The sequence below is a fragment of the Pseudomonas huaxiensis genome (assembly GCF_003231275.1).
In the GTDB taxonomy this organism is placed as follows: domain Bacteria; phylum Pseudomonadota; class Gammaproteobacteria; order Pseudomonadales; family Pseudomonadaceae; genus Aquipseudomonas; species Aquipseudomonas huaxiensis.
Genome location: NZ_QKVL01000044.1, coordinates 1 through 41,914 on the forward strand (window position 1 = coordinate 1; position 41,914 = coordinate 41,914).

General features: G+C 62.9%; 39 protein-coding genes. 31 read left to right on the top strand and 8 right to left on the bottom strand.

Going from position 1 to position 41,914, the window contains the following annotated elements; translation table 11 throughout:
• Nucleotides 1-109: 109 nt before the first annotated feature.
• Nucleotides 110-778 carry a GntR family transcriptional regulator gene (locus tag DM374_RS27600; protein WP_110972744.1) on the bottom strand — a complete coding sequence of 223 codons (669 nt, stop codon included), beginning with the start codon at nucleotides 776-778 and terminating at the stop codon, nucleotides 110-112.
• 67 nt (nucleotides 779-845) lie between these two features.
• Complete coding sequence (locus tag DM374_RS27605; RefSeq protein WP_110972745.1) at nucleotides 846-1,580, bottom strand: SDR family NAD(P)-dependent oxidoreductase; 735 nt, start codon at nucleotides 1,578-1,580, stop codon at nucleotides 846-848.
• A gap of 210 nt (nucleotides 1,581-1,790) precedes the next feature.
• On the opposite strand from DM374_RS27605, the gene DM374_RS27610 reads away from it, so the two are divergent.
• The 3 genes from DM374_RS27610 to DM374_RS27620 are packed head-to-tail and all read left to right on the top strand — an operon-like array spanning nucleotide 1,791 to nucleotide 5,266.
• Nucleotides 1,791-2,822 carry an ABC transporter substrate-binding protein gene (locus tag DM374_RS27610; RefSeq protein ID WP_110972746.1) on the top strand — a complete coding sequence of 344 codons (1,032 nt, stop codon included), beginning with the start codon at nucleotides 1,791-1,793 and terminating at the stop codon, nucleotides 2,820-2,822.
• Between the two features lie 57 nt (nucleotides 2,823-2,879).
• Nucleotides 2,880-3,947 (top strand): phosphotransferase, encoded by a 1,068-nt coding sequence (locus DM374_RS27615; RefSeq protein WP_110972747.1) that lies wholly within the window; start codon nucleotides 2,880-2,882, stop codon nucleotides 3,945-3,947.
• Nucleotides 3,944-5,266 carry an aspartate aminotransferase family protein gene (locus tag DM374_RS27620; protein WP_110972748.1) on the top strand — a complete coding sequence of 441 codons (1,323 nt, stop codon included), beginning with the start codon at nucleotides 3,944-3,946 and terminating at the stop codon, nucleotides 5,264-5,266. The genes DM374_RS27615 and DM374_RS27620 overlap by 4 nt, the downstream gene beginning before the upstream one ends.
• 274 nt (nucleotides 5,267-5,540) lie before the next feature.
• On the opposite strand, the gene DM374_RS27625 is transcribed toward DM374_RS27620, so the two are convergent.
• Nucleotides 5,541-6,245: a GntR family transcriptional regulator gene (locus DM374_RS27625; RefSeq protein ID WP_225422606.1), complete on the bottom strand. Its 705-nt coding sequence runs from the start codon at nucleotides 6,243-6,245 to the stop codon at nucleotides 5,541-5,543.
• Between the two features lie 172 nt (nucleotides 6,246-6,417).
• Between DM374_RS27625 and DM374_RS27630 the strand changes: the two genes are divergently transcribed.
• The 5 genes from DM374_RS27630 to DM374_RS27650 all read left to right on the top strand — a co-directional run bounded on the left by DM374_RS27630 (nucleotide 6,418) and on the right by DM374_RS27650 (nucleotide 12,683).
• Complete coding sequence (locus tag DM374_RS27630; RefSeq protein WP_110972749.1) at nucleotides 6,418-7,251, top strand: fumarylacetoacetate hydrolase family protein; 834 nt, start codon at nucleotides 6,418-6,420, stop codon at nucleotides 7,249-7,251.
• A 78-nt stretch (nucleotides 7,252-7,329) separates the two neighbouring features.
• Nucleotides 7,330-8,250: a VOC family protein gene (locus DM374_RS27635; RefSeq protein WP_110972750.1), complete on the top strand. Its 921-nt coding sequence runs from the start codon at nucleotides 7,330-7,332 to the stop codon at nucleotides 8,248-8,250.
• Nucleotides 8,251-8,351: 101 nt separating this feature from the next.
• Nucleotides 8,352-9,983: a bifunctional 3-(3-hydroxy-phenyl)propionate/3-hydroxycinnamic acid hydroxylase MhpA gene (gene mhpA, locus DM374_RS27640; RefSeq protein ID WP_110972751.1), complete on the top strand. Its 1,632-nt coding sequence runs from the start codon at nucleotides 8,352-8,354 to the stop codon at nucleotides 9,981-9,983.
• Between the two features lie 66 nt (nucleotides 9,984-10,049).
• Nucleotides 10,050-11,402 carry an outer membrane beta-barrel protein gene (locus DM374_RS27645; protein ID WP_110972752.1) on the top strand — a complete coding sequence of 451 codons (1,353 nt, stop codon included), beginning with the start codon at nucleotides 10,050-10,052 and terminating at the stop codon, nucleotides 11,400-11,402.
• 30 nt (nucleotides 11,403-11,432) lie between these two features.
• Entirely contained in the window at nucleotides 11,433-12,683 is a 1,251-nt protein-coding gene (locus DM374_RS27650; RefSeq protein ID WP_110972753.1) for an MFS transporter, read from the top strand.
• A 132-nt stretch (nucleotides 12,684-12,815) separates the two neighbouring features.
• On the opposite strand, the gene DM374_RS33290 is transcribed toward DM374_RS27650, so the two are convergent.
• Nucleotides 12,816-13,076, bottom strand: coding sequence for a hypothetical protein (locus DM374_RS33290; protein WP_157969759.1), 261 nt, complete (start codon nucleotides 13,074-13,076; stop codon nucleotides 12,816-12,818).
• Between DM374_RS33290 and DM374_RS27655 the strand changes: the two genes are divergently transcribed.
• The 18 genes from DM374_RS27655 to DM374_RS27740 all read left to right on the top strand — a co-directional run bounded on the left by DM374_RS27655 (nucleotide 13,075) and on the right by DM374_RS27740 (nucleotide 33,037).
• A complete protein-coding gene (locus tag DM374_RS27655) occupies nucleotides 13,075-14,034 on the top strand; it encodes a quinone oxidoreductase family protein (protein WP_110972754.1) in 960 nt (319 codons plus the stop codon). The genes DM374_RS33290 and DM374_RS27655 overlap by 2 nt on opposite strands.
• A gap of 135 nt (nucleotides 14,035-14,169) precedes the next feature.
• Complete coding sequence (locus tag DM374_RS27660; RefSeq protein WP_110972755.1) at nucleotides 14,170-14,526, top strand: metalloregulator ArsR/SmtB family transcription factor; 357 nt, start codon at nucleotides 14,170-14,172, stop codon at nucleotides 14,524-14,526.
• A gap of 101 nt (nucleotides 14,527-14,627) precedes the next feature.
• Nucleotides 14,628-15,098 (top strand): arsenate reductase ArsC, encoded by a 471-nt coding sequence (locus DM374_RS27665; RefSeq protein ID WP_110972756.1) that lies wholly within the window; start codon nucleotides 14,628-14,630, stop codon nucleotides 15,096-15,098.
• Nucleotides 15,099-15,121: 23 nt separating this feature from the next.
• Complete coding sequence (gene arsH / locus DM374_RS27670; RefSeq protein ID WP_110972757.1) at nucleotides 15,122-15,835, top strand: arsenical resistance protein ArsH; 714 nt, start codon at nucleotides 15,122-15,124, stop codon at nucleotides 15,833-15,835.
• Between the two features lie 103 nt (nucleotides 15,836-15,938).
• Complete coding sequence (locus DM374_RS27675) at nucleotides 15,939-16,640, top strand: pentapeptide repeat-containing protein (protein WP_110972758.1); 702 nt, start codon at nucleotides 15,939-15,941, stop codon at nucleotides 16,638-16,640.
• A 141-nt stretch (nucleotides 16,641-16,781) separates the two neighbouring features.
• The gene (locus tag DM374_RS27680) at nucleotides 16,782-17,735 is read left to right on the top strand and encodes a LysR family transcriptional regulator (protein ID WP_110972759.1); all 954 of its coding nucleotides are present in this window, start codon (nucleotides 16,782-16,784) and stop codon (nucleotides 17,733-17,735) included.
• 141 nt (nucleotides 17,736-17,876) lie between these two features.
• Nucleotides 17,877-19,334, top strand: coding sequence for an FAD-dependent oxidoreductase (locus DM374_RS27685; protein WP_110972760.1), 1,458 nt, complete (start codon nucleotides 17,877-17,879; stop codon nucleotides 19,332-19,334).
• A 35-nt stretch (nucleotides 19,335-19,369) separates the two neighbouring features.
• Nucleotides 19,370-19,888: a CMD domain-containing protein gene (locus DM374_RS27690; RefSeq protein ID WP_110972761.1), complete on the top strand. Its 519-nt coding sequence runs from the start codon at nucleotides 19,370-19,372 to the stop codon at nucleotides 19,886-19,888.
• On the top strand, nucleotides 19,885-20,475 hold the full coding sequence (locus tag DM374_RS27695) for a peroxidase-related enzyme (protein WP_110972762.1): 591 nt from the start codon (nucleotides 19,885-19,887) through the stop codon (nucleotides 20,473-20,475). Before DM374_RS27690 ends, DM374_RS27695 begins: the two co-directional genes overlap by 4 nt.
• 25 nt (nucleotides 20,476-20,500) lie before the next feature.
• Complete coding sequence (locus tag DM374_RS27700; protein WP_110972763.1) at nucleotides 20,501-21,415, top strand: ABC transporter permease; 915 nt, start codon at nucleotides 20,501-20,503, stop codon at nucleotides 21,413-21,415.
• Complete coding sequence (locus tag DM374_RS27705) at nucleotides 21,412-22,230, top strand: ABC transporter permease (protein WP_110972764.1); 819 nt, start codon at nucleotides 21,412-21,414, stop codon at nucleotides 22,228-22,230. The genes DM374_RS27700 and DM374_RS27705 overlap by 4 nt, the downstream gene beginning before the upstream one ends.
• Nucleotides 22,227-23,225, top strand: a complete 999-nt coding sequence (locus DM374_RS27710) for an ABC transporter ATP-binding protein (protein WP_110972765.1) — start codon at nucleotides 22,227-22,229, stop codon at nucleotides 23,223-23,225. The genes DM374_RS27705 and DM374_RS27710 overlap by 4 nt, the downstream gene beginning before the upstream one ends.
• Entirely contained in the window at nucleotides 23,222-24,118 is an 897-nt protein-coding gene (locus tag DM374_RS27715) for an ATP-binding cassette domain-containing protein (RefSeq protein ID WP_110972766.1), read from the top strand. The genes DM374_RS27710 and DM374_RS27715 overlap by 4 nt, the downstream gene beginning before the upstream one ends.
• Nucleotides 24,119-24,121: 3 nt before the next feature.
• The gene (locus DM374_RS27720; RefSeq protein ID WP_110972767.1) at nucleotides 24,122-25,603 is read left to right on the top strand and encodes an ABC transporter substrate-binding protein; all 1,482 of its coding nucleotides are present in this window, start codon (nucleotides 24,122-24,124) and stop codon (nucleotides 25,601-25,603) included.
• A 144-nt stretch (nucleotides 25,604-25,747) separates the two neighbouring features.
• Nucleotides 25,748-27,835: a hydantoinase/oxoprolinase family protein gene (locus DM374_RS27725; RefSeq protein WP_110972768.1), complete on the top strand. Its 2,088-nt coding sequence runs from the start codon at nucleotides 25,748-25,750 to the stop codon at nucleotides 27,833-27,835.
• The gene (locus DM374_RS27730) at nucleotides 27,832-29,490 is read left to right on the top strand and encodes a hydantoinase B/oxoprolinase family protein (protein ID WP_177431616.1); all 1,659 of its coding nucleotides are present in this window, start codon (nucleotides 27,832-27,834) and stop codon (nucleotides 29,488-29,490) included. The genes DM374_RS27725 and DM374_RS27730 overlap by 4 nt, the downstream gene beginning before the upstream one ends.
• 126 nt (nucleotides 29,491-29,616) lie before the next feature.
• Nucleotides 29,617-32,055 carry a TonB-dependent receptor plug domain-containing protein gene (locus DM374_RS27735; RefSeq protein WP_177431617.1) on the top strand — a complete coding sequence of 813 codons (2,439 nt, stop codon included), beginning with the start codon at nucleotides 29,617-29,619 and terminating at the stop codon, nucleotides 32,053-32,055.
• 10 nt (nucleotides 32,056-32,065) lie between these two features.
• The gene (locus tag DM374_RS27740; RefSeq protein WP_110972770.1) at nucleotides 32,066-33,037 is read left to right on the top strand and encodes an alpha/beta fold hydrolase; all 972 of its coding nucleotides are present in this window, start codon (nucleotides 32,066-32,068) and stop codon (nucleotides 33,035-33,037) included.
• A gap of 459 nt (nucleotides 33,038-33,496) precedes the next feature.
• Here the strand turns inward: DM374_RS27740 and DM374_RS27745 are convergent, their stop codons facing one another.
• Entirely contained in the window at nucleotides 33,497-34,015 is a 519-nt protein-coding gene (locus DM374_RS27745; RefSeq protein WP_157969760.1) for a hypothetical protein, read from the bottom strand.
• A gap of 56 nt (nucleotides 34,016-34,071) precedes the next feature.
• Nucleotides 34,072-34,950 (bottom strand): LysR family transcriptional regulator, encoded by an 879-nt coding sequence (locus tag DM374_RS27750; protein ID WP_110972772.1) that lies wholly within the window; start codon nucleotides 34,948-34,950, stop codon nucleotides 34,072-34,074.
• A 95-nt stretch (nucleotides 34,951-35,045) separates the two neighbouring features.
• Here DM374_RS27750 and DM374_RS27755 point away from each other — a divergent pair, with 95 nt between their 5' ends.
• From DM374_RS27755 to DM374_RS27765, 3 genes are all read left to right on the top strand, one after another.
• Complete coding sequence (locus DM374_RS27755) at nucleotides 35,046-35,735, top strand: nitroreductase (RefSeq protein ID WP_110972773.1); 690 nt, start codon at nucleotides 35,046-35,048, stop codon at nucleotides 35,733-35,735.
• A 31-nt stretch (nucleotides 35,736-35,766) separates the two neighbouring features.
• Nucleotides 35,767-36,741 carry an NADPH:quinone oxidoreductase family protein gene (locus DM374_RS27760; RefSeq protein WP_110972774.1) on the top strand — a complete coding sequence of 325 codons (975 nt, stop codon included), beginning with the start codon at nucleotides 35,767-35,769 and terminating at the stop codon, nucleotides 36,739-36,741.
• A 382-nt stretch (nucleotides 36,742-37,123) separates the two neighbouring features.
• Nucleotides 37,124-37,870 carry an outer membrane beta-barrel protein gene (locus DM374_RS27765; protein ID WP_110972775.1) on the top strand — a complete coding sequence of 249 codons (747 nt, stop codon included), beginning with the start codon at nucleotides 37,124-37,126 and terminating at the stop codon, nucleotides 37,868-37,870.
• 59 nt (nucleotides 37,871-37,929) lie between these two features.
• Here DM374_RS27765 and DM374_RS27770 read toward each other — a convergent pair whose 3' ends face one another.
• Nucleotides 37,930-38,988, bottom strand: coding sequence for an NAD(P)-dependent alcohol dehydrogenase (locus DM374_RS27770; RefSeq protein ID WP_110972776.1), 1,059 nt, complete (start codon nucleotides 38,986-38,988; stop codon nucleotides 37,930-37,932).
• A gap of 173 nt (nucleotides 38,989-39,161) precedes the next feature.
• Between DM374_RS27770 and DM374_RS27775 the strand changes: the two genes are divergently transcribed.
• Together DM374_RS27775 and DM374_RS27780 are read left to right on the top strand one after the other, a co-directional pair.
• Nucleotides 39,162-40,067, top strand: a complete 906-nt coding sequence (locus DM374_RS27775) for an AraC family transcriptional regulator (RefSeq protein WP_110972777.1) — start codon at nucleotides 39,162-39,164, stop codon at nucleotides 40,065-40,067.
• Nucleotides 40,068-40,197: 130 nt separating this feature from the next.
• Entirely contained in the window at nucleotides 40,198-41,019 is an 822-nt protein-coding gene (locus tag DM374_RS27780; RefSeq protein ID WP_110972778.1) for a class I SAM-dependent methyltransferase, read from the top strand.
• Between the two features lie 70 nt (nucleotides 41,020-41,089).
• Here DM374_RS27780 and DM374_RS27785 read toward each other — a convergent pair whose 3' ends face one another.
• Nucleotides 41,090-41,761 (bottom strand): Bax inhibitor-1/YccA family protein, encoded by a 672-nt coding sequence (locus tag DM374_RS27785; protein WP_095157359.1) that lies wholly within the window; start codon nucleotides 41,759-41,761, stop codon nucleotides 41,090-41,092.
• Between the last annotated feature and the right edge of the window lie 153 nt (nucleotides 41,762-41,914).

The following is a 41,914-nucleotide window of genomic DNA, read 5'->3' on the forward strand; positions in this document are numbered from 1 at the left end:
GCGTTATTTCTGAAACACCACACTAGTACATGAATTGGTTGCCTAATCCCGCGGGATGCTGAAGTGGAGCCACCCCTTACTCCCTCACTGACACCGCTGGCCTGGCCCCTCAATCATGCTCAAGCTGGACGTACTCCAGCATCTTCTGACTTCCATCCAGGATGTCGCTGCAGATTGCTTCCCGCGCGGCAGCGCCATCCTTTTTCTTCAGCGCCGAAAGCACATCCCAGTGATGATCAATGGCCATGCGCTCGTTGAAGCTCCCGTAGGCACTGGCAATCAACGGTCCCGTGCGCATCCACAAACCATCCAGCAGGCCGGACAGCACTGGCATGTCAGCAATCTGCGTCAGCGCGTAGTGGAATTCATGATTGTGGGTGAGGGCTGAGGCGAGATTGTTGTCCTGGATTGCCGCGAGATTATTTTGAATACAGGTTTCCAACTGCTCCAGTTGCTGCGGCGTCACACGTGACGCCGCAGTCTCTGCCGCCAATCCTTCCAGCGACAGGCGGATGCTTCGAATCTCCAGATATTGCCTGGAGGTCAGCATTGGAACCCGTATGTCCCTCGGGGTTTTGAGAATCAACGCCTGTTCTTTGGCGAGCTGCAGGATCGCGTCGCGGACAGGTGTGACACTGGTGCCCAGTTGCTCGGCCAGATCGCGAATGCGCAATCTGTCATTGGGTTTGAAGCGACCAGTGATCAGAGCCTCTCGCAGCAGGCCATAGATACCGCTGCCCAGATAGGAGTGCTTCAGATTCTCGATGGGGTAATTCATTGCTTACTCGTGTGCGACACGTGCCCGAATGGGGTGGGAGACCTTCCCGGACAGAGTATCGGATAACTCAAACATGTTGCCCACCATTCACGTGTATCTCGGCGCCATTCACATAAGAAGCGCCATGGGTACACAGGAAGTGAATCAGAGCCGCGACTTCCTCCGGTTTGCCCATGCGTTTCATCGGGATGGATCGCTCGACGATAAGCTCCGTGCCGGCAGACAGGATCGAGGTGTCAATCTCCCCTGGCGCGATAGCGTTCACCCGGACGCCGTGAGCGCCGAAGTCATGGGCCATTTCCCGCGTCAGCGCGGACAGAGCAGCCTTCGAGCAGGCGTACGCAACGCCGGCGAAAGGGTGAACGCGGGAACCGGCGATGGAGGTGACGTTGATCACTGACCCTTTCGCCGCTTTCAACTCTGCGAAAAGGCCTTGAGCCAGCAGGGCCGTTGAGAACAGGTTGACGTTGAACACATTCAGCCAGGTGGCGTAGTCGGACTCCAGAACGCCAAGACGTTCGCCATTCGCGCCTTTTGGAGAGATCCCGGCATTGTTGACGAGCGCATCCAGTCTGCCGCCGAGCTTCTCGCGAATCTCGGGAAGCATTTTCTGGACGTCTTCAACACTCCCCAAATCAAGATGGATGTGATTGGCCAGGCCTTCCGCCCAGGGACAGCCTTCGCCCAGGTCCTGTCTGGAGGCGGTGAACACCCGCCATCCTGCAGCATTGAAATGCTTCACGGTGGCGTGGCCAATACCGCGGCTTGCGCCGGTGAGAAGCAAGGTACGTTGGTCGGTCATGGTGCGATCCCTTTGGCTGGTAGGGCCAAGCGTAGCTTAAAAATATGATGCATCATATTTTTATTGTGGTTTAATGGCTCACCCCTATAGCCGGGGGGAGGCGTATTTCCATCAATAAGGAAGCGTCTGGCTCGACCTGTTGCTGCCACTACAAAAAAACTGCCATCCCTTGATGCTGCCCACGACCCCGTAGCTCACCTGGAGAGACGCATGAACATAAAAATCGCAGCTGTACTGGTGCTTGGAGCACTCGCAGGACCGTTGAACGCCGCTGAAAAACTCACCGTGGTTTCGTTTGGTGGCAACAACCGCCAGGCCCAGGAAAAAACCTTCTATCAACCCTTCACCGCCAAAAACGGCGTGACCATCACGGCCGATGACTACAACGGTGAAATGGCAAAAATCAAAGTGATGGCCGACACCGGCACAACCACTTGGGATGTCATTGAGGTTGAATCACCGGAGCTTATTCGCGGCTGCAGTGAGGGACTGTTCGAGCCTTTGGACTGGGATCGAATTGGAAAGAAAGAAGACTTTATACCGGCGGCAGTCAGTGACTGTGGCGTGGGCATTTTCATCTGGTCGACCGTACTGACGTACGATCCCAAGAAGGTTGCCTCTGTCCCGCAGAGTTGGGCTGATTTCTGGGATGTGAAAAAAATTCCAGGGAAGCGTGGCCTGCGGCGCGGCGCCAAATTCACCATGGAATTCGCCTTGCTTGCCGATGGAGTTGCCAGCCAGGATCTGTACAAAGTGCTTGGCACTGAAGAGGGTATCAAGCGCGCATTCAAGAAGCTGGATGAGATCAAATCCAACATTCAATGGTGGGATTCCGGCGCCCAGCCCTTGCAGTGGCTGGCGGCCGGCGACGTTGTCATGACATCGGCCTACAACGGTCGCGTTACCTCTGCACAGGACGAAGGCCAGTCGTTCGCAATGCAATGGAACGGCAGCCTCTACGACCTCGACCACTGGGCGATTGTCAAAGGCACCAAGAAAAAGGAACTCGCAGAGAACTTCATCGCCTTTGCCAGCCAGCCGGTTCAGCAGAAAAACTTCGTCGAAGCGATTCCCTATGGTCCCAGCAACAAAAATGCGATGGATCTGGTGGACAAGAAGATTGGTGAAAAGCTTCCAACGGCTCCCGACAATCTGAAGAATGCCCGTGCGACCGACGCCGAGTTCTGGATTGATCACGGTGAAGACCTGGAAGAGCGTTTCAACGCTTGGGTTAATAAGTGATTGATGGCGCCTGCCTGGTTGGGGGCGCCAATTGTGAGTCGGATGAGGGTGTGAGTTATGCCGCTTGAGAATTTATCTATTGATGACAGCTTGCTGGAAATCGCTCCTGCTCACGTTAGCGATGCGCAGGCGTGCGAAATACTCGAGCGACATTATGGTTTAAGCGGCAGACTCGAAAAGTTGGGCGGCGAGCGCGACCTGAATTTCCGCGTAATGCTCGACGATGGCACTTCCCGTCTGTTCAAGCTTTCTCACCCGCTTGAGAATCCCGACGTCGTCGACTTCCATAACCAGGCAATGAGACGGATTGAGCTGCGCGATCCCGATCTGCCGGTTCAGCGGGTGCAGCGGTCGTTAACAGGCGAGTACGCCACCGCCGCTGAGGTGGACGGCCAACGCATGCTGGCCCGCCTCCTGTCTTTCGTGGATGGCATCCCGCTTCACAAGGTAGAGAGCACGACCACGGCGTTCAGAAAGGTGATTGGGCAGTCTCTTGCCCGGCTCGACCTGGCGCTGGAAGGCTTCAATCACCCCGCAGCCGGGCATGCTTTGCTGTGGGATATGCAACATGCCGAGCATCTTCGACCACTGCTGGTTCACATCGAGGATCGGGAAGGGCGAAGCATCGTCGAACGAAGTCTCGATCAATTCGAGACGCTCGTGTTGCCAAGGCTATCTCGCCTTCGCAAGCAGGTTATTCACAATGACATGAACCCGCACAACATTATTGTCGATGCCGAGAACCCCGATATTCTGCGAAATATCCTGGATTTCGGCGACATGGTTTACGCGCCGCTCGTTAATGAAGTCGCTGTCGCTGCTTCTTATCACCTGGGCCAACGAGGTGATGTTCTGGATCCCGCCCTTGATGTAATCGCCTCGTATCATCAGCTTAATCCACTGACCGATGAAGAGTTGACGCTACTTCCCGAGCTGCTGAGCACGCGTCTGGCGTTGGCGCTCTGCATCAATTCGTGGCGTGCTCAATTGCACCCAGATAACCGTGCGTATATTCACCGCAACTCTCAGCGTGCATGGGCGAATATAAAAGCGATGTCGGCTCTCTCTCGATCGGAAATTGAAGATCGAATTTCTTTGGCCTGTGTCCGGACGATTAAAGCATGAGCATGATCAATGGATTTACTTCAGAAGATGCAACCCGACTTTCAGAAACCGAGCGGCGCCTCATCGAGCGCAGAGAGCGTTTGCTAGGTCCGGCCTATCGCCTGTTCTACGAGCGGCCGCTGCACACCGTTCGCGGCGAAGGTGTCTGGCTCTTCGATGAACAGGGGCGTCGATACCTCGATGCCTACAACAACGTTGCCTCGATCGGTCACTGCCACCCTCAGGTGGTGGAGGCCATGTACCGCCAGTCGCTGCAACTCAACACCCATACCCGCTACCTGCAGGAAGGCATTCTCGACTATGCCGAGCAACTGCTGGGGACCTTCTCCGATGATCTGGATCGGGTCATGTTCACCTGCACGGGCAGCGAAGCGAATGACCTCGCACTTCGCATCGCCAGACAGTACACCGGCGGCACCGGCGTGATCATCACCCGGTTTGCCTATCACGGTGTGACGGGTGATATCGCTGAACTCTCGCCATCGCTTGGACCTTGCATCGTGTTGCCCGAGCATGTGCGCACAGTACGTGCGCCAGATGCATACCGTCTGGGCGCAGAAAATGTTGCCTCGATATTCGCCGCTGATGTGCGAGCAGCGATCGATGACATGAAAAAGCACGGCATCCGACCGGCCGCAATCATGCTTGATGGCATCTTCTCCAGCGACGGCGTTCTTACCGGGCCCGAGGGCTTTCTTGCCGAGGGCATTGCATTGGCCCAAGCCGAAGGCATGTTGTACATAGCCGACGAAGTACAGCCTGGATTTGCTCGTACCGGCCTGAATATGTGGGGCTTCACTCGACATGATGTGCGGCCTGATATCGTCACGCTCGGCAAACCAATGGGTAATGGTCAGCCGATTGCCGGTATCGTCGGGCGATCCGAAGTGGTCGATCACTTCGGGAAGAACATGCGGTATTTCAATACATTCGGGGGTAACCCGGTGTCGTGTGCCGCCGGTAAAGCGGTATTGGATGTTATCCAGCAGGATCAGTTGCAGCAGCGCTCCCATGACATCGGCAAGTACTTGCTGGAGGGGCTGACCAGGCTTTCGGCGCGGCACGAGATTATCGGCGATGTCAGAGGAGCCGGACTCTTTATCGGCATAGAGCTTGTCACCGACCGCAGCAGCAAACGACCGGCAGCCGAGCAGGCTCGACGGGTTGTCAACCACATGCGCGAAAACGGCGTGCTGATCAGCGCAGCCGGCCCGCTTGAAAACGTCCTCAAGGTTCGACCGCTTTTGACGTTTACGACGGAGCATGCCGACATACTCATCGAGGCGGTCGATTCGGCAATGCAACACGCTGCTCGTTAAGCGCCAGGCAACTTGGGATCTGCCGATGGGCATTTCTGTGGGGCTGTCGCTTGAGAAGCGGCATGTGCTGGGCGTGAGTGCGATGCCGTTTTTAAGTGGAAATTAGCTGGGCCCGCTGGACATTGCTGCCCGGCATGCCTGGGTCACCGGCAGCGCTTATGCTCTCTCTGCCGCCGACAGCCAGCCTCTTCTTACTCGGCCCGTTGCCGCATCAGGCGGTTGAAATCGTCCGCCTGATCACCAACACCCGCCTGCACCAGACAAAACCTGGCAATCAGCCCTGCAGCGCCTGATGAGTGAGCACATTGCGCGTGGTGGTCTGGTAATGCTCGGCGAGCAGCGCGCACGCCTTGTCGACATCGCGGGCCAGGGCGGCCTCCAGCAAGGCGCGGTGTTCGCCCGGGACATCGCGTTTGTCGCCACTTTCGTAATGCACCGAGAGCATGCGGTAGCGTGCGGTCTGGTCGCGCAGCATGTGCGACAGGCGCAGCAGCCAGGGCGAACGGCAGTTCGCAATCAGCGTCTGGTGAAAGACTTCATGGGCTTTTTCCCACTCCGGCTTCATCAACCGCTCGGGGCCTTCGATGATGGGCAGGCGGTCGAGGCGGTGATGGGCCGCGATCAATTGGCTTTCCCATTCCAGGTCGCCCTGGCGGATGGACTCCGCCAGCGCCTGGCACTCGATGAGCAGGCGGGTGCGGGTGATATCGAGGATTTCTTCGGCTGATATACGCCCGACACTGAACCCTTTCTGGTCTTCCGAGGCGACGAAACCGCTGGTGGCAAGCCGCGACAGCGCCTCGCGCAGAGGGATGACGCCAGCGTCATAGTGTTCGGCCAGTTCCTTCAGGCGCAAACGGCTGCCCGGCGCGAGGCGGCCATTGATGATGTCTTCGCGTACCTGGGCCTCCAATTGCGAGGCCATGGTGCGTTTTTCCGAGGCTACGGGCTGCTGTGCCCAGCGTTCGGCTTGGTTCATGGGCCATACCACCGTTGATAGCTGATGGGCAAGATCATACACAATCGGGGTATTTATCAATAATCCGATAAAAATATATTTTTCGATTGACGATATATTTTATCGGGATTAGCTTAGCCGTCATGCCGCGCTGCCTGGCGGTCGTCACGAATTACAACAAGAGGTGAGGTCCATGCGTTACGTTCGTTTCCATCATCAAGGCCGCCCGGTGCTGGGCGTTCGCACTACCGAAGGTGTCCGGGTTCTGGGCGAGGAGTCGCTGGAGTCGTTGCTGGCTCGCGGCGTGGACCTGGCAACCTACGGCGCCGAGGCGCAGGGCGCGCTGGTGGTGATCGGCGAGCAGGATTACCTGCCGCTGATGAGCCGGCCCGGCAAGATCGTCTGCGTAGGTTTGAACTACGCCGACCACACCAAGGAATCGCCGTACGCCCAGCCGGACTACCCGACCCTGTTCCCGCGCTTCAACAGCAGCCTCACCGCGCACAACAAACCGCTGATCCGCCCACGCGTTTCCGACACCCTCGACTACGAGGGCGAGATGGCCGTGGTGCTCAAGAGCGGCGGGCGTCATATCGCCAAGGACGAGGCGTTGCAGCATGTCGCCGGCTATGCGCTGTTCAACGAAGGTTCGGTTCGCGAGTATCAGTTCAAGTCGCCACAGTGGACCGTCGGCAAGAACTTCGATGACACCGGCGCATTCGGCCCCGATCTGGTGACGGCGGACGAACTGCCGGCCGGTGGCAAAGGCCTGTTGCTGGAGACCCGCGTCAACGGCAAGGTGGTGCAGTCAGCCAATACCGATGACATGCTGTTCGACGTGGCCACGATCATTTCCACCCTCAGCGAGGCGGTCACCCTGGAAGCGGGGGACGTGATCGTCAGCGGCACGCCGGCAGGCGTCGGTTTCGGCATGAACCCCAAGGTTTATCTGAAAGCCGGCGATGTCGTGGAAGTGTCCATCGAAGGCATCGGCACCCTGGTCAACCCCATCGTCGACGAAGCCTGACTGATTCCGGGCATTCCCGGCCAGATCGAAGCCTCTCGCTCCGAGGCTTCGACGAAAGAACAAGAACGGGAGGCGATCATGACTATCACGACCCGTGGTGTGCATTCGATCGATCATTACGCGCTGTTTGTGCCCTCGCTGGCCGAGGCGCGCGCTTTCTTTACCTGCTTCGGTCTGGATGTTGACCAGACCCCGGACGGCCTCGAACTGCGGGCCGCCGATCAACACCGCTGGGCGCGGATACTGCTCGGCAAGGGCAAAAGCCTGGCCTACCTGAGCCTGAACTGTTTCGCCGAAGACTACGCCGCCCTGCGCGAGCAGGTCGAAGCCGCTGGTGGCCGGTTCGAAGCGGGCAACGGCGAGGGCTTCTGGTTCCGCGACCCTGACGGCAATCTGCTGCAAGTGAAGGTTGGCGCCAAGTCCATGCCCGATGGCAAGCGCCCACTGGGCTCGCCGGGAGCGGCCGTACGCGGCGTTTCCACCCGCGACGCGGTGACCCAGGTCCGCCCACGGCGCCTGTCCCATGTGCTGTTGTTCAGTCCCGACGTTCCCCGTGCCGTCGAATTCTATGGCCGCGGCCTGGGGCTGCGACTGTCCGATCATTCCCAGGACATCATTGCCTTCACCCACGCACCGCACGGCTGCGATCACCACCTCGTGGCGTTCTGCAAGAGCACCGCCAAGGGCTTTCACCATGCTGCCTGGGAAGTTGACGGTGTCGACGATGTCGGCAACGGTGCCGAGCAGATGGCCGGCGCCGGTTATCGGGAAGGGTGGGGCACCGGGCGGCATTGCCTGGGCTCGAACTACTTCCACTACATCCGCGATCCCTGGGGATCGTTCTGCGAGTACTCGGCGGACATGGATTACATCGACGCCGGCAGCCAGTGGCCGGCGGGTGACTTCCCCCCCGAGAACTCGTTGTACCTGTGGGGCCCCAGTGTCCCCGAGTACTTCATCCTCAACACCGATACGGACAGCGCGTCAGTAGAACGCTAGCGCTCCAGCGACGCACGCAGCTCTTCGCCCCGGCACTTCCCTGGTTTTTCAGGGAGGCGGGGAGCGGCTTGCCCAAACCAACCCGGTTCAGGTCAGAACAGATGAACGAAAACAACAAGATTCATGACGTCGCCATCGTCGGCTACGGTCCTGTCGGACAGACCCTCGCCATCCTCCTCGGCCGCATGGGCTACAGCGTTGCCGTGTACGAGCGCTGGCAATCCCTTTACCCGCTGCCGCGCGCGGTGTTCCACGATCACGAGATTCGCCGCGTGTTTCGCATGATGGGCCTGGAGGACGAGCTCAAGGACATTTCCCAGCCGTCGGCCTGCTATCAGTGGTTCAACGCCGACTGGAAAGTGCTGGTGGAGATCGACTGGTCCGCCGAGTCGATCAGTGATGGTCCCTTTGGCTACCTGTTCAACCAGCCGGCGCTGGAAGAGATTCTCGACCGCCGGGCCAAGGCCATCGCTGACGTCGAGATCCATCAGGGCTGGGAACTGCTGGCGCTGAGTCAGGATGCCCAGGGCTGCGACCTGCACGTTCAGCGCACCCCGCGCAGCGGCGAGACCGAGACGGGCGAACAGCGCCAGGTGCGGGCCCGCTACGTGATCGGTGCCGACGGTGCCAACAGCCTGGTCCGCCGCCAGTGCGGCATCGACTGGCAGGACCTGGGTTTCCAGGAAGACTGGCTGGTGGTCGACCTGCAACCCAAGCCGGGCGTCGAACTGGATGTACCTGACATCGGTCAGTGGTGCAATCCGGCGCGGCCGACCACCATGGTCCCCGGTGGACCGGGTTACCGCCGTTGGGAGTTCATGCGTCTGCCCCACGAAACCCTGGAAGAGCTGCAAAACCTGGACAAGGTCTGGGAGCTGCTGGCGCCCTGGGTCACCCCGGACACCGCCACGCTGGTGCGCCATGCCGTCTATCAGTTCCGCTCGCGTATTGCCGAGACCTGGCGCCATGGCCGGGTGTTGCTGGCCGGCGACGCCGCGCACCTGATGCCACCGTTCATGGGCCAGGGCATGTGCTCGGGGATCCGCGATGCCTGGAACCTGTCCTGGCGCCTGGACCTGATCTTCAAAGGCCTGTGCGCCGACACCTTGCTGGACAGTTACACCCTGGAGCGCAAGCCGCAGATCCGCGCGGTGATCGACGCTTCGGTGGAAATGGGCAAGGTGGTCTGCGTGGCCGATCCGCAAAAAGCCGCCGAGCGCGACGCAGCATTCCTCGCCGGGGAAGTGCCGCCATTGCCGCCATTCCCGGGCCTTGTTGAGGGCGCGGTGTTCAAGGACCCGCGCACGGGCAGCGCACTGGGCATTGCCGGTACGTTGGGCGTGCATGGTGAAATCGAACATCAGGGGCGCAAGCAGCGCTTCGATGATGTCTTCGGCCACGGTTTCCACCTGCTGAGCATTGGCGACGATCCGCTGGCCGGCTTGAGCCCGGCACATCTGGCCTTGCTCGAGCATCTGCAGGTCAAGAGTGTGCGCCTCAGCCTCGACGGCGCGCCGGGCACCTGTCGCGACCTGTCGGGCAAGTACCACCGCTTCCTCGCCGAAGCCGGATTGCAGTGCGTCGTGGTCCGCCCGGACTTTTACCTCTATGGCGGCGTGAGTGATCAGGCCGCGTTGCCGCAGTTGCTGGAGGCGCTGGGGCGCGATCTGCAGATCCAGCACGCCCGAGGCGCAGCCCCGCGGCCGAACCAGCCGCTCGCCGCGCAGGTGTAGGTCCCGCTGCCGCAGGGGCGTGGCCCCTGCGGCAACTTTCTGAAAACAACAACAAGAGACAGATCGATGCACAACATCAAGGTGAAAGCGCTTGGTGCGGTTCTGGCCGCCCTCGCGATGGTGGAATGTCATGCGGCCGAGGCGCCGGCTGCGGGAGAGGGTGCCCTGTTCAAGGGGCTGTTCGGGGACAGTCTGGAGCGTGACTACGGCATCACCGTTTCCGGCCTGCTGGACATTGCCTACGTGCGCAACAACCGCTCCAGCCATGACGAACGCAAGGATGGCCTGAGCAACCTGCCCCTTACCGGCATGTCCGACGAAGGCCTGGAGTGGGGCAGCCTGCACCTGTTCGTCGACAAGGCGCTCAACGGCACCTTCGTGCCGCGCATCACCCCGTTGCCCGGTCCCAAGCCCGAGGCGTTCGCCTTCGGGTTCACCTTCGAGGCCAACTACGGGCGCAATGCGCAGTTCGCCCGCACCTTCGGCTGGGACATGCACTGGAACATGAACGAGGACGACAACGGCAAAGCGCAGAGGGACAAGGAGCGCTTCCTGGCGATCCCCAACATCGCCGCCACCGCCTATGTTCCCTATGGTTTGGGTTTCAACTTCATGGCCGGGGTGTTTGGCCCGGCGCTCGGTTACGAAATCCCTCCGAACGTCCGCCTGGCCCGCAACCCCTTTGCCAGCAAGACCTACGCCTTCGTCAGCGAACCGGGGACGGTCTCCGGGGTGCTGGTCGGCACCCGCCTGCTCGACGGCGACCCCGGCATCCTTGGCCTGGAGCTGGGCGTGGTACAGGGCTGGAACAACCTGCGCGATAACAACGATGGCAAGTCGCTGATGGGCGCGTTGCGCTGGCGTACGCCGGACATGAACACCTGGATCGACTACGAATTCATCGTCGGCGACGAACAGAACGACAGGGTCAGCGATGTCCAGGCGCCGACCTCACGCTTGATCGCCGACAGCGGCCAACTCAAGCAGCAGCACTCCCTCAATGGCTGGCACACGTTCGACGAGCGTTGGTCGATGGGCGCCGAGCTGGTCTACGGCCGTCAGGACGGTGATAGCAAGGCCTCGACCGTCGATGTGGTGACCGGCCCGGGCTTTGCAGGCGCCCATTGGTGGGGCGCAAATGCCGTACTGACCTACCAGTACCGCCCGGACCTGTCGTTCTCGGTTCGCGGCGAGCATTTCAGCGACCCGGACGGTTTCATCCTGTTCCCCACCAGCACCAGCCGCGGCGACTTCAACGCCCTCACCACCGGTCTGCGCTGGGATGTCAGCAGCAACCTCTCGCTGCGCCCGGAACTGCGTTACGACTGGTTCGACGCCCGCGGGCAGGACCGGCCCTACGGCAACGGTCGGGATCGCTCGCAACTGACCACCCTGATCGAAGCGCTGTTGTACTTCTGATCGCCCGCCACTGCCACGAGTACCCATGCCATGCACAACAATGACAAGAAGTGGAATGCGCGTTACGAATACATGGCCGTCGCCATGCTTGCCCTGGGCTTTGGCCTGGTCGGCCTGGATCGCTTCATCATCCTGCCGCTGTTTCCGGTGATGATGGCGGACCTGCAACTGGACTATCAGGACCTCGGCAATATCTCGGCGGTCCTGGCCATCGCCTGGGGGATTTCCTCGATCTTCATGGGGCGCCTGTCCGACCGGATCGGCCGACGCAAAGTATTGATCCCGGCAGTGCTGCTGTTTTCCCTGCTGGCCGGTTTCTCCGGGTTGGCCAACGGGGTTGCCGCGTTGTTGCTGATCCGTGCGGTCATGGGGGTTTCCGAAGGGGCATTCACCCCGACCGCCATCGCCGCCACGGCGGAATCCTCCCATCCCTCCCGGCGCGGGCTGAACATTGGCATTCAGCAAGCGTTCTTCCCGATCCTCGGCCTCGGCCTGGCGCCGATTCTAGCGACCCAGTTGCTGCTGGTGCTGCCTTCCTGGCGCTGGGTGTTCGTGGTGGTCTCGCTGCCGGGCTTCATCCTCGCCTGGTTCATGTACCGCTACCTGCGGGAAACCCGCGTGGCACCGGCCGCCACCCCGGTGGACGGCGCGGCGCAAGGTCGCTGGCTGGATGCGCTGCGCTATCGCAACGTGCCGCTGAACATCCTCGGCATGTTCTGCATGCTCACCAGCCTGTTCGTGCTGAGCGTGATGATGCCCAACTACCTCACCGACTACCTGCGTCTGGACCTGCAGCAGATGGGCTTTGTCATGTCCGCCATCGGGCTGGGCGGCTTTATCGGTCAGTTGGTGCTGCCCGGCCTGTCCGATCGGATCGGGCGCAAGCCCGTGGTGCTGGGCAGCTTCGTCGCGACCGCGCTGTGCATCGGCCTGTTGATGCGCACCGGTGCCGAGCCGCTGACCCTGTTCGTGCTGCTGTTCCTGACGACCTTCTTCAACTTCAGCATGATTTGCATGACCGTCGGGCCGATCACCAGCGAGTCGGTGCCGCTGCCACTGGTGTCCACCGCCACCGGGTTGGTCGTGGGCATCGGCGAGGTGTTCGGAGGGGGTGTGGCGCCGGCCCTGGCCGGGTTCATCGCGCAGCAGCATGGCATCCAGTACACCCTTTACCTGGCGCTGGGCGGGGCAGTGCTCGGGCTGCTCGTCGCCAGCATGCTTCGCGAGACCGCCCCGGCGCGGCGTGCCACGCCGGCCAGCCAGGCGGGAGATACGGCCTGACTCCTGATTGTTGGTTGCGCTGACTGGACGTCGGCATGAGCAGGCCAGGTTCATCGCCTGGCCTGGTTATCGTCATGCGCCGGATGCGCATGCCGTCGCGGGTGCTACCCGCACCTTGTGGCGTCTTCCCCCCTACGGAGTTCGGCGGCGTCGGTCACGAGCCGGCGCTGTCCGCTCTTCATTTCGTTTTTCAGGGTTCTGCACATGCTGTTTCTGCGTAATTTCAACCTCGCCACCCGTTCTGCATTGGGCTTCGGCCTTGTCGGTGGATTGGTTCTGATGCTCGGGCTGTGTGAGGTGGTCGGGATTTTCCGGTTCTAGCAGTTGTGAAACCATGGGGCGAGCTGCCTTGCTCTCCAGCCCACCTTTGATAATCCAATGGAGTCTGTTCATGAAAGCCGCCATCGTTCACGCCTTCGACCAACCGCCGCGCTACGGCGAGATCGAAGCCCCGCACGCCGCGCCCGGTGAAGTCCTGGTGCGTGTTCGTGCCGCCGCGCTCAGTCAACTGGTGCGTGCCCAGGCCAGTGGCAAGCACTACAGCAGCGGCAAGACGCTGCCGTTCGTGCCCGGCGCCGATGGCGTCGGCCTGCTTGAAGACGGCCGCCGCGTGTACTTCGCCTTTCCCCGTGCGCCCATTGGCGCAATGGCCGAGACCGTGGCCGTGGATGCGCGCAATTGCGTGCCTGTGCCGGATGACATCGACGACATCACCGCCGCCGCGATCGCCAACCCTGGCATGTCGTCCTGGGCGGCCCTGCAGGCACGCGCGGGCTTCAAGCCGGGCGAGCGGGTGTTGATCAACGGCGCTGCCGGCACGTCCGGGCGGCTGGCGATCCAGGTGGCCCGGCACCTGGGCGCCTCGCGGATCGTGGCGACCGCGCGTAACCCGGCGGTGGAGGCAGAACTGCGCGAACTCGGCGCCGACGACTTCATTCTCCTGGACCAGCCGGCCGACCAACTGACCGCTGCGTTTCGTGAGGAAATCCAGGGCAGGGGGATCGAAGTCGTACTCGACTACCTTTGGGGGCAACCGGCGGCCTGCATTCTCGACGCGTTGCTCGGCCACGGTGGTGGCGGTGCTGCGCCGCGCCTGCGCTTCGTCAACATCGGCGCGCTGGCGGGGGCAACCTTGCCGATGAGTCCGGGCGTGTTGCGCAGCTCCGGGCTGGAAATGCTGGGCTGTGGTCTGGGAAGTGTCTCCAACGAAGACCTTGTAAAGATCGTTGGGCAATTGCTCCGGGCGATCAAGCCAGCGAATCTGCACGTCGAGGCCGAGGCCGTTCCTTTGAGCGAAGTCGAATCGACTTGGCAGCGCAGTGCTGCGGAACGGATTGTGTTCACTGTTTAAGTGGGGCAGGGCGATACCCGGTTTCCTGTCACGGAGAAGGCATGAGGTGCTAATTATCTGCTTTACCGTATATGCGATTAGGCATATATTCGCGTTTCCAGATATTTCGCACCCATGCATTGCCCTGGAACCCACATGCAGGAAACTTTGACACCCCCCGTCGTTTTCAAGTGCCTGGCTGACGAAACCCGAGCCCGGATGACCTTGCTGATCGCCCGTGAAGGTGAGCTTTGCGTTTGTGAACTCACCTGCGCGCTGGACCTGAGCCAGCCGAAAATTTCCCGGCACCTGGCTCAACTGCGCGAAGCCGGCATCCTCATGGACCGGCGCCAGGGGCAATGGGTCTATTACCGCCTCAACCCGTCCCTGCCGGAATGGGTGCAGGTGATGCTCAAGAGCGTTGTCGATACCAACACGCAATGGTTGAGCCCCGATGCGCTGCGCCTCGCTGAAATGGGCGCGCGACCACAAAGCCCGGCGGCCTGTGCTTGATCCTTTTCTTCGCTTGTTGAGTTGAAACCACGCTGATCGCATTGGTACGGCGTTGATCCCGACGCCGTTTTCCGCTTGAGCTTTTGACCCGGAGATACCTGATGAACGTCTTGTTCATGTGCACCCACAACAGTTGCCGCAGCATCCTGTCCGAAGCGCTGTTCAATCACCTGGCCCCCAAGGGGATGCACGCTGTGAGCTCGGGCAGCTTCCCCAGTGGCAAGGTCAATGAGCGGGCACTGAAGACCCTGGAAGCCGCCAGCATCTCGACCGCGGGCCTGTCGAGCAAAGCATCGGACGCTTTCGAAAGTGCTCCCCCAGACATCGTCATCACTGTGTGCGACCGCGCTGCCGGCGAGGCCTGCCCGATTTTCTTCGGCCCGTCGCTCAAGGCCCATTGGGGCCTGGTCGACCCTTCGGCGGTCACCGGGAGCGAAGAGCAAATCGAAGCAGCCTTCCACACCACACTGGCAAAGATCGATGAGCGCGTGCGCGCCTTTATTGCGCTGCCTTTCCCGCAACTGAGCCAGGACGAGCTGAAAGCCGAACTTGCCCGCATTGGCGCGCTGTAAGCCCTGGATCAATGGAGACCGAAATGAACGACAACCTGCCAAATATTCAGCCAGACCTGATCGACCTGCCGTCGCTGGAGCGGCTGGAACCGAAGGATCCTTCCACGCACAAACCGCGCATCCTGCTGCTGTACGGATCGACCCGCGAGCGTTCATTCAGCCGCTTGATGGTCCAGGAAGCCGCGCGGCTGCTGGAGGCGTTCGGCGCTGAAACCCGGATCTTCGATCCTTCGGGGTTGCCGCTGCCGGATGACGCTCCGGATTCCCACGAAAAGGTGCGTGAGTTGCGCGAACTGATGCAGTGGTCCGAGGGCCAGGTGTGGTGTTCGCCCGAGCGTCACGGCTCGATGAGCGCAGTCTTCAAGGCGCAGATCGACTGGGTGCCACTGGCCATGGGCGCGGTTCGGCCAAGCCAGGGCAAGACCCTGGCGGTGCTGCAGGTGTGTGGTGGCTCGCAGTCGTTCAACGTGGTCAACCAACTGCGGGTGCTGGGCCGCTGGATGCGCATGTTCACCATCCCCAACCAGTCCTCGGTACCGAAGGCGTTTCTGGAGTTCGACGACGCCGGCCGGATGAAGCCGTCATCCTTCTACGACCGTCTGGTCGATGTGATGGAAGAGCTGACCAAGTTCACGCTGCTGCTGCGCGATCGCCAGGATTACCTGGTGGACCGCTACTCCGAGCGCAAGGAGTCGGCGGAGGAACTGTCCACGCGGGTCAACCTTCGCTCCATTTGACTGAAGCGATCCAGGCCAGTGCTCAACACGGCGATCTCATTCTTGACCTCACCGTGCACGAACCAGAAGATGCCTCCCTTCCAACGGTGCAGCCGGAGCTCGCATGCAGGCCAAAAGTGATTATTTTCGTGTTGACCCCGAGATGTTCGAGGGCAAGACGCTGACTGATTTTATTGGCATCCAGCCTCTGCCGCTGCAGTGTGTCGGGCTCGATTTGAGTGGCCAGGATCTGGCAAGAGCCAACCTGGAAGGCGCGCAGTTTGAGCGGTGTATTTTAACCGGTGCCGATTTCACCGCCGCCAACGTGATGGGGACCCAATGGGTCAGTTGCCGGGCGGCGGAAGTCAATTTTCGCTCTGCGGTGCTCACCGATGCCAGCTTTGAACGGTGCGACCTGAACAACAGCAAGTGGCAACGCAGCAAGCTGGCCCACGTGCGTTTCGACGGCTGCAAGCTCACCGGCGGCAACTTCGGCGATCTGGCCTCTTCACTGGGCCTGAGTTTCTCTGATTGCCGGCTGAACAGCGCGATGCTCTCGGGGATCTCCTTTTACAAGTCCGAGTTGCACAACATCGATTTCAGTGAGGCCGACCTGACCTACTGCGACTTCCGCAAGGCGGTGTTTATCGAGGGCGGCAGTCTGTCGATGGCGCGGGTCAATAACGCGCGTTTCGATGACGCTGACCTGCGCGAGGCCAGCCTGCAAGGGCTTCGGCTGGTCGACGCCAAATTGTTCAAGGGCGCGATCATTTCGCGAAGCCAGGCCGGCATGTTGCTGGCCGGGTTGGGGTTGACGGTGCTCTGAGCAACCGGTGATGTTGCGACGTTGCCGTTCAGGTGCGAGGCCCGCCGGCCCTCCTTTTAGATTGCAATGAGTTCCACTTGATTGAAGAATCAGCGCACCCGGCCGCTGGGCCATCGGCATCGATGTCATCAAGGAGAATTTGTGGATCTGCGCCAACTCGAGGCTTTCGCAGCCGTTATGTCCGCCGGCAGCGTGACGGGCGCCGGGCAAATGCTCGGCCGCTCCCAGCCCACCATCACCCGGTTGATCCAGGAGCTGGAGCAGGAGCTCGGCTTCGCCCTGTTCGAGCGCAGCGGTCCGAAAGTCACGCCTACGCAGAAGGCTTTCCTGCTCACCGCCGAGGTGGAAAGCGCCCTCCAGGGCATCCGCCACGTGCAGCAGCGGGCGCAGAGCATCGCCCGCAACGAGAACAGTTCGCTGCGTATCGTCGCCACTGCGGCGCTGGCCACCGGGCTGATTCCGCAGACCCTGGCCAACCTGCCCGAGGCGCTGCGCCCGCAACAACTGCAGGTGCACAGCATGCTGCCCGGCCCCGCGATCGAGGCGGTGCTGTCCAAGACCGTTGACCTGGGCGTGGTCAGCCTGCCGCTGGAGCATCGCGGGCTGGAGTTGCACTGGATCGCTCAGGCGCCGTGCGTGGCGGTGTTGCCAGTGGATTCGCCGCTGGCGGACGAAGCGGTGATCAGCATGGAGCGCCTGGCGGCCCATACCATCGCCAGCATTTCCAATCCGTTCCGCTTCCGTCGACGTATCGATAAAGCCTTCGAAGCCGCCGGGGTGAAGCCCGCGCACATCATCGACACCAACTCTTCGCTGATCGCCATCCAGATGGCCCGGGTCGGATTGGGTATTGCCCTGGCGGACCCGTTCACCGCGCTTGGAGTGCCGCTCAATGGTGTGGTGGTGCGGCCGATCGAGGTGGACATTCCGTTCTTCTTCGGCCTGGTGACGCCGTTCGCCAGACCGCTGTCGGATGCCGCCCGACAACTGGTGGTGGCGCTGGAAGCGGCCTGCCACGAGCTGATGCCCGGGGTTATCGTCCATCCGGCCAACCGGCATGACGCGCTGATGCAGTCGATCTACGCCAGCCAGTGACTGAACCTGCGGGCATATGAATAGCGTTTTTTAGTCTTTGGAGAAATTAAGTCTCACCCATAGTATTCGATTTAAGAATTCAAATGCCTTATGAATACGTAAAGTGAATTCATTGGCCACGGTCTTTCATCGAGTACCTACATGTCCCTATCTTCACCTTCCCCGGGCCTGGATGCCCTTGAACAGCGGCTTGCCGAAGACCTCGAATGGTTGGGCCTGCCCGCCAGGGACTGGATCCCGGCGCAAACGCTGGATGGCCAGCCCGTGCTTCCGGTCGTGATCGTCGGCGGTGGCATGGCCGGCCTGGCGCTCGCCGCCGAACTCAAGCATCTGGGCGTGCCGGCCTGTCTGTTCGACAAAGCCGACGAAGGTCTGGAAGGCCCGTGGATCACCACGGCGCGTATGGAAACCCTGCGCTCGCCCAAGCAATTGAGCGGACCGGCCCTGGGCCTGCCCGCATTGACGTTCCGCGCCTGGTTCCAGGCGCAATTCGGCGCCGCAGCCTGGGACGCCCTCGACAAGATTCCCCGTTTGCAATGGGCGCAGTACCTGCGCTGGTATCGTCAGGTGCTCAAGCTCGAAGTGCGCAACCGGCACCGCGTCGTCAACGTCGACGCCAGTCGCGAAGACCATGTGCGGCTGCACGTCGAATCGCCGGGTGGCGACTTCATCGTGCTTGCTCGTCATGTAGTCCTGGCGACCGGCCGCGATGGCTTGGGTGGTCCCTGGGTGCCGGAGATTGCTGCGGCACTGCCCCGGCACCTGTGGGCGCATTCGGCCGACGGCCTGCGCGAAGAGCATTTTGCCGGCAAGCGCGTGGCGGTGGTCGGCGGCGGGGCCTCGGCCATGGACGCGGCGGCAACCGCCCTGGAAGCCGGCGCGCAGCGCGTCGACCTGCTGATTCGCCGGGCGCAGTTGCCGCGGGTGAACAAGGGCAAGGGCGCCGGCAGTCCGGGCATGACCCATGGTTACTGGCGCTTGCCGGACGCGTGGAAATGGCGGATTCGTCGTTACCTGGAAGTCCAGCAGGTGCCGCCGCCGCAGGGCAGCACCCTGCGCGTTTCGAAACACGGCAATGCACGGTTTCTGTTCGACAGTCCCATCGAATCGGTGGTGGTGGGCGAGGGCGACGAACTGCTTGTGCGCACGCCGCAGGCGAACCTGACCTATGACTTCATCGTGTTCGCCACCGGGTTTCGCAATGACCTGGCGACGCGCGCGGAGTTCGCGGGGCTTGCGCCCCATGTGCGGGTCTGGTCGGACCACGCCGGCTTCGCTAGCAACGAGGGCGCCAGCGAGCTGGCGCAGTTGCCGGACCTTGGCGCCCAGTTCGAATTCCAGGAGGCCCGTCCCGGCAGTTGTCCGGGGCTTGGTCGGGTGCATTGCTTCAACTACCCGGCGGCGCTCACCTATGGCGGGGTTTCCGGGGATATCCCGGCCATCAGCGATGGCGCCAAACGCATCGCCCAGGCGCTTGCCGGGCAGTTGTTCGGTGAGGACATCGCCTGGCATTTCGCGCAGATGCAGGCCTACGAAGAACCTGAGTTGCAGGGGGACGAATGGACCGCCGGTGTCCTCGCGCCTGAAGAACTGCTGTGAACCCGTGATTCCCGCCCATCTTCCGAGGTAGTGCCATGACCGTTTCCCTTTCATCCGGGCCGGATCTGTTGTCCGTTCTGTTGCCGGCCAGCCCGCACCTGCATGACCTGCGCGCCAGCCGCGACAAGGTCGTGCAGGCGACCCGGGATAGCCACGCCGCGCTGTTTGATCCTGGCCTCGACCAGGCCCTCGACCTGCACACCCGCCATGCGGTCGCCCTGTATGTCGCGGTGCTCAATGCCCAGCCTGCGCTGGCCGAGTATTACCGCAGCCAACTGCTGGACGACGGTCTCGCGCCGGCCTGGCGGGCGGCGATCGAGGCCGACGACCTTGACAGTGTGGGCGACCCACGCTTGCAGCGGATTCTGGGCTATGCCCGGGTGCTGACGCTGACGCCTGAACAGGGTGATCGCCAAGCCCTGCACGGCCTGCTTGAACAGGGCCTGGGGCCGGTCGAGGCGGTGAACCTTGCGCAATTGGTGGCGTTCCTGGCGTTCGAAGCGCGCCTGCTGGGTGGTTTGTCGGTGATCGGTGAGAAGAGGGAGCCGGCATGAGTGAATTGATCGAAGAACAGGGCTTCACCAACGCCAGCCTCGTCTGGAAAAGCTGGCTGCCGCTGGTGGACAAGGACACCGCCAGCAGCGAGCAACTCAGCGTGCTGAAAGAGAGCCATCCCCGCGCGCTGGTCTCGGAGTACTACCTGACCCTGGCCCATCAGCCGGAGATCCTGCGCCACCGTTCGCTGGCCTTCAACGCCATCATGTACGCACCGGGCGGCCTGTCCCGGGCCGAGCGGGAGCTGGCCAGCGTGGTGGTGTCGCGGGTCAACCGCTGTGTCTATTGCGCCTCGGTGCATGCCCAGCGCTACGAACAACTGGCCAAGCGCAACGCGGTCATCGCCCAGGTCTTCGCCGACCCGTGGACGGCCGGCGACACCGACCGCGAGCGGGCGATCATCCGCTTCGCCATCGCCCTGACCCTGCAGCCTGCCGGCACCCATGAGGAACAGGTGCGTGACCTGCGCGCGCAGCTCAGCGATGGCGAAATTCTCGATCTGGTCCATGTGGTGGCGATCTTCGCCTGGGCCAACCGGCTCATGCTCAACCTGGGCGAGCCGCAGCCGGATACGGCGCCGGCATGAGCGCGGCCAGCGGAGGAACCTGCTGATGTGGCATCGCCTGGCCAGTGCGCTGGTTGCCGTCTGGGGCGCCGTGACCCTGGTATTCGTGATCACCCGGTTTATCGGCGACCCGTCGGCGCTGTTGCTGCCCATCGGCGCCAGCGCTGCGCAGATCGATGCGCTGCGGGCCCAGTTGGGGCTGGATCTGCCGCTCTGGGAGCAATACCTGCATTACCTCGGCCAGGCGTTCGAGGGCGATTTCGGCCAGTCGTTTATCAGCGGCAAGCCGGCGCTTTCCCAGGTGCTGGAGCGGCTGCCGGCGACCTTGCTGCTGGGCGGTTCGGCGTTGGTGTTCGGCGTGCTGAGTGGCGGTCTGGCGGCGATTGCACTGGCGACCCGGGGCGATCGCCTGACGCGCTTCATTCTGCAACCGCTGGTGCTGCTGGCCCAGGCCACTCCCGGCTTCTGGCTAGGCATGCTGTTGGTGATGCTGTTTGCAGTGAACCTCGGCTGGCTGCCCAGTGGCGGCTACGGCAAGGCCAGCCATCTGGCGCTGCCGGCGTTGACCCTGGGGGCGTTCATCGCCGCCAGCGTCGCCCGTTTTCTTCAGGCCAGCCTGCTTGAGGCGCTGCACGGCGAGCACGTGCGTACCGCGCTGGCGGCTGGTCTGCCGTGGAGCCATGTGTTTCGCTGGCATGTGCTGCGCAACGGGCTGGTACCGGTGGTCACCTTCCTCGGCATTGTCGCCGGCGAACTGCTGGGCGGCGCGGTCGTGGTGGAGACAGTGTTCTCCTGGCCGGGCAGCGGGCGCTTGCTGGTGCAGTCGATCAACAGCCAGGACTTTCCAGTGATCCAGGCCGCCGTGCTGGTCGCGGCGGTGCTGTTCGTGGCGATCAACCTGCTGGTCGATCTGCTCAACCAGTGGCTTGACCCACGCATTGCCCATGGGGGGCGTCGATGATGAAGGCTGCCTTGAACAACCTGCGCCCGGTCTGGGTGGCGGGGCTATTGCTGGTGCTTGCCGTGCTCTGCGTGCAAGGGCTGGTCGACCCTGCGCATATCGACCTGGGCCAGCGCCTGCGCGCGCCCGATGCGCAGCACTGGCTGGGCACTGATCAACTGGGGCGTGATCTGCTCGGGCGGATCATCCAGGGCGCGGCGCTGACCTTCGCCGTGGCGTTGGTTTCGGTGTGCCTGAGTGGCGTGCTGGGGATCACCGTCGGCATGCTCGCCGGCTATGTCGGCGGCTGGCTGGACACACTGCTGATGCGTCTGGTGGACATGCAACTGGCGCTGCCCGGCTTGCTTCTGGCCTTGTTGGTGGCGGCGGTGCTGGGGCCGGGGCTGGGCAATCTGGTCTGGGTGCTGGTGCTGACCGGCTGGACCGGTTTTGCCCGGGTGATTCGCGCCCAGGTCATGCAGTTGCGCGGCATGGAATTCATCCTCAGCAGCCACGCCATCGGCGCGGGAGACGGGCGCATCCTGTTGCGCCACATCCTGCCCAATATCACCGGGGCGTGCCTGGTGATCGCCACCCTGGAAGTGGCGCGGGTCATCATCGTCGAGGCCTCGCTGAGTTTCCTTGGCCTGGGTGTGCAGCCGCCGCTGGCAAGCTGGGGGCGGATGCTGGTTGAAGGGCAGATCTACATGGCCCAGGCCTGGTGGGTCGTGGCCTTTCCCGGGCTGGCGATCTTGCTGGCAGTGCTCAGCGTCAACCTGCTGAGCCGGGCGCTCAAGCGTCGCTTCGATCAACACCAACCGGGGAGAGGGCGATGAGCGCGTTGCTGGAAATCGACAACCTCAGCATCGGCTTCGACACTGCCCAGGGCCTGCTGCTGGCGGTCGACCGCCTGAGCTACCGCGTCGAAGCCGGCGAAACCCTCGGTATCGTCGGCGAAAGCGGCAGCGGCAAAAGCGTCCATGCCCTGGCCATCGCCGGCCTGCTCGACCATCCCGGCGCGCGCATTCTGGGCGGTAGCATCCGCTTCGAAGGCCGCGACCTGCGCGGCCTCAGCCGGCGTGAGTGGACGCAGATCCGCGGCCGCCATATCGGCTTCGTGTTCCAGGACCCGATGACGGCGCTCAATCCGCTGCTGACCATCGGCCAGCAACTGAAAGCGCCGCTGAAATACCACCTCGGCCTGAGCGAGCGCGAAGCCCGCCAGCGCTGCCGGGAACTGCTCGATCAGGTCGGCATCGGCGAGGCGGAAAAACGCCTGCGCCAGTTCCCCCATCAACTGTCCGGCGGTCTGCGCCAGCGGGTGCTGATCGCCATGGGAATTTCCCTCGGGCCGAAACTGCTGATCGCCGACGAGGCCACCACGGCGCTGGACGTTACGGTCCAGGCCCAGATTGTCGATCTGGTCATGGCGCTCAAGGCGCAACTGGGCCTGAGCCTGATCTGGATCTCCCACGACCTTGGCGTGGTCGCCCGGCTGGCCGACACCGTGCAAGTGATGTATGCCGGGCGCATCCTCGAACGCGGGCCGGTCGATGCGCTGTTCTACGATCCGCGCAACGCCTACACCCTGGGCCTGTTGCGTTCGTTGCCGCGCCCCGAGCGCCAGCGCCTGCAGGCCATCCCCGGCCAGCCACCGGACCTGCGCACGGCGCGGCCTGGCGACCCGTTCGCGGCGCGCAATCGCTACGCCACGCCGCGCTGTTTCATCGAGCAGCCGCCCCTGCGCCAGGTGGCCGAGGGTGCGGCCGGGCACCTGTCCGCCAGTTGGTATGACTTGCGATCGATCATTGCCCGGGAGGGCGGTATATGAGCCTGCAACCCTTGCTTCGGGCCGAAGGCCTGTCGCGGACTTTCCGCCAGGGCGGATGGCTGCGCCAGACCAGCACCCTGGCGGTGCGCGATGTCAGCCTGCATATCATGCCGGGAGAAACCCTGGCGCTGGTGGGCGAGTCCGGCTCGGGCAAAAGCACCCTCGGGCGCTTGCTCAGTGGCCTGGACCAGGCCGACTCCGGCAGCGTCGAATTCGCCGGCCAGCGTATCGACGGCCTGGACGCGGCGCGCTTGCGGGCGGTACGACGGGATCTGCAAGTGATCTTCCAGGACCCCTACAGCGCCATCGACCCGCGCATGGCGGTAGCCGATTTCGTTGCCGAGCCACTGCGGGTGCACAAGGCGTTCTTTGACGCTGATGACCTGCAACGGCAGGTTGCGGGGCTGATGCGCAAGGTCGGGCTCGACCCGGCCATGGGCAACCGTCGTGCCCGCGAGTTTTCCGGTGGTCAGCGCCAGCGCCTGTGCATCGCCCGGGCCATCGCGCTGAAACCGAAACTGATCGTCGCCGACGAGCCGATCACCGCGCTGGACGTGTCGATCCAGGCGCAGATCATCAACCTGCTGATGGACCTGCAACAGGAACTGGGCGTCACTTACCTGTTCATCAGCCATGACCTGAGCATGGTCCGCCATGTCAGCCAGCGGGTGGCGGTGATGCGCGAGGGGCGAATCGTCGAACTGGCGCCCACCGCGCAACTGTTCAGCGACCCGCGCCATCCGTATACCCAGGCGCTGCTGTCCGCCGTGCCGGTGCCCGACCCGCGCATCGAGCGGGCCCGCCAGCGGTTGTACTTCGACCCGCAACAACACCCCATCGGCGACGACGCGAGCCTGCGTCTGGTGGGGCCTGACCACTATGTTCTCGGATAAGCCATGCGTGCCTTGCTTGCCCTGCTGATTGCCCTGGCGCTGCCGGCCCAGGCCGACAGCCATGTCGATATCGCCCTGAACGGCGATGTGAACACCTTCGACCCGCACATGTCCGCGACCATCGCCACCGACCTGAGCGTGGCCAGTCACCTGTACAACGCGCTGATTCTGCGCGGGCCGGACCTGCGCTTGCAGCCGTCGCTGGCCTTGCGCTGGCGCAACCTGGAGCCGACCCGCTGGGAGTTCGATCTCGCGCCGCAGGCGCGCTTCGCCAACGGCGAACCGCTGGATGCCGAGGCTGTGGTGTGGAACCTGAACCGGGTGCGTGATCCCGCGACCAAGTCGCGCATTGCGCCGTGGTTCCGGCAGATCGCCAGTGCCCATGCCGAAAGCCCGCATACGTTAGTGATCGTCACCGACGGCGCATTTCCCACCTTGCCGGCGCAACTGTCAATGCTGTTCATGCTGCCGCCCCGCTGGAGCGCCAGCCACGATCCGGCCCGCGAGGTAATGCCCAGCGGCCCGTACCGGATCGGCTCGCGGCAACAGGGCGATGTGCTGACCCTGGTGCGCAACGAGCAGTCCTGGCAGCCGCGCCCGGCGTTCGACCAGGTGCGCCTGCACAGCCTGCCGGATGCCTCGGCACGGGTGTCGGCGCTGCTGGCCGGCGAGGTCGACTGGATCAACGCCATTCCGTTGAGCGAGGTGCGGCGTATCCAGGGCAGCGGCAGGGCGCTGGCCGGCGTCAGTGCGCCGGGCACCCGCTCGGTGTTCATCAAGCTCAATACGCTGCGCCCGCCGTTGAACGATGTGCGGGTGCGGCAGGCGCTCAACTATGCGATCGACAAGCAGGGCATGACCTCGGCGCTGTTCGATGGTCAGGCGGCGGTCAGCGCTTGCCAACTGCTCACGCCGGTCTACTTCGGCTACAACGCGGACCTGCGGGCCTATCCCTACGACCCGGCGAAGGCCCGGCGCCTGCTCGCCGAAGCGGGCGTCGCCCCAGGCACCCGCTTGCGTCTGGAGGTGCCGGCCAACACTTACCTGCAAGGCGACGAGGTAACCCAGGTGATCGCCTCGCAATTGCAGGCTGTCGGCCTGGATATCGAGCTGGTGCAGTACGACTTTTCCACCTGGATCAATCGCTACCTCAAGGCGCAGAAGCTCGGCGACATGGCCTTGCTCGCCTACGCCTGGCCCAGCCTCGATGCCGACGGCGTGCTGTCGCTGCTGCAAAGCGACAGCATCTACGCCTATTACCGAGATGCGAAGCTCGACCGCCTGCTCGCCGCCGGGCGCAGCGTGCTCGATGAACCGACACGCCGCGCCACGTACCAGGAGGCCACCGCCCACCTGTGCGAGCAGGCGCCGGTGTTATACCTCTACGAGCAGCCGTTCACCTACGGCGCCTCGCCGCGCATCCAGTGGCAGGCCCGCTCCGATGACTGGATCCGCGCCTACGACATGCAGCCGCAGCGGCTGTAAAGCCCGCCGATTCCGGTTCCTGAACCCGATATAACGATATGCGATTAAACCATTGGTGAACCTTCACTTTGCTCTTTAGTATTCATATTAAGCATTCATGGCGTGTAATCATGTCAAAAGAGAATTTTAACGGGAGAGGCGGAAATGACTGAAAAGCGCAACGCGCTACCCGCCCGGGGCCTGCGAATAGGCGTGGACACCGGCGGCACCTTCACGGATATCTGCCTCTACGATCCGGCCAGCGGCACCCTGCAAGTCTGGAAAATCAGCAGCAGCAACGCCGACCCGTCGGAGGCCATCGTCGCCGGCATTCGCGAGGTGTTGCATGTGAGCGGTCAGTCCGCAGACGACGTGGCCTACGTCGGCCACGGCACCACCGTCGCGACCAACGCCCTGATTGAAGGCCGTACCGCGCGCACCGCCTTGCTGACCACCGCAGGCTTTCGCGATGTGGTGGAAATCGGTCGCCAGACCCGGCCCACGCTGTACGACCTGCAAGTGCGCAAGGTGACCCCGCTGGCCTCCCGCGACCTGCGTCTGGAGCTGGACGAGCGCGTGCGTTTCGACGGCTCGGTGGCCAAGGCGCTGAACCCGCGTCAGGTGCTGGAGCGCGTCGCGCAACTTGAAGCGGCGGGTGTGGAAGCGGTGGCCGTGGGTTTCCTGTTTTCCCATCTGGCGCCGGAGCATGAAGCCACGGTCGCGAAGATCCTCGAAGAGCGCCTGCCGAACGTGTTCGTCAGCACCTCGCATCAGGTCGCGGCCGAGTACCGCGAATTCGAACGCTTTTCCACCACCCTGGTGAACGCCGCCCTCGGCCCGGTGATGCGCGATTACCTGGGCCGCCTGCAACCGCGGCTGGCCGCGCTGGGCGTTGCCGCGGCGCCGCGCCTGACCCAGAGCAACGGCGGCATCATCTCCGCTAGCCATGCCGCGCAATACCCGGTCAAGACGGTGCTGTCCGGCCCGGCAGCCGGGGTCATGGGCGCGGTCGAAGTGGCGCGGGCTGCGGGGATCGGCGACATCATCACCTTCGACATGGGCGGCACCTCCAGCGATGTCTCGCTGACCCGCCACGGCGCCGCGTCGCTGTCGACCCGCGCCAGCGTTCACGGGCACCCGCTGAAAGTGCCGCAACTGGATATTCACGCCGTTGGCGCCGGGGGCGGTTCCATCGCCCGGGTCGATGCCGGCGGCCTGCTCAAGGTCGGCCCGGCCAGCGCCGGCGCCTGGCCGGGGCCGGTCTGCTATGGCCAGGGCAACCTAGAACCGACCGTCACCGACGCCAATGTGGTGTTGCAGGTGCTCAACCCGACCCACTTGCTGGGCGGGCGCATGCCGATCGACCGGGGCCAGGCCGTCGAGGCCATCGACCGCCTCGCGCAGTCGCTGGGCATGGACCTGTTCGAAACGGCCCAGGGCATCCTGTCGGTGGTCACGGCCAACATGGCCAAGGCAATCCGGGTGATTTCCATCGAGCGCGGTCACGATCCGCGGGACTTCGTGCTGATGGCCTTCGGCGGCGCCGGACCGCTCCACGCCGCCCGCCTGGCCCGCGAGCTGGAAATCCGTCGGGTGCTGGTTCCGCGTAATCCGGGGATTCTCTGCGCCATGGGTCTGCTGCTCAGCGACGCCCGCAGCCATTTCGCCAAGGGCTGCCTGTTGCGCCTGGACGAGGCCGGGGTGGCTGCGTTGGAGCAGGGCTTCGACGGGCTGGAGCAACAGGCCCGCGACTGGTTCGAGCAGGAGTCGATCACCGTGGGGGCGCGGCAGGTGAAGCGCTTTGTCGATGCGCGCTACGCCGGCCAGGCCCATGAATTGCTGATCGAAAGCCCGCAAGGTTCTATCGCTGCGGACTGGCTGGCGCAGGTGCGTCAGGCGTTCGAACTGGAACACCGGCAGATCTACGGTTTCGATGCGGTCAATGAGCCGATCCATGTGATCGCCATGCGCGTCGAGGCGACCGGCAAGGTCGACAAGGCGGTGCTGGTCGAGCAGCCGCTGGCAGCGGGCAATGCCGCCGACGCCCTGGTTGGCCAGCGCGAGGTCTGGTACCCGCAGGTGCGCGGCTTCCTCGCCACACCGATTTACGACCGCGAACGGCTGGGTGCCGGGCACTCGCTCAGCGGGCCCGCAATCATCGAACAGATGGACAGCACGACCCTGGTGCTGGAGGGCCAGCGGGCCACGGTGGACCGCTATCTGAACATCCTGATCGAGGAGCAAGGCCAATGAGCGCCGCGTCCGTTACCCCTGTGGCCCGCAAGGTCGATCCGATTACCGTCGAGGTGATCGGCTGCGCCTTGTCGACCATCGTCGAACAGATGGGCGAGGCGATCATCCGCGCCGCCTACTCGGCCAACATCAAGGAGCGGCGCGACTGCTCCGCAGCAATCTTCGACACCGAGGGCCTGATCATCGCCCAGGCCGAGCAGATCCCGCTGCACCTCGGTTCGCTGCTGGGTATCGTCGCCGAAACCCTCAAGCGCGCCGACCTCAGCGCGGTGCGCGAGGGCGATGTGTTTATCGGCAACGACGCTCACACCGGCGGCGGCACCCACCTCAACGATATTGTCCTGCTGGAGCCGGTGTTCGTCGAAGGCCGGCTGTTCGCCTGGGTTGCCAACCTCGCGCACCACTCCGATTTCGTCGACCGCGGCCATGCCCATATCTATCAGGAAGGCCTGCGCATCCCGCCGATCAAGCTCTACCGCGAGCGCGAGGTGCAGCAGGATGTTTTCGACCTGATCCTGCTTAATTGCCAGGTGCCCCACGAGCGCATCAACGACCTCAGTGCGCAGATGGCTTCGAACAAACTCGGCGTCGAGCGGGTCAAGGCGCTGTGCGAGCGCTATGGCGCGGCCACCGTGGCCGAGGCCAGCACGCTGCTGATGGACTACAGCGAGCGCAAGGCCCGCGCCGGCATAGCCGCGATCCCGGATGGCCGCTATGTGTTCGAGCACGATTTCGACACCAGCCTGTGGCCGGACATCCTCACCCTCAAGGTGGCCATCGAGGTGGCGGGGGAGGAGATCCTCTTCGATTTCGACGGCTGCCCGCCGCAGACCCGCTCGGGGCTGAACATGGTTTCCACGGTGTTGCGCGCGGTGGTGTATTACGTGGTCAAGACCCTGATCGACAGCGACACTCCGGCCAACGCCGGGCTGCATCGGCCGATCCGCATCAGCGCGCCTTATGGCTCGATCGTCAACGCCGCGCCGCCGGCAGCGGTGTACAGCCGTCACGATATCGCCCAGCGCCTGACCGACATGCTCTTCGCCGCCCTGGCCCAGGCCATCCCCGAGCGAGTGCTGGCCGGCTCCACCGGCGTCACCGTGCTGACCATGAGTGGCGTGCACCCGCGTACCGGCCAGTTCAATGTCTACAACGAGAGCATGGGCGGTGGTCTCGGCGCACGCTTTGCCCAGGACGGTATCGACGGCGTGCACGTGCATGGCACCAATTCGGCGAACATCCCCGTGGAGGCGCTGGAGAGCGAGCACCCGCTGATGATCCACGCCTACGAACTGGTCCAGGACTCCGGCGGCGCCGGCGAGTTTCGCGGTGGCATGGCCATCCGCCGGGTCGTTTCGCCGGTCGATCATGTCGCCACCGTCAACCTTGGCGGACCGCACAACCGGGTTCCGCCGTGGGGCCTTGCCGGTGGCTTGCCGGGCAGCACGTCGCGGATCGAACTGGGCGCTGGCGTCGCCGCGCTGCGCAACCGCACCGGCACCTTGCAGGCGGGCCAGACCGCGGCCGCCATCACCTCCGGTGGCGGCGGTATCGGCGACCCGAGGCAACGCGATCGCGAAAAAGTCCTCCAGGACCTGCGCGAAGAACGCATTTCGCCGGATGCCGCCCGCGACATTTACGGACTGGATATCTGAGCAGCAGACCCGCTCCGCCTTACCGAACCCAAGAACCCTAAAAGCCAACGTGCGCCCAAGGCGCACACGCCGTCAGCCGACCACGGTACGCGGTATCCACTTCAGTAAAACTGGATGCCTATAACGATGCCAACACATAACCGCACCCCTCATCCTTACTCACCACTTGCCTTGTGCATCTTCGCCAGCTTCGGGTTGCTCGCCGAGAGCGCCCTCGCAGCCAATAGCGCCGATCCGGCGCTGGAAACCGTGACCGTCACCGGAACCCGGGGCGAACAGCGCACCGTCATCAGCAGCCCGGCGCCGATCGACGTGATCCCCGCCGAGCAACTCAAGACCGTGGGCCGCGACGGCCTGATGGAAACCCTCAACGCACTGCTGCCGTCCTACAACCTGCCGGCCATGAGCGGCGCCGGTGCCAGCGGCGTGATCCGCGCCGCCGGCCTGCGTGGCCTCAACGCCGACCAGGTGCTGGTGCTGGTCAACGGCAAGCGTCGCCACAATAGCGGCCTGTTGCAAAGCGGCTCCTGGACCAGCAGTGGCTCGACCCCGGCCGACCTCGACCTGATCCCGGCCAACCTGATCGAGCGCATCGAAGTCCTGCGTGACGGCGCCGCGGCGCAGTACGGCTCGGACGCCATCGCCGGGGTAATCAACATCATCCTCAAGCAGCAAGACAGCGGCGGCCAGGCCTCGGCCAGCTACGGCCAGAACTTCCTGGGTGACGGCTCCACCCGTCAGGAAAGCGTCAGCCACGGCTTCGCCCTGCCCAACGACGGCTTCGTCCACCTGGCCCTGGAAAACCGCAACCAGGACCGCTTTACCCGGGCCGAACCGGTGGTCCGCGAAGGCTTTGCCGCCAATGGCGTGACCCGTGTGCCCAAGGCCTACGAAGTGGTCAACGAAGGCTATGGTAACCCCGAGAGCAAGATCACCAACTTCGCCTACAACGCCGAGTTACCGCTGTCGAACGGCACCTCGCTGTATTCGTTCTCGACCCTGAGCCACCGAGACGGCTACAAGCACGCCAACTTCCGTCAGGCCACGGCCAACGGCAACATCACCGAAATCTACCCGGATGGCGCCTCGGCCAAGCGACCGCTGGACGAAGACGACTTCCAGGTGGTGTTCGGCGGTCGTGGTGAACTGGCCGGCTGGAACACCGACCTGAGCACCAGCTACAGCCGCGACTACATTCGCCTGACCACTTCGCGCAACCTCAACGCCAGCTTCGGCCCCGCGAGCCCGACCACGTTCTACATGGGCAGCCAGACGTTCAAGCAGTGGGTCAACAACCTCGACTTCACCCAGGCCTTCGATACCGGATTGGCCAAGCCGACCCAGGTGTCGTTCGGCGTCGAGCACCGTTATGAAGACTGGAAGCTGGGGCAGGGCGAGTACCTGTCGTGGGCCCGCGGCGACTACGTCTACACCAGCGGCCCCTTCGCCGGCCAGGAGCCCAACACCTCGTCCAGTGTCCGTGGCGTCAGTCCCGACGATGCCGGCCAGGCCGACCGCAATGTCTACGCGGGCTACGTTGACGTCGGTTTCTACCCGACCGACAAGCTCTACACCGCCGTCGCCCTGCGTCATGAGCGCTACGACGACTCCGCCGGCAGCACCACCAACGGCAAGCTGACCACCCGCTACGACTTCACCCCCGAGTTCGCCCTGCGCGCCACCGTGAGCAACGGCTTCCGCGCACCATCGCTGGCGCAGAGCGTGTACCAGCAGAGTTCGGTGAGTTCCTACCAGGCCACCACCAACGGCTACACCCAGTACTACTACAAGCACCTCGCGCCTGATTCGGCGGTGGGCCAGGCACTCGGCGCCAAGGAGCTGAAACCGGAGAAATCGCAGAACTTCAGCGTCGGATTCACCTGGCAGCCGCTGCCGCAGATGACCACCACCCTGGACGTCTACCAGATCAATATCGACGACCGCCTGGTGCTGTCCGACATCCTCACCGGCCGCGATGTGGTCGCGGTGATGGAGTCCTACGGCCTGCGTGATTTCAACGGCGCGCAGTTCTACACCAACGCCGTCGATACCCGCACCCGTGGCGTCGATCTGCTCACCGATTACCGCGCCGACTACGGCCAGTTCGGCACGGTGCGCTGGAGCGCCGCACTCAACCACAACGAGACCAAGATAGAAAACATCAAGGACGACATCACCACGCCGTCCGGCGCCGGCATCTTCGGTCATTCGGCCCAGGGCTACCTGCTGCGTGGTAACCCGCGCGACAAGATTATCCTCGGTGCCGACTGGCGTGTCGGCCAGTGGCGCAGCAACCTGCGGGTTACCCGTTTTGGCGAAGTGACCCAGCCGGGCTCGACCCAGGACACCGACCGCAGCTTCGGCGCCAAATGGATCACCGACCTGAACGTCGGCTACGACTTCAGCAACGGCGTATCGCTGGAAGTGGGGGCCAACAACCTGTTCGACGTGGTCCCCGACAAGAACGGCATCACCAGCAGCACCGGGTTGGGCCAGTACGGCTACATCTCGCCGTTCGGCTTCGGTGGCGGCTACTGGTACACACGCCTTGCCTACAACTTCTGAGGTCCGGCCGATGCACAGGAGAACCGTGCTCCAGACCCTCGGCACACTCACCGCGAGTGCCGCACTGGCGCCGCTGCTGGCGCGTGCCGCCCAACCCGACAACCGCAAGGCGAGGCACATGCCGGACATCAAGCGCAATCAAACCATCGTCATCAACGGCGCAACCCTCAACTACTCGATCGCCGGTGAAACCAATGAACAGCCGTTGATCGTCCTTCATGGCGGTCGCGGCCAAGGCCAGCACGACGGCGTATTCGCCGCCCACGCGGCGTTCGGCGACCGTTACAAGGTCATCGGCTTCGACATGCGCGGCCATGGCCATTCGAGCGTGACGCCGCCGTTCACCTTCGACCAGATCGTCGAAGACATCGAGCAACTGCGCCTGACCCTCGGCGGCGGGCGCAAGCTGATCCTCCAGGGCGGTTCGTTCGGTGGTTTTATCGCCCAGGCGTATGCGGTGCGGTATCCGCAACACCTTTCGCACCTGATCCTGCGCGGCACCGCGCCGAGCTACCGGCACGAGGTGGAGGCCACCGCCAACCTCAAGGCACGGGCGGCGAAGAAAGCGCCGATGGCCACCGAGGCCATGTTGCAGAAAATCTTCACGCCCACGCTTGTGGACGACGAAGAGTTCCGCCTGATCATGTTCGCCCTGGCGCCGATGTACGTGCCGGACGGCGTCGCCCCGGACCTGGATGGCCTGCTTGAGCGCAGCCGCACCGGCATCTACCGGGCGAAAGTGCACAACGACCTGTACGAACCCGAGGTGTGGCATGCGTTCGACGTGGTGGAGCAACTGCAGAGGGTGAAATGCCCGGCGCTGGTAATCTGCGGCGCCGAAGACTGGATCTGCGATCCCGTGCAGTCGAAGATCATCGCCGAGCACCTGCCCGCTGCGCGGTTGGTGGTGGTGCCTGGCGCTGATCACGCGATTCCGGCGGAGGTGCTGTACCGCGAGACGGATCGGTTTCTGCATGGTTAGGTGTTGAGTGTTGCGGGACAGGTCGAGGGCCTCATCGCTGTCTCGCTTTTTGCACATCTCGGGACTGCCTGAAGACCATGAAACGTCAGTCAGGAAGCCGGCTAATAGCGACCAGGCGCTAGCCGACAGTTGTTTCGCGCCTTTGAGATCGAGCGCCGCCCGCGCGGCGCATCGCGAGCAAGCTCGCTCCTACATCGGTTGCAACGTGCCTATGACTGTCAGGCCATGGTTGACCGCCTTGGTGGTTCGGCTCAATTTCGAGGCTGGCGCCTAAACCGCCCCGCACTCTCCAGCCATGCACCAAGGCTTGCAAAGCAAATCCCACAGGCCATGGCACGATGCAACCGATGTAGGAGCGAGCTTGCTCGCGATGCGCGGCGGCGCTCGTTCTCAAGGGCGCGAAACAACTATCGGCATGCGCCTAGTCGCCTTACCCGCTCCAGCAAATTAACGGATCGTTTACTCGGGAATTCCGGTTACCGCATGCACTACGCGCATTGCACAAGGCGGTCGAGCCCCTTCCGGGTCGAGCTGTTCGCATTTCTTCAGCAGCGGATAGGCATCGGCAAATTTCATAGCCGCCACCTGTTCGGCGTGCTGCTGCGAAACAAAGCAGCGCTCGAACCGGAAGGCGGCATATACCTCGGGCAGCAGTGCCGGATAATCGTAAACCTCGTCGGCGATACTCTTTAGCATCTGGAACATCGGCCCGCTGGCCGCGGGGGAAATCCTGGCGAGCAGATCATCCTTGGCGACGCCCGCTTGCCTGGCCTCAATAGCTTGCTTCGATGCACCGATGGATGCCTGCAATCCCTGCGGAAACGGACAATCAGACGCCGCCAATGCCGAGGCCGACGCCATGCAACTCAGTAAAGTGAAAACAGCGGCCATCCTTGTCATGGAACTTCCTCGTTTGCAGCAAGCATTGTCGAAATAAGCTGCGGATTCTAACCGATGCCAGTTGATGATTCGCTCCAATGGCCTGGTCCTTTGGCTATGCCTCACCATCCCGTCTCCACCCAATCACAACCGCCTCAACCACCCAGCGCATTCAAAAAAACCTTAACCTTCTCCGAATCCTCCCGATGACGCAGAGACGCCGCAAACACCTCATAGTCGGCAAACTCCAACCCAGGCAACACCTCGACCAACTCTCCCGCCTCGAGATCCGCTTCGATCAGATAGTTCGGCAACACCGCCAGTCCCGCCCCGGCCAATGTCAGCGAGCGCAGCGACGTCGAATCGCTGACGCTGATTCGCGGGTTGATGCGCAAGGTGGATGGCTGGCCCTGCCACGTGATCGGGAAGCTGATCAGCGGCGCATACACCCGCTGCGCGAGGCAGCTATGGGTGGCAAGGGCATTCACGTCCAGCGGTTGGCCGTGTTCGCGCAGGTAGGCGGGCGATGCGCACAGGGTCAGGGTGAAGGTGTGGATCTTCTGGTAGCGGACGCCGGACTGTTCGGGCGTGCTCATGCGAATCGCGACGTCATATTCGCCGTCGAGCAAGTCGACATAGCGGTCCGACAGGTCGACTTCGAAACGCAAGCGCGGGTACTCGGCCGACAATCTGGCGATGCGCGGCAGGACGAAGGCACGGCCGAACGAGGTGGGCAGGGTGACCCGCAGCACGCCTTCTGCCACGCGCAAGCCTTTCTGCAGGCGCGCATCGGCGTTCTCCAAACCGGCCAATACCTGCCGTAGCTCGCTGGCGTAACGGGTGCCGATGTCAGTCAGGGCAACCTTGCGAGTAGTTCGCAGCAGCAGTTGGTGGCCAAGGCGCGACTCCAGGTTGGTGAGGCGCCGGCTGACCGTTGATTGAGCGATGCCCAGCTCCCGCGCGGCGGCGCTGAAGCTCTTGCTGTCGACCACGGCGAGAAAGGCTTCCACCTCGGCGAGGGAGGTTATTTTCATCGGTTTTCCGCATAAGTGAAATCGGATGTTTTCTATTCTAATGCGAAAAACGCAAGGATAGGATGAGCCGACCTGTCACGAGAAAGGCGCTCTCCATGTCATCAGTGATGCACGCGGTAATTAACCGGCGCTCCACCCGGGCTTTCCTCGACCGTCCGGTGGCTGAAGCGCTGCTGCGGGAGATCGTCGACGGCGCTCGTCATTCGCCATCCAGCGGCAACCTTCAACCGTGGAAGTTGTATGTGCTGACGGGCGCGCATCTGCGCCGGCTGAAAGGCGAAGTGGCACGGACCCTGGCGCAGCATCCGCGTGGCGAGGGCATGGGGTATGCGATCTATCCTCAGGACCTGAAGCCTCCTTACCAGACGCGCCGTGCCAAATGCGGCGAAGACCTCTATGCCACCCTGAACATCGCCCGCGAGGATCGGCAGGGGCGGCAGCAGCAGTTCGCCCGCAACTTCCGTTTTTTCGATGCGCCGGTGGGCCTGTTTCTCGCCGTTGATCGCAGCATGGGCCAAGGGCAGTGGGCGGATCTGGGAATGTTCTTGCAAAGCCTGATGTTGTTGGCCCACGAGCGGGGTCTGGCGACCTGCGCGCAAGCCTGCTGGACCCTGGTTGACCAGACCGTGGAGCGGCAACTCGAACTGCCCGATGAGCTGATGTTGTTTTGCGGCCTGTCGCTGGGCTACGCCGACCCCGAGCATCCGGTCAACACCTTGCGCACCGACCGCGAGCCGCTCGCTGCTATCGCCGAGTTCCGCGGCTTTGATGAATTCGGCGCTTGAACCTTGTACGTCCTATGAATCGGAGAGGCTGATGAGACGGGTAGAAACCAACAATCTGGATTCGATCGACCACTACCGGCTGTTGCACACCGCTGATCCGGTTGCGGTTGCGGGGGAGGTGCTGATTCGCGTCGCGGCGTGCGGCGTAGGCTATGTCGATGCGCTGGAGTCCCTTGGCCGTTATCAGGTCAGGCCACCGTTGCCCCACGTGCCCGGCCAGGAAATCAGCGGCTGGGTTGAAGCCCTGGGGCCGGGTGTAGACGGGCTGGCCGTGGGCGACCGGGTGATCACCCAGACCCACGGCGGCTTCGCCGAGTTGGCCGTGGCTGCGGCGCAGACGCTGGTAAAGATCCCGGACGGCATGGACTTCATTCAGGCAGCGGGCTTCAAGATCAACTACCTGACGGCCTATCACGCGCTGCACGACCGGGCCGCGCTGAAACCTGGCGAGACCCTGCTGGTCATTGGCGCCGCAGGCGGTGTCGGCAGCGCTGCGGTGCAGATCGGCAAATGCCTGGGCGCCACGGTGATCGGCGTAGCGTCGACGGCGGAAAAACGTGCGTTCGTGCAGGCGCTGGGCGCGGACCATGTGATCGACGCCAGTGCAGATAGCTTCCGCGAAGTGGTCAAGGAATTGTGTGGGCAGAAAGGGCCTGATGTGGTGTTCGATCCGGTGTGCGGGCCGTTGTTCGAGCCGGCGTTCCGCTCGATGGCCTGGGGTGGCCGGCATCTGGTAGTGGGGTTCGCGGGTGGGCCGATTCCGGCGCTGCGGGCGAATCTGCCGCTGCTCAAGGGGGCGTCGCTGGTGGGGGTGGATGTGCGCCAGTTCCAGATTTATGAGGCTGGGAAGGGCGCGGCGCATTTGCGCGAGTTGCTGGGCTGGGTCGCGCAAGGGCGATTGGCGCCACCGATCGGTAAGGTGTTCGTTTTCGAGGCGTTCGCTCAGGCGTTGGAGTACGCGCTGACGGGTCAAGGTCTGGGCAAGACGGTGATTCGGGTGTCCTGAAGTCGTGAAGTTACCGGCGGCCTCCGTACGGACGTATCGTCGAAATCAGTCTGGTGACGCTGTAGGTGCGAGCTTGTCGGAACGCCGAACCGTCCCGCCTCGAATGGATGGGCCCGCAGCAACCCCAAAAATCATTGTCTCCGCTACCCCGTGAAGACCCTTTTTCATCTGATCGTTCGCGTTGAAACCCACTGTTTACGGGAACGTGACCGTGTACGAAACATCGGATAATGGCTCGAAGCCATCCATCAAGGCCGCGAAATAGAGCCCTCAAACTCGAGAAACATTTCACATTTACGTCAATTTATTTCGAACTTTATCGGAGGCCGGTGCTTCAAAGCGGTGCGTTCGTTAATACATTACTGTCATGGAGGCTTCCCGAATGCCCACCCGTAAATTGCTCGCACCGACCTGCATCCTCGCTCTGCTGGGCGCACCCTTGGCGGCCGTTGCCGCACCGAGCACCGACCCGCTGTTCACCCTCGGCCTGACGGGCAGCTACGACAAATTCAAGTTCGAAGGCGGTGACGAGTCCGACTCCGACCACCTCGGCCAGGGCGGCGTATTCGCCACCTTCGGCAACAAGCTGACCGCCGAATCCGGCTTCATCTACCAGGTCGGCGCCGAAGCCAAATACGGCAAGAAAGACGACAACAAACTCAAGGAAGCCCAGGCCGATCTCGACCTCGGCTGGCGTGCGGCGCTGGATGCGCGCAACTTCGTCGACGTGACCGTGGGCGGCGGCTACAGCTGGACGCGCTTCGAGCCGGCGATCAACGACATCGATGTCGAAATCACCTCCAAGTCGCCGTTCGCCAAGGCTGCGCTGGGTTACAACCACCAGTTCGACACCTCGACCTTGCGTGTCGAAGTCGGCGCTCGCCACACCCTCGACGGCCGCGCCAAGCTCAAGGTCGACGACTTCGGCAGCGACACCGTGGACCTCAAGGACCGCACCAACCCGTACGCTGAAGTCAGCCTGCTGCTGAACCAGCAGGGTGGCATGCCGGTGCAGGTCGGCGCGTACTACACCCGCACCGAGTACAAGCTGGACGAAGACTCGGACGTGGCCGACAACACCAAGCTCAAGCGTGACGAGTTCGGGGTGAAGGTCGGTCTGGCGTTCTAAGCGCCTGGTCGGTTCGAAGGGCCGGGGCGGCCCTTCGATGCTGGCGGCGGAATACGCTGTTATTCCGCGGTCTGCAGCGTCGCCATATCGATGACGAAGCGGTACTTCACGTCCCCCGCGATCATGCGGCTGTAGGCTTCGTTGATGGCGCGGATATCGAGCATTTCGATATCGCAACGAATGTCATGCGCGGCACAGAAATCCAGCACCTCCTGGGTCTCGGCGATGCCGCCGATCAACGACCCGGCAATCACCCGACGCTTGAGCACCAGATGCGCCGCGTCGATGGCGGGCTCGATGGGTTCGATCAGGCCCACCAGAATATGCACACCGTTGAACTTGAGCGTCTTGAGGTAGGGATTGAGGTCGTGCTGCACCGGGATGGTGTCGAGCAGGAAATCGAAGTGATCGGCCACCGCAGCCATCTGCGCCGGATCGGTCGAGACCACGACGTGATCGGCGCCCTGGCGCTGCGCTTCCTCGGCCTTCGCTGCCGAACGGGTGAACAGCGTGACTTCGGCGCCCAGCGCCTTGGCCAGCTTGATGCCCATATGACCGAGCCCGCCCATGCCCAGAATGCCCACCCGATGACCCGGCCCGACGCCGTGATGGCGTAGCGGCGAGTAGGTGGTGATGCCCGCGCAGAGGATCGGCGCCGCGCTCGGCAAGTCCATGCCGTCCGGGATCCGCAACACGAAATCTTCCCGCACCACGATGGAGTTGGAGTAACCGCCCAGGGTGTAGCTGCCGTCCACACGATCCGGTGTGGTGTAGGTCATGGTCGGGCCTTCGAGGCAGTACTGCTCCAGGTCGGCGTGGCAGGCGTCGCAGTGCTGGCAGGAATCGACCATGCAACCGACGCCGACCAGATCGCCGGGCTGGTACTTGCTCGCCGCGCTACCGGTGGTGCGGACACGGCCGATGATTTCGTGGCCGGGCATCAGCGGGTAAACAGCAATTCCCCACTCATTGCGCGCCTGGTGGATATCGGAATGGCAGACGCCGCAGTAGAGGATATCGATGACGACATCGTTCGGACGCGGGCTGCGGCGGTCGAAGGTCATCGGGGCGAGCGGCGCGCTGGCCGACTGGGCGGCGTAGCCAATGGCTTTGTACATAAGGGTGTCTCTGCACAGCGAAAAGAGGCGGCGCATTGTGCGGGCGAGGGGCGGGGATGCCGATGGGCATTCCTCCGGGTGTCATGCCTATTCCTCCAGTGAGCCTTAGATTGACGGTAACCCTGCCGTGAAATCTGGGATCATGGACGCGTCAATCACTCTTACCGTCTCTCATGTCCGATCCTCATCACTTTCCAGGGCGCCAGGCCCTGTGCGACCTGATCAAGCCGCTGGCCACGCGTCCCGGCTTTGTCGACACCTTGCTCAGTGACGTGCAGGTGCTGTCCTGGGCGGAGTATGTGGCCAGTAGCCCGCAGATCTACGAACCTAGCCTGATGGTCCTGGCACAGGGTCGAAAGCTGGCGCGCCTGGGCGAGCGGACCCTGGATTACGGGGCAGGGCAGTACCTGGTGCAGGCGCTGTCGGTGCCGTTCATGTGCGAGACCTTCGCCAGCGAGGCTGAGCCACTTTACGGCGTGGCCGTCGGTATCGATCCGCTGGTCCTGAGCGAAATGGTCCAGGCGATGGACCCGCTTCCCGCCGGGCTGGTCCGGGCGCAAACCCCGAAGTCCATGAGCTCCGCGCCCCTTGATGAGCCGATGCAGGACGCCGTGCTGCGGTTGTTGCAGTGCCTGCAACGACCTGAAGACGCCCGCGTAATGGGCGCGGCGCGGGTACGCGAGGTGTATTTCGCGGCGCTCAACGGCCCGCAGGCTGGCGCGCTGAGAGCCTTGGTCGAGCAGCAGGGACACTTTGCCCGGATTGGCGCATCGCTGGCGTACCTGCGGGATCACTATGCCGACCCGCTCAGCATCGACGAACTGGCCGGCCGGGCGAACATGAGCGCTTCCGCGTTTCACGAACACTTCAAGCGCAACACCTTGCTGTCGCCTATCCAGTACCTCAAGCGACTGCGCCTGTTGAAGGCACAACAGATGCTCATCGGCGAGGGCCTGGGCGTCGCCCAGGTGGCGCACCGCGTGGGCTATCAGAGCAGTTCGCAGTTCAGCCGGGAGTACAAACGGCAGTTTTCACGAAGTCCGGGGGATGAGGTGCCTTATCGCGGGATAGCGGTTTAGGGCGGTTCTGGCCCCGGCCTCTTGTTCGCCTGGGGTTGCTGCTTAGAACAGCGATTAGGTGATAGAAGGAGGGGCCTCAGACAAACCGCAACGGCAGGTAACTGCCATACCCAAGCCAAGGAGTGCAGCGATGGATGACTATCTGGAGTTGAATAGAGCTAACTGGGATGAACGAGCGCCACTCCACGCCGCTTCTCCGGGTTACGAAGCTGCAAGGTTTATAGCTTCTGCGGATCATTTATCGGCAGTGGTTCGTTTCGATCAGCCTCGCCTCGGTGACATTTCTGGCCTGAGAGGGGTGCACCTACAGTGTCATATCGGTACAGACACCCTTTCTCTTGCCCGTCTTGGGGCGGTCATGACCGGCCTGGACTTTTCTCCCGTCTCACTGGATCAGGCCCGGAGACTGGCGACCGATTGCAATGCTGATATTCACTACGTCGAAGCGCCGGTTTACCAGGCTGCGCAAGTCCTTGGTGGCGCTGGCTTCGATCTGGTCTATACCGGCGTCGGTGCACTGAACTGGCTGCCCAGCATTGATAAATGGGCCAGAACGGTAGCCGCTTTGCTCAAACCGGGAGGCCGCCTGTTTCTGCGTGAAGGGCATCCGATGCTTCTGGCGCTGGACGAGAATTGCCAGGACGAACTGAGGATCAGCTACCCGTATTTCGAACGCCCGGAGCCGACGGTCTGGAAGGATGACAGCACCTATGTCGAAGTCGATGCTGCGCTGAAGGCCACCGTCACCCATGAGTGGAACCACGGCCTTGGCGAGGTGATTTCGGCGCTTCTGCGTCATGGGCTGAATCTTGTCGCCATCGAGGAGCATGACTGCATCCCCTGGGAGGCGCTGCCTGGACAGATGGTTCTCGGAGAGGATGGAGAGTGGCGTTTGAAACTTGATCCATGGCGTCTGCCGTTGAGCTATACCCTGCAGGCGATTAAACGGTGAGGGACAAGGCTGGCCGTTGTAATTGGACAAAAAAAGCCCGCCGAAGCGGGCTTTTTCAATAGCGGGTGAATCAGTCGTCGGAGCTCATGATGCCAAACAGTTGCAGCAGGCTGACGAACAGGTTGTAGATCGATACATACAGGCTGATGGTCGCCATGATGTAGTTGCGCTCACCGCCATGGATGATCTGGCTGGTCTGGAACAGGATGCACACCGACGAGAACAGCACGAAGCCGGCGCTGATCGCCAGTTGCAGGCCGCTGATCTGGAAGAAGAAGCTCGCGACCACTGCACCCAGCAGAACGAAGAAACCGGCGGTGATGAAGCCGCTGAGGAAGCTCATGTCCTTGCGGGTGATCAGCACGTAGGCCGACAGACCACCGAACACCAGTGCGGTCATGGCGAAGGCCGAGCTGACCACTTCGGCGCCACCGGCCATGCCCAGGTAACGGTTGAGGATCGGGCCGAGCAGGAAGCCCATGAAACCGGTCAGGGCGAAGGTGGAAACCAGGCCCCAGGCCGAGTCACGCAGCTTGGCGGTGAGGAAGAACAGACCGTAGAAACCGATCAGTACGACGAAGATATTCGGGTAACCGACGCGCATCTGCTGTGCGACGTAGGCCATGACGGCACTGAAGATGAGAGTCAGGGCCAGCAAGCCGTACGTGTTGCGCAGGACTCGGCTGACCTCCTGCTGTTCGACCTGCAGGCCGTGGTTGACGGCGTAATCCTGTTCGCGCATGGCGACACTCCTGTGGGTTTTGAAACGTTGAGTTGCAAAGATCATAACAGAGCATTGGAAACAGGCCATCCAGAGAGTTTGACAGCTTGTTTCATTTCGGTATGATGGCGCCCGCATGACAAAGTGGAAGCGTGGCCGAGTGGTTTAAGGCAA

What these genes read in the sequence shown, in the direction of transcription:
- DM374_RS27675 (WP_110972758.1), top strand. Translation starts at nt 15,939, where the DNA reads ATGCAGGCCAAAAGTGATTATTTTCGTGTTGACCCCGAGATGTTCGAG.
- DM374_RS27765 (WP_110972775.1), top strand. Translation starts at nt 37,124, where the DNA reads ATGCCCACCCGTAAATTGCTCGCACCGACCTGCATCCTCGCTCTGCTG.
- DM374_RS27690 (WP_110972761.1), top strand. Translation starts at nt 19,370, where the DNA reads ATGACCGTTTCCCTTTCATCCGGGCCGGATCTGTTGTCCGTTCTGTTG.
- DM374_RS27645 (WP_110972752.1), top strand. Translation starts at nt 10,050, where the DNA reads ATGCACAACATCAAGGTGAAAGCGCTTGGTGCGGTTCTGGCCGCCCTC.
- arsH (WP_110972757.1), top strand. Translation starts at nt 15,122, where the DNA reads ATGAACGACAACCTGCCAAATATTCAGCCAGACCTGATCGACCTGCCG.
- DM374_RS27685 (WP_110972760.1), top strand. Translation starts at nt 17,877, where the DNA reads ATGTCCCTATCTTCACCTTCCCCGGGCCTGGATGCCCTTGAACAGCGG.
- DM374_RS27620 (WP_110972748.1), top strand. Translation starts at nt 3,944, where the DNA reads ATGAGCATGATCAATGGATTTACTTCAGAAGATGCAACCCGACTTTCA.
- DM374_RS27760 (WP_110972774.1), top strand. Translation starts at nt 35,767, where the DNA reads ATGAGACGGGTAGAAACCAACAATCTGGATTCGATCGACCACTACCGG.
- DM374_RS27650 (WP_110972753.1), top strand. Translation starts at nt 11,433, where the DNA reads ATGCACAACAATGACAAGAAGTGGAATGCGCGTTACGAATACATGGCC.
- DM374_RS27785 (WP_095157359.1), bottom strand. Translation starts at nt 41,761, where the DNA reads ATGCGCGAACAGGATTACGCCGTCAACCACGGCCTGCAGGTCGAACAG.
- DM374_RS27770 (WP_110972776.1), bottom strand. Translation starts at nt 38,988, where the DNA reads ATGTACAAAGCCATTGGCTACGCCGCCCAGTCGGCCAGCGCGCCGCTC.
- DM374_RS27710 (WP_110972765.1), top strand. Translation starts at nt 22,227, where the DNA reads ATGAGCGCGTTGCTGGAAATCGACAACCTCAGCATCGGCTTCGACACT.
- DM374_RS27660 (WP_110972755.1), top strand. Translation starts at nt 14,170, where the DNA reads ATGCAGGAAACTTTGACACCCCCCGTCGTTTTCAAGTGCCTGGCTGAC.
- DM374_RS27715 (WP_110972766.1), top strand. Translation starts at nt 23,222, where the DNA reads ATGAGCCTGCAACCCTTGCTTCGGGCCGAAGGCCTGTCGCGGACTTTC.
- DM374_RS27730 (WP_177431616.1), top strand. Translation starts at nt 27,832, where the DNA reads ATGAGCGCCGCGTCCGTTACCCCTGTGGCCCGCAAGGTCGATCCGATT.
- DM374_RS27695 (WP_110972762.1), top strand. Translation starts at nt 19,885, where the DNA reads ATGAGTGAATTGATCGAAGAACAGGGCTTCACCAACGCCAGCCTCGTC.
- DM374_RS27775 (WP_110972777.1), top strand. Translation starts at nt 39,162, where the DNA reads ATGTCCGATCCTCATCACTTTCCAGGGCGCCAGGCCCTGTGCGACCTG.
- DM374_RS27600 (WP_110972744.1), bottom strand. Translation starts at nt 778, where the DNA reads ATGAATTACCCCATCGAGAATCTGAAGCACTCCTATCTGGGCAGCGGT.
- DM374_RS27755 (WP_110972773.1), top strand. Translation starts at nt 35,046, where the DNA reads ATGTCATCAGTGATGCACGCGGTAATTAACCGGCGCTCCACCCGGGCT.
- DM374_RS27725 (WP_110972768.1), top strand. Translation starts at nt 25,748, where the DNA reads ATGACTGAAAAGCGCAACGCGCTACCCGCCCGGGGCCTGCGAATAGGC.
- DM374_RS27605 (WP_110972745.1), bottom strand. Translation starts at nt 1,580, where the DNA reads ATGACCGACCAACGTACCTTGCTTCTCACCGGCGCAAGCCGCGGTATT.
- DM374_RS27750 (WP_110972772.1), bottom strand. Translation starts at nt 34,950, where the DNA reads ATGAAAATAACCTCCCTCGCCGAGGTGGAAGCCTTTCTCGCCGTGGTC.
- mhpA (WP_110972751.1), top strand. Translation starts at nt 8,352, where the DNA reads ATGAACGAAAACAACAAGATTCATGACGTCGCCATCGTCGGCTACGGT.
- DM374_RS27610 (WP_110972746.1), top strand. Translation starts at nt 1,791, where the DNA reads ATGAACATAAAAATCGCAGCTGTACTGGTGCTTGGAGCACTCGCAGGA.
- DM374_RS27665 (WP_110972756.1), top strand. Translation starts at nt 14,628, where the DNA reads ATGAACGTCTTGTTCATGTGCACCCACAACAGTTGCCGCAGCATCCTG.
- DM374_RS27780 (WP_110972778.1), top strand. Translation starts at nt 40,198, where the DNA reads ATGGATGACTATCTGGAGTTGAATAGAGCTAACTGGGATGAACGAGCG.
- DM374_RS27655 (WP_110972754.1), top strand. Translation starts at nt 13,075, where the DNA reads ATGAAAGCCGCCATCGTTCACGCCTTCGACCAACCGCCGCGCTACGGC.
- DM374_RS27705 (WP_110972764.1), top strand. Translation starts at nt 21,412, where the DNA reads ATGATGAAGGCTGCCTTGAACAACCTGCGCCCGGTCTGGGTGGCGGGG.
- DM374_RS27720 (WP_110972767.1), top strand. Translation starts at nt 24,122, where the DNA reads ATGCGTGCCTTGCTTGCCCTGCTGATTGCCCTGGCGCTGCCGGCCCAG.
- DM374_RS27635 (WP_110972750.1), top strand. Translation starts at nt 7,330, where the DNA reads ATGACTATCACGACCCGTGGTGTGCATTCGATCGATCATTACGCGCTG.
- DM374_RS27700 (WP_110972763.1), top strand. Translation starts at nt 20,501, where the DNA reads ATGTGGCATCGCCTGGCCAGTGCGCTGGTTGCCGTCTGGGGCGCCGTG.
- DM374_RS27625 (WP_225422606.1), bottom strand. Translation starts at nt 6,245, where the DNA reads ATGAACCAAGCCGAACGCTGGGCACAGCAGCCCGTAGCCTCGGAAAAA.
- DM374_RS27740 (WP_110972770.1), top strand. Translation starts at nt 32,066, where the DNA reads ATGCACAGGAGAACCGTGCTCCAGACCCTCGGCACACTCACCGCGAGT.
- DM374_RS27630 (WP_110972749.1), top strand. Translation starts at nt 6,418, where the DNA reads ATGCGTTACGTTCGTTTCCATCATCAAGGCCGCCCGGTGCTGGGCGTT.
- DM374_RS27735 (WP_177431617.1), top strand. Translation starts at nt 29,617, where the DNA reads ATGCCAACACATAACCGCACCCCTCATCCTTACTCACCACTTGCCTTG.
- DM374_RS33290 (WP_157969759.1), bottom strand. Translation starts at nt 13,076, where the DNA reads ATGAACAGACTCCATTGGATTATCAAAGGTGGGCTGGAGAGCAAGGCA.
- DM374_RS27615 (WP_110972747.1), top strand. Translation starts at nt 2,880, where the DNA reads ATGCCGCTTGAGAATTTATCTATTGATGACAGCTTGCTGGAAATCGCT.